The organism is Novosphingobium sp. 17-62-19, assembly GCF_002256775.1.
Taxonomy (GTDB): Bacteria; Pseudomonadota; Alphaproteobacteria; order Sphingomonadales; family Sphingomonadaceae; genus Novosphingobium.
In genome coordinates this window covers 1-57,306 of the sequence record NZ_NCII01000033.1, presented here as the reverse complement: position 1 = coordinate 57,306, position 57,306 = coordinate 1, and the positions used below count along the sequence as shown (strand labels likewise).

Here is a 57,306-nt window from a genome sequence, read left to right as displayed (position 1 = left end):
GCATCGTTGACATCATCCTGCATGGCAAAGCCCAACTGACCCTCGCCCTTTTTCAGGAAAGCTTCGCCATAGCCGGTCGATCCCCGGAAATTGGGTTGGATCACCAGATAACCCCGGCTGGCAACGAATTGCGCCCAGTAGTCCCAATCCAGCGTGTCGTGCGCCCACGGGCCACCGTGCGGCATCACCACGACCGGCAGCTTCTTGGCATCACGCCCCGGCGGTGTGGTCACGATAGCCTCGATCTCCAGCCCATCACGCGCCTTATAGGTTAAAGCTTCAACCTTGCCCGCCTGTTTGCCGTTGGTTTGGCTGTTGAGATTGGCGAACAGGCGCAAGCTGCCGTCCGCTTGGTCAAAGTAATATAGCCGCCCTGCCTCGTTGGCCTTGTCCACGCGCACCAACATGCGCTGGCGATCCGTTGAAAGGCTGACAATGCGCGCCCGGCGGCCATTCAGGCTCTTTTCAAACGCTTTTTGCAATTCGTCCAGACTTGGATCGAGCCAGTGCAGCGGTTCACGGCTGCGCCCGCCAAGATAGACGCCGAGCACCTCGTTGCCCGCATCGTCATAACGGACGCCGTCAATTTCAATACCCTCCGCGGCTTCATAAATCGTCTGCAGTGTGGCGCCGCTGGCAAGATCGATTTCGAGCAGGGCATCGCGCTTGCCCTTTCCATCGGACGGGGCATCCGATTTGGCATTCGCATCTCCGCCGATTGTGCGGATCACCAGCGCTTTACCTTCCGCCGCCCGGATCAGATATGGAACCTCAAGCTCTTCAAACCCTGCGCGCCCTACTCGGTCAAAAGACGCTCCCTTTTTCGGCCGATGGAGCAAAGTTCGCGTTCCGCGCGTGCGGTCTGTGGCAATCGCCAGCCTCACTACACCTGCCGAATCCACGATCCAGTCCATCACATCGGTGCGGCCTTGCAGATCGGTTGTCCGGCGGCCATTCGTGACATCGACCGAATAGACCGCCGGCCAGAAATCGTTCCCCATGTAGATCGAATTCTGCCCAGCAACCAACATCTTGGTAGAACCGTCAGTCGGCACCCACAGGATGTCTGCCGCGTCCTGACCACCCAGATCCCACAGCAGCTTCGTGAATTTGCCAGTGATGCGGTTGAACGCCACCACGCGCGAAACATAGGCACGCTCGCCAGCACCGAAGGGCCTGATCGCGCGTAGCCGGATCACCACGTTCTCGTTCCCGACCCAGCGCAGACTGCTCACTTCGGTATCTTCGGGCATTACAGCCTGTTTGATACCATCAGGATCAAACGGCGATACGATGACCACCCGTTGCGAACCGCCAATCGCAAACATCCCGGCAATCCACAGCCCATCGGGAGAAAGCTTTGCCCCCTCGACAAAGGGCAACTGGGCATAGGCCGCAACCGTCGGTGGACCGCTGTTCGCCTGTGCTGAAGCCGCTACAGGCTCCTTAGGCGTAGCGTTCTCCTGCGCAGTTACGATGGCTTGCGATGCAGCCAGGCAAGCGCCCACAGCCAGCGACACTTTCAACGATTTCCGCACGATACCCCCGTGTTGCGCCCGATCCAAGTGCTAGAATCCCGCAGCACACCAGACAAGTGACGCACCACACCTTTTAAGGCCAAAGTGGCTTTCCACTGTCCTACACACGCCAAAATCGCCAATCTCGCCGGATGTCAGTGCGCTTTTCCTTTTCCACCCTCTACCATTGGGCAGGCTTCACCCTCTTGCCCCTCGCGCTGCAATCGCTAAGGACGACTCACATAGGTATTCACGAACTTCGCGGCACAGGAAACCAAGATGGCGAACTTCTCGCTTCCGAAGAACTCCAAGATCACCGGCAAGGCGCGCCACCACGCTGCCGCCACATCGGGCAAAGTCCGCAAGTTCAAGGTTTATCGCTACGATCCCGACAGCGGTGAAAACCCGCGTTATGACACGTTCGAAATCGATCTCGATCAGTGCGGCCCGATGGTGCTCGATGCGCTGATCAAGATGAAGGGGGAGCAAGACCCCACCCTCACCTTCCGCCGCTCCTGCCGTGAAGGTATCTGCGGTTCGTGCGCGATGAACATGAACGGCCGCAACGGCCTTGCCTGCACCACCGCGATCGAAGATCTGACCGGCGAAGTGCGCATCACGCCGCTGCCGCACATGGAAGTGATCAAGGATCTTGTCCCCGATTTCACGCACTTCTACGCACAGTACTCGTCGATCCGCCCCTGGCTGCAAACCGTAACGCCCACGCCTTCGGGCAAGGAGCGCCTGCAATCGCCTGAACAGCGCGAAAAGCTGGACGGTCTGTACGAATGCATCCTGTGCGCCTGCTGCTCCACGTCTTGCCCCAGCTACTGGTGGAACTCGGACAAGTTCCTCGGCCCGGCTATCCTGCTCCAGGCCTATCGCTGGCTGGCCGACAGCCGCGATGAGATGACGGGTGAGCGGCTTGACGAGTTGGAAGATCCCTTCCGCCTCTATCGCTGCCACACCATCATGAACTGCGCCAACGTGTGCCCCAAGGGCCTATCGCCCGCACGCGCGATTGCTGAAATCAAGAAGATGCAGGCCGAGCGTCTCGTCTAAACAGTGACCGACCAAGCCTTCCGTTATGAACCGGCCGAGGATCACCCCGGCTGGTTCACCTGGAACCTCACCGACGAGACCCGGTTCAACGGCCAGACGATGGGCCGGATGCTCACCCGGATCGAGGAGCGTGGCGATGGCGTGCGCGTGGCGCGGCTACGCATGTTTCCCGAACGCCGTCACTCCAATCTGCTTGAAGCGGTCCACGGTGGGATCACGCTGGCGCTGATCGACATCAGCCTTTTCTCAGCCATGCGCACGCTGCTTTCGGGCGATGCAGCGGGATCAGTCACACTCGACCTTTCAACCCAGTTCATCGGAGCAGGCCGCCTTGGCGAGCCGCTCGATGCTGTGGTCGAAGTGCTGCGCGAGACCGGCCGCCTCGTCTTCCTGCGCGGCCTTGTTGAACAGGGCGATGACATCATTGCTGCTTTCAACGGCACGATCCGCAAGCCGACCAAACGATGACGTCAGTCCTCCAACGGTACAACGAACTGGTGGCAGCTGGCGAATTGCGGCCCGATGCGGAACAGGCCGCCGCCGCCGCGCGGCTTGATGCCCTGCAGCAGGAGCTGGAAACGCCGCCACCCTCGCCCGGCCTGTTCGGCAAGCTGTTCGGTGCCAAGTCGCCTGCGCCCCCGCGAGGGGTCTATATGTGGGGCGGGGTCGGGCGCGGCAAGTCGATGCTGATGGACTTGTTCCACGATAACCTGACCATCACGGCCAAGCGCCGCGCGCACTTCCACGAATTCATGCTCGATGTTCACGCCCGGCTGCGTGAGGAGCGCAAGAAGGAAAGCGGCGATCCGATCCTGCCAGTTGCCGCCGCCATCGCGGCTGAAACACGGGTGCTGTGCTTTGACGAAATGGTCGTCAACAACAGCGCCGACGCCATGATCATGAGCCGCATGTTCACAGCGCTGATGGTTGAAGGTGGTGTCACCGTGGTCACCACATCAAACCGCGCGCCGTCTGATCTGTACAAGAACGGGCTGAACCGCGAACATTTCCTGCCCTTCATTGCGCTGGTGCAAGGCCGGCTCGATGTGCTGACGCTTAACGGCCCGACCGATTATCGCCTGCAAAGAATGCAGGGCGTCGGCACGTGGCATGTGCCGATCGGACCCGAATCGACCGAAAAAGTGCGCGAAGCGTTCTTCCGCCTTACAGACTACCCGCCTGAAGACAGCGCGCATGTGCCTGCCTGCCAACTCGACGTTGGCGGGGGCCGCCTGCTCCACGTACCCAAAAGCCTGAAAGGCGTGGGCGTGTTCAGCTTCAAGAAGTTGTGTGGTGAGGCACGCGGCGCGGCGGACTACCTTGCTATTGCACGCAACTTCCACACCGTCATCGTCGTCGCAATTCCCCGCCTCGGCGCAGAACTGCGGAACGAGACGTCACGCTTCATCACGCTGATCGACGCGCTTTACGAGCACAAGGTGAAGCTGATTGCCACGGCCGACGCCGAACCTTCGGACCTGTATGACTGGAACGGCAAGGGCGACGACGAAGGGCGGTTCATGTTCGACCGCACCGTCAGCCGACTGATGGAAATGCAGAGCCAAGACTATCTGGCCTTGGGACACGGCGAAGACTGACCAGCGGACCACCAAAATGCGCTGGTGCCTGTGCACCGACCGCTAGTGGGCACCAAGTCCCCCTGAACACCGACGACCAGCACAAATCCTAACCGCAGGGCTAACCAAAGATTGGTTAAGGCCCCACAAACGATTCGCACCGCCAAACCATAGTGAGGTTTGGCGGTGCGCGATCGTTTAGAATGTGGAAACGGCTGATTTCATTAGGAATCAGCCGATCACCATCAGGTGAAAATCCAGCGCAAGATCTCAAACATGTTCGTGTCTCCATCCACGATTGGAGACACATGGTTACCACCGAGTTAACTGGTTAACAACTTCTAAAGACTACCCCTTCGCCTCTGTCCCATTTTGAGAAGGTTCTGGTACAATTCGGCAAAGGGCTGTGGACGGCCAAGGTAGTACCCCTGCCCGATGTCGCAGCCGAGTCTTCCCAAAGCCAGATAAGTTGCTTCATCTTCAATGCCTTCAGCCACGACGATCTGGCCGAGTGCATGGGCAAGATCGATGGTCGACCGGATGATTTCTCGTTCGCGCGGGTGTGTGAGCAACTTCGACACGAATCGCCGATCAAGTTTCAGTTCATCACTGGGTAGGTCTGCAAGATAGGCGAGGCTTGCCTCGCCAGTCCCGAAATCGTCGATCGACAAGCGAAAGCCCATGCTGCGCAGCTGTGAGAGGTTGTTCACGGCGGCCGGACGGTTCCGCACGCTTGACGTTTCTGTGACTTCGATGGTCAGAAAATGCGGATCTATGTTCCGTCGACGGACGATTTCGACGATGTTGGATACCAGTGAAGGCTTGTCGACCATTTGCGCCGATAGATTGAAGCTCATTTGAAAATTAGGGTCGATCTCCGCCAAAGCCAATGCTGCGGTAATCGCCTCATCCATCACCCAATAAGTGATGGCATCAATGCGCCCCGCACGCTCTGCCTGCAGTATGAAGGCGTCCGGGGCAATTGGTCCGCGCGTTGGATGGCTCCATCGAATCAATGCCTCGGCACCGGAAGCCCGGCCTTCACGCATGTCCCACTGGCTCTGGAATGCCAGCCAGATCTCACCGTTGCGCAAACCTTCGTCGATCCTTGCGTGGAGCGACAATTCCCAAGGTGCCTCCGCCAACCGGTCAGCTTCAAAGACTTCAACCGAACGCCCGCTGGCCAACGCATCATTGGCGCTGGCGAGGGCAGAATTGACGCGCGTTGGCGCATCGATTCCTTCGTTACGATCCAGGCCAAAGTGGATGTTGGTATCGAAAGTGTAGCTGCCGATCTGCAAAGGCGCAGAAAATAGTGCGCGCAATCCTTCAAGGTGATTGAGTTGCATCTCAAGCGGACGCGCCTCTTCCGTCCAAGCGAAATGGCCACCTTCGCCATTGTAAACCGTATCGATGCCCGAACCGACCGACAACCGGCGTGCAATTTGTCTGGCGGATTCACCGTGCAGGTCTTTGGGAAGCGTTGCGAGAATCTCCTCGTACCGAGCAATAACCGCCACAACGACATCGCAGCCTGTTGCCAGCGGCCTTGCACTGAGCGCCAGAAGATTGGGCAAGCCCGAAGTACTGGTATGCTGGACGCGGCGGACACGCTTCTGCCAGATGCGGGCAGTGCCGCAAATGATCACGCAAAGCGCTGCACCACCCATATCAACGCTCAGCCCAAGGCGCTGGAGCGCGACGGGGAGCACAACGACACCTGCGACCGCGCCAGTATAGAGTAGTGTCTTGCGGCGGCTTTTCGTCGCGCGGCTGGCAAAGAAAATGCATAGCCAGACCACAACCAGCAATGGCATACCGTTAAAGGAGAGGGCAATCGGCTTTTTAAGTGCCTCAGCCCCGGCAATGTCGAGCGCCAGCGGATGCATACGGCTTTTGCCGAAATACCCGATCGGCGGAGCAATCCCGGCCGAATTCACAATGACGGTCCGTCCCGTCAAAAGACCGGGCGGATAATCTCCCTTAAGAAACTTGCTAGCCTTGAGATCGGGAATCGCAGAAACGTCGAGCAGGAATTCGGGTGCGAACGAAGCTTGCGCACCTGCTTCGACATGGGCCAAGTTTGCGGGCAAGGTCGGGTACGACTTGCCGCCGACGCTTATCGCATAGTCGGATAGCAGGCCGTATTCGATGAAATTGGCCCGCCAGGCTGACAATGCAACTGACGCGCCAGCGAGCTGCGCATCGCTTGGTATGTCGAAATCAGCTTTGGTAAAGGGCTGGTTGATCAGACCAATTCGCTTGCTGCGTACCACGAAGGTTACATCGGGTTTGAGACGCCGAACAGCCTCGATCAGCGCCTGATCACCTCGCTGATCCTCACCGAATTTTACCGGACTGTCGATGAACACGCGCTGCGGCATCTGCCTTGCAACGTTTTCCAGAACGGTGGCAAGTTTGCCGGAATCGATGATCGATTTCTCGCTGGCGTTAACGCCGCCATCGAAACTGAGTATGATGGTGCTTTGCGATGCGGGCGATCCGCCAAGCTTATACCGTATATTCCAGAAACCATGGTCGATCGGTGACAGCAGATCACTGGCAAAAACCAACAACGCCGGGATCAGCAGCGCGAGATACAGCGGTGAGCGCAGTTTCTTCAGCATGGACCTACGGTCGTTGTTTCCACACCGAACTAGTCCGAAATGGTGAAGATCACCTTACCAGCCATATAGAAATTAAGCGCAGGTCAACCAAGCCGATCAAATGATTTCCGCAACATAAGCAGCTGCCAGATCAAGCGGCTGTGATCAGCGCGCCCCGCGATGTGGTCTTCGGCAAGCCCCTCGATCCGGGCGGAATCGAACCAACCAGTCGCGGCCAAAGCGCCACTTGCGGCCAGACCCCGCGCTTGCGATGCCAGCGGACCGCGTAACCATTGCGCAATCGGGGTGACGAAACCCATCTTCGGACGGAACAGCACATCTTCGGGCAGATAGCGGCGCATTGTTTGCTTTATCAGCCATTTGCCGGTTGTGCCGCGCACGCGCATCGATTCCGGCAAACGCGCACCGAACTCCACAAGCCGATGATCAAGCAGTGGCTCGCGTGCCTCAAGGCTTACCGCCATGCTGGTACGATCCACCTTGGTCAGAATATCGCCGGGCATGTAGAATTTGAGATCGGCGTACTGCGCACGGTCAAGGCCTGAGCGTGCGGGCGCGTTACGCATCAGTTCGATCAGTGGCTGTTCGGCGCGATATTCGCCGCGCAGGCGTTTGAAATCAGGGCTGTAAAGCGTTTCGCGCAGTTCCGGCGACGTTGCGGCCAGAGCGCGGGCATAGCCCTCTTCACCCGATGCAGCGAGGCTGAGCAGCGTGGTTTTGGCACGAAGTGGGCGGGGAGCCCAATCAGCCTTCGGCCAGATCGCGCCAAGACCGCCGAAGAGGGGCTTACGAAGGACAGCGGGCAGGAAACTCCGTGCCTGTTCCTCCCGGTGCTGGAAAGTCTGGCGTCGGTATCCTGCAAAGGCCTCGTCCGCGCCATCGCCCGAAAGCGCCACCGTCACATGCTCACGCGCCAGTTCGCATACCCGGAATGTTGGCAGTGCAGAGGCATCGGCAAAAGGTTCGTCGAACATCCCGGCAAGTTTATCAACCAACGTGAAGTCGTCGGCAGAAACTGTTCGTTTCCAATGCTGTGTATGAAACTGCTCAGCAATTCTGTCAGCATAGGCGGTCTCGTCTAGCGCGCTGACATCGAAGCCGATGGAGCAGGTCTTGACTGGTGTCGTGCTCGCCTCTGCCATCAGCGCCACCACACTAGAACTGTCCACCCCGCCCGAAAGGAACGCGCCCAGCGGCACATCTGACAGCATCCGAGACGTGACCGCGTCGCGCATATGGTGCAGCAGATGCGCGCCGAGGTCGTCGGCATTGCCCTTTGCCCGGTCGGCAAAGGAAATGTCCCACCACTGCACTGGCGCTGGCGGCGGAGCATCGGGGCGCAGCAACTGGTAATGCCCGGCGGGCAGCTTTTCCACGCCCTTCAGAATGGAGCGGTGATCGGGCACGTAGCCCCACGCGAGGTAGTCCTCCACCGCCAGCGGATCGATCTCACGCCGCAAGGAAGGATGGGCCAGCAAGGCCTTGAGTTCAGACCCGAAAATCACTGCACCATCGGAAAGACGGGCGGTAAACAGCGGCTTCACGCCGAACCGGTCACGCACCAGCAGTGTGGTGCGCTGCCGCAAGTCGTAAAGCGCGAAGGCGAACATGCCGTGGAGGCGCGGCAAGCAATCGACGCCCCAATGCCGCCATGCCTGCAGGATCACCTCGGTATCGCCATCGGTGCGGAAAGTCGCCCCAAGCGCCTGAAGTTCTGCACGTAAGTCTTTGAAATTGTATATTTCACCATTGAAGACGATCATCGCATCGCCTTCGGCTGCCATCATCGGCTGTGGCGATCCGGCAAGGTCGATGATCGAGAGGCGGCGATGGCCAAGGCCGACACCGGGCGCGGTCCACACGCCCTCTCCATCCGGCCCGCGATGCGCGATGGCATCGCACATGCGGCGGACGCGGTCAGGATCGACGGGCTTGAGGCCCTCGGTGTGGATGATTCCGGCTATTCCGCACATGGTGCCCTGCCCTAGCGGCCAGCGCCCGCGCAGTCCATCCACGCATCGACCGGGCCAGCGGCGGCAAGGAAAGCGCGCATTGACTGTTCGGCAGAGGGTTGGCCCGGAATGGCATCTTCGGCAGACAGGATCAGCGTGGCAGTGGTCCGTTCGCGCAGTAGTAGGCGGTCGAGAATGTTCCTTAGTTTCAAACTGCTGTTGCGACCCGTTAACAGATCGCCTGAGCGGTAGAAGGTCTCTGCAAGGCGATGGACTGGTCCGGCCGTCTGGATGCGGTCGGCGTGGCCTCCGGCGAGTGCGGCGGGAGAGCGTTCCCATGACCAACCAGTGTCCGGCGTCAGCGCGCCTTCGCCAAAGCCGCCTGCCTCGCGGCCTTCGCTTTGCGCCGGGTAGAGCGCGTAAGACAGGTCAACCGTGTGTCCCGCCCCATCCCGAAAGCGGCCGAGCAGCACATGCGAGGCACCTGTATGGCGCGGTCGCCACGCGGCGCGCGGGCTGTAATCCACCTGCTGCCAACCCGAAACGGTTGGGAAAGAAAGCCGGGCGGGCACTTGGGCTTCAAGCCGGTTGGCCCACGTGCCCCAGCCGATGAACAGCGCCGCCAGCGCCGCCATCGCGCCAAGCGCGCGGCCCTGCCCCAAACCGAGCCTGGCAATGCGCGCCAGCAGCGGATTGGCTGCAATCGCCCCGGCATCGACCATCTGGTCCTCGATCGCGCGATCAAAGAACTTCCACGCGACTCCCATGACCAGCACCATGACCAAGGCAAAGAATATCCAGCCGTAGAATATGTGGTCGAACCCGACCGCGAATTCGATACCCTGGCTTTGCGCAATATAGATCGTCCCCCATGCGCGCACGCCGTTGGCAAGGATCGGCATGACGACGCTCAGGCCCATAAAGGCAATCCGGCGCGGCCAGGAACGGAAGCAGACATTGGCGACAAGCGCACCATAGGCGATCATCGCGATCAGGAATTTGACGCCTGAACAGGCCTCGGCCACTTCGAAATAGCCACCCGGTGTGGTGATGAACACGCCTTCGATGTGCGCGGGAACCTGTGATAGATCGAGCAATTCCATGGTGATCGCGGCAGTGACCGTCTGCAGCGTGGGGATCAGTTCATCACCTGCAGGCACCAGAAACAGCATGTAGGCCAGCGGGAAAAGCAGCGCTGCCGATGCGCGCGGGCCGAGCAGCGTCAGCACGCTGGCCTGCGCCATCAACACCGTGCCAAGTTGCGTGGCGAGCGAGACGCCGGCAAAATCGCCCAGCAGCCACAGGAAACCCGCGCCGCCGAACAGTACCAGTCCCGGCCACCAGCCCTGCGGCGCAATCTTCACCACCTCGCGCCAGCGTAGCGATATCAGCCAGCCCAGAATGAAGGGGATGAGCAGCACGTGGTTGTAGGTCGATGAGTCCCACCATTGCAGAAACATCGCCTGCCAGTCGGCCGCGAACAGCACCAGATTGGCGAGCCACGCGAGCGCCAGAAAACCGAGCGCGCGCCGCCACTCCGCCGGAAGCGCCGCCCAAGCCCGCCCGATGGGGGCATCGAGAGCGAGGTTACGCGGCAATGCGTGGAGACTCCGGTCCGGTCAGGCCCAGCAACCCGGCCAGCGGCGCAAGCACGCCTGCCCAGCCGCACTTTTCCACCACGAAGGCGCGCGCCGATTGCCCGATGGTGGCAGCGCGAACCTTGTCGTGGAGCAGGCTCACCGCCTGTTTCGCCAGCGCGTCGGCTCCGCCCGCAACGACGATCTCCTGCCCCTCGCGCGCCGGGATGCCGGTGGCAGCTTCGGGCGTGGCAAGGACCGGGCGGGCCATCGCCATCGCTTCCAGCACCTTGTTCTGCACCCCTCGTGCAATGGTGAGCGGCGCGACAACGAGGTCGGCTCCGGCGATCCACGGACGAACATCGATCACCGCGCCAGTCACATGGGTGCCGTTCACGCCTTCGAGCGCGCGCACGGCAAGAGTTGGCGCACGGCCTACAACGTTGAACCGCGCCTGCGGGAAAACGCTGCGGATTTGCGGCATCACCTGCCGCGCGAACATCTCGACCGCCGCTATGTTGGGCGGATAGTCCATCTGCCCGGTGAAAGTCAGATGCGGCCCCTCGCCTGCCATTTCCGGCGCGGCGGGCATACCGTGCGGATCAAAGAAAGCGGTGTCGATACCGTTGCCGAGCGCCATGATCTGCGGTTCGGCACCGGGCGTCAGACGTTGGCGGAACAGCGCGGCTTCTTCTGTCGTGACCAGCAGACTGGCATGGACACGCCGCGCCACATCGCTTTCAAAGCGTGAGAGCAGTCGCGCTTCACGCACATACATCTGGCTTACCGGAAAGCGCGCCTGCGCAGCATAGGCTTCGAACTTGGCGGAATCGACATCGACGAAGTCCATGACCACGCGGCCCTGAAAATCGGTGGGGATGTACTGCGCCATTTGCCCGGAAAAGACATAGATCGCCCCAATCGGATGCTCTGCCAGCACGCCCGCGACATAGGCCGCCAGCGTCTTGTCCGCAAAGGCCGTCAGGCTCACCGGCTTGCCCGTCGCCAGCGCCTCGATGCCCGCCAGCTTCAACGAACGGCTGCGGCGGACAAGGCAGTGGCTTTTCGCCACGGCGGCAAGGTCGGGCTCGTGGCCCATATCGCCCTCATCGTCGGCAAAGCAGGCGACGTGGACAGGGGCCAGCGACGCGATATGCCGCAGCACATGGCACGAGCGGATCTTGTCACCGCGGTCGGGCGGAAACGGGATACGGTGGGCAAGGAACAGGACTTCGCTCATGCAAGGCCCTGCGCGATGAATGGCCCTACGCGGTTCGCGACTGACAGCGGCAGCTTCTGCCACAGCCGAATCTTGGCCTGATAGCGCGGGCTGAGCGGATTGACATCGCGCGGGGCCTGCCCGTCGGCGGTCCAGTGGGCATAACTCAGCGGTTCGGGCGTAAAGCCCCAGTTGCGCTTGAAGTGATAGGCCCCGGTATCGACTTTCGAGCGCCCGAAATCAAAGCGATCGCAACCTTTCCCGCGCGCATGGTTCATCAGCGCATAATACATCACGTCGTTCGCGCGCATGGTCCGCGCGGCAAACACGCCGCCGCCCCAATAGGGCATGACCGCGCCGCGATGGTATAGGCTCAGCACCGAAGCCAGCGGCTGCCCTTCGTGGAGCACCGTCAGAATGTCGGCATCCTCGCCAAAGGCATCCATCACCGCATCGAACAGGCGCCTGGGGAAGACCGGCGTACCCAGATTGCGCACCGATTCAGCATAGACCGCATAGTGCATCGCGCGATCATCCGCGCTGCGCCCTGTCCGCACTTCCATCGCATGGCCCAACCCACGGCGCACTTCGGCGCGCTGCTTGCGGGGGATCGTCAGCAGTTGGGCGTCATCGTCGGCTGCCAAGGGCATGACGAACCCGGCGTGGCTGTCGGTCTTCACATGCCAGTCCTGTGCCTCAGGCAAAGGCCCGCCGCGCAGTTCAAGACTGGGGCAGTTCAGCCGCACCGCCAGTTCCTGCGCCGCTGCAAACAGGGCTGCATCGCCTTCACCCACTACACCACCGCCGACGCCAAAGCCCGTCGAAACCAGCGCACGTCCGAACAATGGCGAATGGACTTCATGAAAGGGCAACATAGCACGGATCGCACCGTCCTGTTCGGACAGTAGCATGTGCGCCATGTGCCCGGTGGATTGCTCCACGGCATCAAGCCATTCGAGCCGGTGGAAAGCCGTCGTATCGGGATGATCGGCCAGAAAACGCGCAATCGCGCCGCGATCGCCCGCATCCGCCAATCGCGCAACGGCGCTAGATGGGAAGAACGGCGCGTTCATGCAGCGCGCTTCAAGGGCGTGCGTGCCGCTTCGATGGCGGCAACGTCATCCATTCGGCCCCAGCGGAATTCGTGGACCAACCGCGACAGCTTGGCCGCCATGACATCGAGATTGGTATAGTGCCGCAGCCGCGATTTGAGCGGCGCGACCTCTGGCCGGGGTTGGTCGGGATCGATTTCCCAAGGGTGAAAATAGAACACCGCTGGCCGCCCATCGCGCACGTTCACCTGTCGGATTGCCCAACGCGACACCGCATAGGGCAACAAGCGAAAGAACCCGCCGCCGCCAGCAGCCATGCGACGCCCTGCCACTTCCGCCGTGGTCACCGGAATCTCGATCAGGTCCGCGCCCTCAACCGGGCGGAAGGTAAAACGTGGAGCCTCACGCCAGCCATAGTGGTCATGCACAATCGGTGCGACAGACGACGAATAGACGTAGCCCTGCTCTGCCAGCACTTCGTGCGCCCAGGGCGTGCGCGCATCGATGGAAAAGCTGGGCGCGCGATAGCCGATCACGCGCTGGCCGGTAATGTCTTCCAGAACCTTGCGCGCGCGCTCGATGTCATCCGCAAAACCCTCTCGCCCCAGCGTGAACACACGCGCATGGTCCCAACCGTGGCTGGCGATTTCATGGCCTGCTCCGGCAATCTGCCGCATCATCTGCGGATAGCGCTGCGCAATCCAGCCGAGCGTGAAGAACGTGCCCTTCACCCCCGCTGCATCGAACAGCGCAAGGATTTCGGCACAGTTTCGCTCGACCCGGCAAGTAAGGCCGTCCCAGTCCTTGCGGTCGATCACGGTTTCGAACGCGCCGACCTGGAACCAGTCCTCGACGTCGACCGAAAGGCCGTTCAGCACCTGCGACGGCGCACCCATTGCTTTTGTCCCCACAAAATGCCGCTCAGGCAGCGGCGCGGTGGAAATCTTCGGCTTCGATCCACTCGATCAGCATGGTCAGCGTGTGGCGGATCGCCAGTTCCTGCTCGGCGGTGCGCGTCTCAAGGCTGGCGATGCGGCGCTGCACTTCATCGAATGCGGCCATGATCTGTTCGTCACCCGGACGGCTTTCCAGCGCGGAGATGCGACGATGCGCATCTTCCAGCGCAGCAACCACTTCCTCGTCGATCGAAGAGTCACCGCCCACTGGCCGCGCTTCAAGCGCCGCGATCCGCCGTTCTGCCTCTTCCAGTTGAACCTGCAATTGCGTCTGCTGCTCAAAGTCGGGCACCACCGGTTCAGCATTTGCGGCGCGCATGTCGGCCAGTTCAATGATGGCCTGCTGCAATTCGGCAATCTGCTCGTCCCGCTCTGCCAAAGCGGAGCGCCACGCGCTGTCGTCGATGACCGGAGCCGATGCAGGCATTGCCGCAAAGGTCTGCGGCGCGGACACAGCGGGCATTTCCACCACTGGCGCTTCTGCTGCCGGAACCGGCATCACCGCAGGCTTTGCGCCACCGAACCCGCCGTCTCCGGCCAAATCGTTCAGTACAGCCTCAAGCATCCCGGCATCGATCTGGTCGCGCTGTTCAACAGCGCCCATCAGCAGCAAGCGGTTGATGATCTGGTTCACCCGGCGCGGCACACCGCCGCTGGCCTTGGCAAGATCGGCAAACACGCGTGCGTCAAACTCTGGCCGACCCTGCCAGCCCACCAGCGCCAGCCGGTGTTCGACATAAGCGCCAACTTCAGAAGGTTCCATCGCATCAAGGTGATGCGAGGCAATTACGCGCTGGCGCAGTTGCTCAAGCTCGCTTGATGTCTGAAGAAGCGTGCGGAATTCAGGCTGGCCCAGCAGCAGGATCTGCAGCAGCGGGTGCGCGCCCAGCTGGAAGTTGGACAGCATCCGCAGCTCTTCCAGCGCTTCAACCGAAAGGTTCTGCGATTCGTCCACCACCAGCAGGCAGCGGCGACCTTCGCGCGCCTCGTGGTGGAGGAAAGCTTCGATTTGCGCGAGGGCCGTGGCCTTGTCATGCCCCGCCACTTCGATACCGAAAGCCCGCGCGGCGACGTGGATCAGTTCTTCGCCATCCAGTGCCGAAGTAACGATCTGCGCGGCGGTCAGCCGCGCGCGATCCACCGTAGCCATCAGGTGTGCGGCCAGCGTGGACTTGCCTGCGCCGACCTCGCCGGTGATGACGATGAAGCCCTCACCCTGCGCCAGGCCATAGCCGAGATAGGACAGCGCCTTGCGGTGCGTCCCGCTCTCGAAATAGAAGCGCGGGTCCGGCGTCAGCTGGAACGGGCGCCCACTCAGGCCATAGAACTCATCGTACATCAGCCGTCTCCAGGCATCAGAAGCTGTAACGCAGGCCAACAAGGCCGGATGCAATTGTCTGATCTTCAAGCAAATTTTGGTTAAAACTATCTATACCGACAGCTGCGGAAGCTGCTAAGCGGTCGGTCAGGTTGCGGAAATAAGAAGCATTTGCGCCCACCGCCGTGCTGCTGCCAAGGTTGCTTGAACCCGGCTCGAACCAAGCGGAATAGGCCGAAATGGCAAAGCTCGAACGGCGATCGATCGGGCCGTTCAGCCCTGCGTTCACGTAGTAGCTTTCATCAATCAACCCGTTCGCTGCACCCAGCACCGAATCTGCGCGTGCGATGAAGCTGCGGCGGATGTAACCTGCGCCGATCCCGGCGGTCATGCGGCCGATCTGACGCGAATAGGTGCCGTTGATGCTGCGCGCACGGAACACCGCTGATGAGACGGACGACAGCGCGTTGTTCACGCAACCACCAGCCTGCGATCCATTGGCACAGCCGCCAATCTGGCCGTTGAAGGGATTGCGCGTCACTTCAAAATCGGTCGGCAGATCGCGCAATGCCCGCGTCACCTGCCCGCCAAAGCCGGAGATGTTGTCGGAAGCGGCGATGGTCAACTGGCTGCGGGCATCGGGCACGTAAGAGAAACTGCCGTAGTACGTGGTGCTGTCATAGCGGCGGCCGACGAAAGCCGAGAGCGCGGTGCGACGGCTTGGCCGCCACATCACGCCTGCGTCCCACGTCAAGCCATCGGTTTCGTAGGCGATCTGGCGCGGCTGCGACTTGTCGGTAACGAAACGACCATCGTCGCCGATCAGCGCAACGCCATTGCCATCGCGCACGGCATCGCGTGACGAGATTTCAACGTCCTCGTAACCAATCGCCCCCACCACAGCGAGCGACATGCTCACCGGCAAGGTCACCTGCACACCGCCACGCACATCGCGCACACGCTGGTCGAGGTTCGAGATGTCTTCCTGGAAGTACGAGCCAGAAGCCGTCACGCCCACCGGCAACACGGTGCCCGGCGCAACGCCTGCCGAAAGCTGTGCCGATTGGACGACCGAATCATCGAAAATATCGTTCAGCGGTTGGCCGGCGGAACCCTGCAGCACGTTCTCCTGCTCCAGCCGGTTGTAACCGACCAGATAGGACGCCGAAACCGCCACGTCGCCCACATTGGTGGACAACGCTGGCCCTGCATAGAGCGAGTAGATCTGGCTCACTGCATCATTGTTAGCCAAGGCATTCAGCGCCGACGCACCGCCAGCGCCAATGTTGCTGCGCGTTGCCAAAGCACCTGCTTCCACGGAAAGCGTGCGCGGAATCAGGTCGTGGCGCACGCGGGCGAGGCCCGACAGCGTATCACCATCGGCCACCCGGTCAGACTGCGAGATGCGGCGTTCGTACCGCACCGAGATCGCGCCTTCGGTCCGCCGTCCGCGCAAAGCCACGTCAACGCCTGCTGCCAGTGAACTGTAAGTCAGGACGTCATCGCCGGGGGAAAGCTCCCACAGCACGTTCTGCACGGCCTCGATATAGGGCCGCACCGTGGTGCGCGCACCACTGCCGCCGCTGCGTGAGGAGGACGCGCTGGATGCAGGCGCATCGCCCCCGTCCATGCCTTCATAGTCGAGCGACTGCGCATGTGCCGGGGCTGCCGCAAACGCCGTAGCAGCGAGCAGAGCCAAGCGGAGGGAAAGAGCCGGTCTGGTCATTCCTTGTATCCGTAATAAGTGCCAAATCGGCGGCCCGTGGTTGAAAAGCGGGTGCCGTTGAGCAGGAGCTTGATGTCTTCACATGCGCCAAGCAGGCCCACCGCATCGCGCAATGCAGCCTCGCCGGTCACATCGGCGCGCACTACGACGACCGTCTGGCCGACATGGTTGGCAAGCACCGTGGCAGGCGAAGCCGCCAGCACGGGGGGTGAATCGAAAATAACGATACGGCTGGGCGAATGTGCCGTCAGCCGATCGAGCACCGCATTGGTGCGCGCAGAGGCAAGGTATTCGGTGTCCGATCCCGTGGCATTACCGGCAGGCAGCACATAGAGCCCGGCAATGTCAGTGCCGATCACGCAATCTTCCACCGGCAGCGAAGGATCGGCCAGCGCGTCCATCAGCCCCTTGCCGCCCGGCAGGCCGAGCGTGGACAGGACCGAAGGCTTGGCGAAATCGGCGTCGACGAGCAGGACTTCGTTGTCCTTTTCCGCCGCGATCGAGATGGCGAGATTCACCGCGCAGAAGGTCTTGCCCTCGCCCGGATGCGCCGACGCGATCAGGATGCGCTCACCATGCCGCGTACCCTGCCCGCCCCGCGATTCGGCGGCCACACGCAGCAATTGCCGCTTGATGATGCGAAACTCTTCGAGCGTGCCTGTCACCGCGCTTTCCGGCTCGATAATGCACTGCTCGCGCAAATGTTCGCGGTCAATCTTGTGATAGGCCCCGGTAAAACGGCTCACTTCCACGATGGGTTCAGGCGGCGGCGGTGCAAAGGGTGCGGGCGCAGCGACAGGAGCAGGGGCCACAGGGGCCGCAGCCACCGGCTTCGGCGCAGGCGGAAGGTCGGGCATCACGGGCCGCGTCAGCGTGCGGAAATCAAATGTTCCCGATGCCCGCTCGATCAGCGACGGGCCGGATGGCGGAAGTGGGATCTTGCTCTGGTCGGTCATCGTTCGATCCTCCTCAGGCCACCATGCCGCGCTTCAGCATTTCCACGCCGAGCAGGACGAACAGGACAACGAACAGGCCAGCCAAGCCGCCCACAAACCACTTGAGCCGCCTCGCACGTTCAGCCCGCGCCACCCGCGTCACCGCCTCAGACACGCCGCCCAGCACCGGCAGGCCGGTGGAGCGTTCCAGTTGGCCCGTGGTCGAATAGGCAGACTTCAACTGCGCCAGGGCAAAGGCCCCGGCCCCGCCCGCGCCAACCCCCACGACCAGCACCAGCATTAGCAGCAGGGGGCGATCAGGCGCCGAAGGGCCAGTCGGCATCGTCGGCGGATCGATCACTTCGAACTTCACCGCATCACGCTCGGTTTCCACCTGCCCGCGCAGACGCAGCTGTTCGCGGTCACGCAGCAGCTTGTCGTACTGCTCTTTGTAAACGTCATAATCGCGGCTGATGCGCGCGGCTTCCGCAGCCACGGTCGGCTCGCTGAACTGCTGTGCGGAGAGTTGCGCGATTTCGGCCTGGAGCGAACCTTTGCGCGATTGCAGCGCCACAATGCTCGCTTCACGGTCAGCCTTGATCGAAATAAGCGACGAATAGGCCGGGTTGAGCGTGCCCCCGGCACCGCCCTCGCCAGCAGCCGCCTTTTGCAGGCCGGCAATCTGGCCCTTCACCGCAATCACATCGGGATGGCTGTCGGTCAGCCCGCGTGCGCGCATCGACCCAAGATCGGACTGGGCCTGCGCCAGCGCACCCTTGGCTCCGCCTGCCGGGCCTGCAACGGCAATCGTCTGAGGCGTGCCCGAAAGCTGCCCGTTGATCGAAGCCAGCGCGCTCTGTGCCGCCAGCAGGTTCGATTCAACATCGCGCAACTGCCCACGCGCCGCTTCCAGCTTGGTAGAGATCGACCCGATGCCGGGAATGAACCCGACGTTCTTGGCTTCGAATTCGGTCCGCTTCAGTTCAGCTGCTTCCAGATCCTTCTTACGGCTGGCCAGTTGCTGGTCCATGAAGGCCAGCGTATCGGTCATTTCTCCGCGTCCACCGGCAAGGTTTTCCTCGCGGAAAATGTCGATCATCTTCTGCACGATGTCCTGCGCCAGCTTGGCATTCTCGCCATCGTTGCGCCCGCCACCACCCGCAAAACCGGTGATCTCGAACAGGTTATCCTGCTGGCTGACGACTTTCACGTCCTTGCCCAGCGATTCCACCGCCGCCTGCATCTGCTTGTCGTCGGTCACCTTGTCGCCCAGCCGCGTCGCGCGGATCACCTTTTCGAGGTTCACCGAACTCGTAAGCGTCTGGCGCACGCGCTCAATATCGCGCTTGCGATCGCCGCCGATGCCGATCTGGTCGGCCAGCACGTCGTCGATTTGCACAAAGATGCGCGCCTTGGATTCATAGCTGTTGGGCACCATCGCCACCACCAGCCAACCGGCCATGCACACCGCCCAGGCGATCGCCAGCGCGATCCAGCGCCGGGTCCAGATGCCGTGGAGCGCAATGCGCACTTCCTCATAGATGCTGCTCATGGCCGCCGTGTTCCCCGCCTGCCGCTCAGAACATCGACTCAGGGATGATAATCACGTCGCCCGGCATCAGCAGGACGTTGGCCTTGGTATCGCCCTTGCGCAGCAAATCGCCGATGCGCACGGCATATTCCTTCTGGCTGCCCGATTGCTTGTCAAAACGCACCAGCCGCGCCTTGTTGGCGGCGGCATATTCGGACAGGCCACCCACCGCGATCATCGCGTCAAGCAGCGTCATGTTCGCGCGGAACGGGATCGACGCGGGCTTTTCGGTCGCCCCCACAATCCGCACCTGCTGGCTGAACGTGCCGGCAAATTTGTTGACGATGACCGAAACGATCGGCTCCTGAATGTACTGCGAAAGCTGGAGCTTGATGTCCTCTGACAGCATCGAAGGCGTCTTGCCCACCGCCGGCATGTCGGTGATCAGTGGCGTGGTGATGCGCCCGTCCGGGCGGACCTGCACCGATGCGCCAAGTTCAGGATTGCGCCACACAAAGATCGTCAGCTCATCCAGCGGCCCGATCACGTACTCCTCGCCCGGCCCTTCCTGAAGCGCCACGAACGAAGCTGGCGGCAATTGCGCCCCGCCGCCCACGCCGCCACACCCCGTCAGGGCAAGGCTGAGCATCGCCGTTCCGGCCAACATGCGGGTTATGCGGGTATTCAACGGCATGAATATTCCTTCTTGCTGCGGCTTTCCCCCACCCCTGCGTTCAGGCGCATGGATCGCAGGGACCGCAATTCACGCTCGGCTATCGCCAAAAAGGGTGAAGATTGCGTTAGCCTTGATTGCTGCAAGAGATGACGCCAAGGCGGCTTTCACCTATGTCCCGAAGCGGGACTGCCCGAAATGCAATGGTTAACAGCGGAAACCTATCGCGCTGCTACCAAAAGATTTTCAGATCAGAACTTCCCGCGCTGGACCCTGCCCAAGGAAGGCGGCAGGACTGGCGCTGGCTCCATAGGCACCGGCGCAAAAAATTGCGACGAGATCACCAACATCAGCGCGCGGAAACCCGCCCTTGTCTGCCAGCCGGTCAAGTGGGGTGCAAAGACAGCCGACTATGCTGGCCTCTTCCTCAACCTCAGCCCCGAACCGCGTGGCGATAGCGCTGGGATAGTTGCGGCGCACCACCGTGCCAAAGTTGCCGGACGCGGCAAGCTGGTGATGCAGTCCGCCATCGGTCACAAGATAGACCTCTCCGTGGCTGACCTTGCGGTCCACCACAGTGGCCAGATAAACCCCTGATTCGCCAACGAGATAGCGGCCAAGTTCGATGCAGAACGCCGTCTCTTTCAGCGCATCGGGCAAATCGGCAAAGCGCTCGGCCAGCGCCGCACCCACAGCAGTGATGTCCACCGGTTCGTCACCGGGGAAATAGGGAATGCCCAAGCCACCACCCAGATTGCACTTGGGCAGCGCTGCGCCAATCTCGTCCGCCAGCCGCGCGGCCAGCGCCAAAGTCTGCCGCTGCGTCCCGATGATCGCATCGGCGGAAAGCGCCTGACTTCCTGCGAAAATATGGAAGCCCCGCCAGTCCACACCGGCTTCGATCAACTTGCGGCCCAGCGCGGGCACGCGCTCTTCGTCAATGCCGAACGGTTTGGCCCCGCCACCCATCTTCATGCCCGATCCCTTCAGATCGAACTCTGGGTTCACGCGGATCGCCAGCTTGGGCGTCACGCCCAGCCGCTCGGCAATCGCCATCGCGCGGTTGGCCTCACCTTCGGATTCAAGATTGAGCGTCACCCCCGCCGCAATCGCCGCTTCCAGTTCAGCATCGCGCTTGCCCGGCCCGGCAAAGCTGACGCGCCCCGGATCGATTCCCGCGCTTTGCACGATGGCCAGTTCTCCGCCCGAGGCTATATCGAATCCGTCGACCAGATTCAGCATGTGCCGCAAAAGTGGCGCGTAAGGATTTGCTTTAACGGCATAATGAATCGCCAGCCGCTGTGGCATCGCGGCCCGCAGCGCCACCACGCGCGCGCTCAGCATGTCGCGCGAATAGACGAACAGCGGCGTCCCGCCCGCCTCGGCGACCAGATCGGTCACCTTGCGTCCGTCAATGGCCAGCACGCCATCGATAGTATCAAATCCGGGTGGAATGGGGCCGAGCGGTTTCATCGCACATTCCCCTCCGCCAGTTCCGCCGCCAGCGCAACCCGGTCCAGTTTCCCGTTCGGACTGACCGGCATCGCGTCACGCCAATGGACATGGCGCGGCACCATGAAATTGGGCAGCGCGCGTGTTAGTGCAGGAATAAGCTCATCCTTCACAGCATCCGGCATTGCGCGCGCCACCAGATGGATCGCCTGCCCCAGTTGCGGATCGGGCAGACCCAGCGCCACTGCCTCGGCCACCAAGCCCGTTGCCACTGCCGCTTCTTCCACTTCCTGCGGGCTCACGCGATTGCCACTGGTCTTGATCATCGCATCGCGCCGACCGACGAAATGCAGCAATCCCGCCGCGTCCCGCTTCACCCTGTCGCCCGACCAGACGGCCATGCCGCCCAGCTTTGAAAACGCAGGCGCTGGCTTGAACCGCTCGGCTGTGCGCTCCGCATCCTGCCAGTACCCTTGCGCCACCAGTGGACCGGTATGGACCAGTTCACCCTCTTCCTCCGCCGCAGCTTCCGCCCCCAAGTCATTGACGACAAGCACTTCTGCGAACGGAATGGCCTTGCCCATCGAGGTAGGATGTTCGTCCACCAGCGCGGGATCGAGAAAGGTAGACCGAAACGCCTCGGTCAATCCGTACATCGGGTAAAGATCGGCCGCAGGAAACTTCGTGCGCAGCGCGCGGACCAGCGAGAGCGTGAGCGCCCCGCCGCTGTTGGTCATGCGCTTCAGGCTGGCCGCAGCGTCCTCTGGCCAATCAAGTTCCGCCAGTTGCAGCCACAGAGGCGGCACGGCGGCGATGGTCGTAACCCCATGTTTCGCCACCGCTTTCACCACATCGCGTGGCGTCAGATAATCGAGCGGCACCACGCTGCCACTAGCGTACCAAGTCGAAAATAACTGGTTCTGCCCGTAATCGAACGCCAGCGGCAGCACCGCCAGCACGCGGTCGTCGGGCGTGATCTTCAGGTAGTGTGCGACGCTCACCGCGCCGAGCCACAAGTTCGCCTGCGAAAGCATCACTCCCTTGGGCCGCCCGGTCGATCCACTGGTGTAAAGAATCGCAGCAAGGCTCTCCGGCGCAGCGCTCGATGGCGGCAATTCTCCGCCCTGCTCCTCGACTTCGGCCCAGACCTTCGGTTCCTCGAACACCGCACAAGCAGCATCGCCCGGCTCCAGCGTATCCAGCCGCGCCTTGTTGGCGATCAGCAATGCAGCCCCGGAATCACCAAGTATATGCGTTACTTGAGCCCGCTTGAGCAACGGGTTGATCGGCACATGCACCAGCCCGGCGCGCACCGCCGCCAGCGGCATCAGGCAGGCGAGTTCGGTCTTGGGCAACCACGTCGCCACCCGCGCGCCTGCTTCGCCCACCTGCGATTTCAGCCACTTCGCCAGCGCACTTACACGCGCGTTTAACTCTTCATGGCTAAGAGTCCGATCGCGCAGCACCAGCGCGGGCGCGGACCGTGCCCCGCGCAGTGCAAGGTGATCGAGCGGAAATACAGTGGGATCGGGGCTTTCGGGCACGCAGGTCTCGGCACAGGAATTGGTATCGTTTTGAAGGTCTATCACGCCAGTCTTAAAGAAGCGCAAGCAGATGCGGGCGTTCTTGCAGTGCAAGGCCCCTCGCCCTTCGAGCGGCTCGACTGGCTCGCCCTGCTCTGCGAAATGTGCCTCGCCCCCGCAAAACCGCGGGTGAGCGTTGCCTCCAACGGTACGCAAGTGGCCGCGCTACCGTGGATGGAAGCCCATGGCGGGGCCGAAGCGCTGGCCAACTGGTACAACTTTATCGCGCGTCCGCTGGGGGATGCGGTGCTTCTTTCAGAGATCACGCGAAGTCTGCCTGTGGGCCGCGCGTCCTTTGCGCCGATGCCGGAAGAGGATGCGCGCCAGTTGGCCGATGCGCTGCGCCGCACAGGTTGGGTCGCGATTTCAGAGCCTTGCGACTCTAACCACGTGTTGCCTGTGAAGGACCGAAGCTTTGCCCAGTACTGGTCCGCCCGCCCCGGCGCGCTGCGCGAAACAGTGCGGCGCAAAGGGCGCAAAGGCGAAGTGGCGCTTCGCATCGTCACTGAATTTTCGCCCACCGATTGGGACGCTTACGAGGCCGTCTACAAGCTAAGCTGGAAGCCCGGCGAAGGATCGCCCGATTTCCTGCGGCGCTGGGCCGAGATGGACGGCGCGGCTGGGCGCTTGCGGCTGGGGATTGCCGAAATCGGCGGACAGCCGGTAGCCGCGCAGTTCTGGACCGTGGAGGGCGGAACGGCCTTCATTCACAAGCTGGCGCATGACGAACGCTTCCGCAAGCAATCGCCCGGCACGCTGCTGAGCGCTGCGATGTTCGAGCATGTCATTGATCGCGATGGCGTTTCTCTGGTCGATTTCGGGACTGGTGACGATCCCTACAAGCGCGACTGGATGGAGGACGTGCGCACCCGCTGGCGTGTACGCGCATGGCGAAAGACGGCGGTGCGGCACTGGCCCACTATGGTCCGGGCACTTGCACGTTACAAGCTGCAACCCCTTGTTTCCCCGAACCGCGATGGTTAAGGCCACTTCTCCGAACGACACCTAGATGCACCAAACTGCACCTAAACGCACCTGAACGGCACCGGGATACGATGAGCGACACTGAGAGCGACACCGACAGCACCCTCCGCGCGATCCTTTCCGACGTGCTTGGACTCTCCCCGGACCGGGTCGCCGCGTTCGATGCGTCGACCGGCCTGTTCGGCGATCTGCCAGAACTGGATTCGATGGCGGTGGCAGGTCTCCTCACCGAAATCGAGGACCGGCTCGACGTCGTGATCGAAGATGACGAGGTCGATGGCGAACTGCTGGAAAGCTACGGCAATCTCCTCGCGTTCCTTGAAAGCAAGGTCGCCGAAAAGGCCTGAATATGATCGCATCCTGGCCCTGCCCCGGCCCGCATGGGCAGAGCGAGGAATATGCTTTCGCGTTTGATCGCGGCCGCATGGTTCGGCTGCTGATCGTGCCGGCCCTGTTCGATGAAGCCAACCGCACGCGGCGGATGCTGGTCGATACGATGCGGCTGCTCGATGAGGCAGGCGTGGACAGCTTCCTGCCCGATCTGCCCGGCTGTAACGAGAGTTTGCAGGCCTTTTCTGCGCAGAGCCTCCACGCATGGCGGCGCGCGATGGCGCAGGCGGCGCGGCACTTTGGCGCGACTGATGTGCTGGCGGTGCGCGGTGGGGCGCTGGTGTTTCCGCATACCCTGCCGGGACTGGTTCTGGAACCGGCCAAGGGCGGATCGATCCTGCGGCAACTGCTGCGCGCGCGGGTGATTTCTGCGCGTGAGGCCGGGCGGCAGGAGGATAGCGCGGCGCTTCTTGAAGCTGGCCGCAGCGGAGGGCTGGAACTGGCGGGCTGGCATTGCGGGGCATCGCTGATCGCAGGGCTTGAGACCGCAACTTCGCAGATCGAAGGCCAGCGCATTGTTTCACAAAGCGAACTGGGCGGCGGCGGGCTTTGGCTGCGGGCCGAACCAGCCGCAGCGACCGAGCAATCGGCCGCACTGGCGCAGATTGTGCTGGCGGAGATCGCCACGTGACGCGGCGGCAAGTGACGTTCCTGTGCGAGGGCGCGCGGCTGTTCGGCACGCTCGATATCGGGCAGGCGAGTGGTGCGACCGGGCTGCTGATCGTTTCGGGCGGGAATGAACTTCGCGCCGGGGCGTGGTGCGGGCAGGCGCAGATGGCCGCTCGGCTGGCGCATGAGGGCTTTCCGGTGTTCCGCTATGACCGGCGCGGGGTGGGTGACAGTGAGGGCGAGAACCCGACGTTCCGCCATTCCGGGGCTGACATTGCGGCAGCTATTGCCGCGTTCAAGGCCGCCGCGCCGCACGTTTCGCGCGTGGTGGCTTTTGGCAATTGCGATGCAGCGGCGGCCCTGATGCTGTTTGCGCCTGATCTGCCGTTGGCGGGGCTGGTGCTGGCCAATCCGTGGACGATCGACGGTGAGGAAGCGCCGCAGGTGATGCCTGCTTCGGCGATCCGCAGCCGCTATCTCGCCAAGCTGACCAATCCGCGCGAGGTCTGGCGGTTGCTGACCGGCGGGGTTAATCTTGGCAAGCTGTTCAAGGGGTTGCGCAGCGCTGCGGCAGTTGCGCCCGCTACGCCTTCTGGGCTGGTGGCGGAGATGAAAGCAGGGCTAGCCGCGTTTGAAGGATCGGTTGCGATCCTGCTGGCCAATGGTGACCGCACGGCGCAGATGTTTGCCGAAGTGTGGGATGGTGCCGATCCACGCGTGCAGCGGATCGACAGCGGATCGCACAGCTTTTCGGATGAGCCCGCGCGGGCGTGGTTGCAGGCGCGTTTGGTGGAGGCGCTTCACAGTTGATGCTGGGGTGATGGGGCAACATGCCCTCCCCCAACCCCTCCCGCTTGCGGGAGGGGAGATTTAATGGTTCCCCTCCCGCCTGCGGGAGGGGAGTTTGCAGTTTACACTTCGACCGTCTGCGTGGCCTTGTAGTCCAGGTCCGCAAGGAAGCGTTCGGCGTCCAGCGCGGCCATGCAGCCGGTGCCTGCTGCCGTCACGGCCTGACGATAGGTGTGATCCATCACGTCACCGCAAGCGAAAACGCCGGGAATGGCGGTCTTAGGCGTGCCGGGTTCGACCACGATGTAGCCGCTATCGTCGAGTTCCAGTTTGCCCTTGAACAGTTCGGTCGCGGGCGCGTGGCCGATGGCAACGAAGGCACCGTCGGTCTGCTCGATCGATTGTTCACCGGTCACGGTATCGATCAGCTTCACCCCGGTCAGGCCCTTGCCGTCTTCGCTGACGAAGCTGTCAACCTTCTGGTTCCACAGCACCTTGATGTTGGGGTGCGCATGGAGGCGGTCTTGCAGGATCTTTTCGGCGCGAAGGCTGTCACGACGGTGGATCAGGGTGACGTCGGTGGAGTGGTTGGTGAGGTAGAGCGCCTCTTCAACCGCCGTGTTGCCGCCACCGATCACCACGACCTTCTTTCCGCGATAGAAGAACCCGTCGCACGTGGCACAAGCTGACACACCCTTGCCCGAAAGCTCCTGTTCGCCCGGCACGCCAAGCCATTTGGCCTGCGCACCGGTGGCGATGACCAGAACGTCGCCTTCGTAGACATCGCCACTATCGCCGATGGCGCGGAAGGGTGAGCCTTCCATCGTCACATCGAGGATCGTGTCCCACATCATGCGCGTGCCAACGTGTTCGGCCTGGGCCTGCATTTCCTGCATCAGCCACGGCCCCTGGATCACATCGCGGAAACCGGGGTAATTTTCGACATCGGTGGTGATGGTCAACTGGCCGCCGGGCTGGAGACCCTGCACGACGATTGGCTGCATCCCTGCGCGCGCGCCATAGATCGCGGCGGAAAGCCCGGCGGGGCCGGAGCCAATGATAAGCATACGGGTCTTGTGCGTGGTCGCCATGAGAAATATCCTCCGAAGGCTGGCGAGATAAGCAGCGCCAACCACAAAAGCGAGTCCGTGCGGCCCGGTTTTTCCGCAACAATCGGACAGATTTTCTTTGGAGCGCTTTAGGCGTCGATCAGGTTGCGTTCCATCGCGGCGAGAACTTCGGGCGTAACGCCCAATACTGCTTCGGCGTAGGCTTGGACCGAACCGTGGCTTTCGCGGATGGCGGCAAAGGCAGTTTCGAGAAACAGGCTTTCCACGCCCATCAGCACGCGGACGGCGGCATCGTCCATACTGATGCCAAATCCATCGCGGACGTGGCGTGCCCCTGCCTCAATCCGCGCCTCAGCATTGCCGGCGGTGTTGGTCAGAAGATAGTCCGCCGCAATGTCATCAGGATGGACACCAAGCAGATCATGGACCAGCGCCGCAGCGAGGCCGGTACGGTCCTTCCCGGCCAGGCAATGCAGCAGGCTGGCGCTGTCACGTTCGGCCAGCGACTGCATGTAAAGGCGATAGGTGCCGACAAGGACCGGGCGGAACGGTAAGGTCTGGTAAAGAGTGTTCATCGCGCGGCGCGCATCGTCGGCCGTGTGGACATCGCGCGCGAATTCTTCATGCGCAGCGCGGCCTTCGGCGCTGGCGGTTTCACCGGGGTGGAACAGCACTTCTCCGGCAAACTCGGCGTGACGCAGGCAGGGGTTGCCGCGCCGCTCGCTGTCACCGCGCAAATCGATCACAGTGGCGATGCGCAAATCATGGACGCGGGCGAGATCTTCGGCGGTGGCTTCGCTGTGCTGGCCAGAACGCCACAGCACGCCTTTGCGCAAATGGCCTTCGCGCGCAGCATAGCCGCCATAGTCGCGAAAATTGTGGATGCCCACCATTTCGAGCACGCGCGCTTCGTTCGTCATTTTCATGGAATCGCCCTGCCTAATTTGCAATGCAGATGCGCGGACCAGCGCCGCGGCGCAAGTGTTCAATCTAGTGGTCCGATTCTGACATTCGGTTTTTCGGACCACTAGAAGCTTTTGATTCTAGTGGATTTTACGATTTTGACATTTGCAGACCCATCCCAACCGACAGGGGATGCAAATGTCAAAATCAATCCACTAGCGGGATGGCCAGTGGCTCCAGCGCGCGGGCAACCACCACGGCAGCAGGCGTGGGCTTTGGCACCAGTGTGCCCCCAAGACTGCGTACAGCCTCGTCCATCCGATCAAGATCGCCAGTGTGCAAGACATAGGGAATGCCCATCGCTGCCAGCGTTCGGGCGACTTGTTCGCAGGTTTGCCCCTGCCCCAGCGAGACATCAAGGATCGCCGCGGAAATGGCATTGTTCTGCACGATGGCCAGCGCCTCAACCAGATCGAGCGCGGTAAGCGGCTTGCACCCGGCGTCTTCGACGGCGAATTCCAGATCGAGCAGGATCAGCGGCTCATCATCCAGCACGAGGACACGGCACGGCTCGCCCGAAGAGGGATACATCCCGGTCACTCCGCGTGGTCCCTCAGGGGGATGTTCAGCTTCGCCCTCAGGCCCTCGCTGTGCCATTCTCTTACAATCCCTCCTCGTGCCATGTTGAGCATACGATCAACGATACCGTCGCTGCCTGACATGACACTTGCCAGAGCCGGGTCGCCGGGAAGGCTGCCGTGCTCTGTCCAATCAATGCTGATGGCGGGGCCATCGGCTGAACCGTTCCTGCGCCACGCGACGGTGACATGGCCCTCGCCGCTGCTCAGCGCACCGTGCTTGAGCGCGTTGACCGCGAGTTCGTGGAGCGAAAGGCCCAGCACCGAAACCGAGGCAAAATCCGAACGCAGGCCATTGCCTTCAAAGCGAATGCGCGTGCCATCGGGATCGTAGGGCGCGAGAACGGCGCGGATCGCCTGGCCGACTTCGACCGTGCCGCGATGGGAATCGTCCAGCGTGGTTTCATAGGCACGACCCAGCGCCTGAATGCGCTCGTTGATCTCGCGCGCTTCGGTTTCAATCCCGCGCACCCGGCCGGTGAAGTTGACGATGCCACCGATCACCGCGAACATGTTCTTCATGCGGTGCGACAATTCGCGGGCAAGATCGCGAGCGTGGCGCTCATCGGCGCGCGCGGCGCGCACATCGGAAACGTCCCACTGGCTGCCGAGGATATAGACCAGCCGCCCATCGGCATCATAGATAGGACCAAGGTGCAGCGCGTTCCAGAACGGCGTGCCATCCTTGCGATAGTTCATCACCTCGACCACCAGCACATCTTCTTCGGCAATCGCCTTGCGGATGCGGTCAAGCGTGGCGCGGTCGCTTTTCGGACCTTGCAGAAAGCGGCAGTTGCGACCGACGATTTCGTGGTCTTCATAGCCGGTCAGATGCCGGAACGCCTTGTTGGCAAAAACGATCGGCACGTCCGTCTGATGCGGATCGCACAGGCAGATCGCCATGCGGGTTTGCGCCATTGCCTGTTCGAACAGCACGCCAGATGCTCCTGCGAAGGTATCTTCAGGATGCTCTGCGCGGGCGCGCGCGGCGGTGGGATCGAACGCGGTATGCGCCTGGTCAATCGGGCCAGTATGAGGAAATTTATCGGGAATGTTTCTGTTCATATCAGTGGTGCCTGACCACCGAAATGCCGTTCCTATCGCTTGGTTCCAAGAAAAGTGATTAAATTCACAGCCTCACTGCCTTTCCAGCGGAATTACGGCAAACGTGAAGCGCGAGATGCAGACCAGCTTGCCTGCCTCATCTTCGATCCTGATCGACCAAACGTGGGTGGTGCGGCCCAGCGCTTCTGGCCTTGCAGTTGCGTAGACCCAGCCTTCGCGCACGGGGCGCAAGTGATTGGCGTTGATTTCCATGCCCACGCCGACGAATTTTTCAGGGTCGACCACCATCGCCCCTGCCATCGAACCAATCGTTTCGGCCAGCGCCACTGATGCGCCGCCATGGAGCCGCCCGAAAGGCTGGTGCGTGCGATGATCGACCGGCATCCGCGCGCGGATCCAGTCTGGCCCGCAATCGACGAATTCGATGCCAAGGTGGGCGGGCATGGAACTGCTGCCAAGCTTCGTCAGGCGCTCTATCGACGGCATGACGCCATTCCACCAGATCATGCGGTAAATCCTTCTGCGAGAAAGCGTTCGGCGCAACCGGCCAGAACGGCGGTGCCAAGCGGCAGGACGCTTTCGTCCACCATCATGCGGGTGGAATGGATCGAGCAGCACGCGCGCCAGTCCACGCCTTCATGCGCAACGCCGAGGAAGAACATCGCGCCGGGGACTTTTTCGAGCACATAGGAGAAGTCTTCGGCGCCCATGATGGGGGTGTCGAGGCGGTGGAAGCCGGTGTCGCCAGTGATAGCGCGCACCACCTTTTCGCCAAGATCGACCGCGCGGGAATCGCAAACGGTCACAGGGAAGCCGGGGCTGATGGTGACCGTGGCGGTCATGCCGTGCGCCTGCGCGATGTGGGTGGCGGCGTGGTCCAGCACTTCGCGCAAGGCTGCGCGATTGGTGGGAGACAGGGTGCGCAAGGTTCCGCGCATCGCCACGCGATCAGCGATGACATTGTGCGCGGTGCCTGCCTCGATTTTTGCCACCGTGGCAACGACCGGATCGCTGACAGGGAACTTGCGCGTGACGAGGGCCTGCAACGCGGTAACGATCTCGCACGCCACAGGCACTGGATCAAGCGCATCGTGCGGCATTGAGGCGTGGCCGCCGCGCCCCTCCACGACAATGTCGAATTGATCGGCCGAGGCAAGCAGCGCGCCTGCCTTGCCCGCAATCAATCCATGCGGGCTGTTCGGCATGACGTGCAGCGCAAAGGCTGCATCGGGCAGCGGATCGATCAGCCCATCGTCCAGCATGAAGCGGGCACCGTGATAGCCTTCTTCGCCGGGTTGGAACATGAACTGCACTTCGCCTGCGAGCTGGTCAGCGCGGGCGCACAGCAGCTCTGCCGCCCCGGCCAGCATGGCGGTGTGCGTGTCATGGCCGCAGGCGTGCATCGCGCCGGGGATGGTCGAGGAAAAGGCGAGGCCGGTTTCCTCGGTCATCGGCAGCGCGTCCATATCGCCGCGCAGAAGCACGCGCCGCCCCGGTCCCGCCCTGCCCTTCAGCGTCGCCACCAGACCGGTGGTGGACGGCCCTTCACGCCATTCGAGGGGCAAATGGGCGAGTGCTGCGCGCACCTTGTCGCGCGTTTTGGGCGTGTGCAGGCCAAGTTCGGGCTCAGCATGGATGGCGCGGCGCAGGGCGACGATGGCGTCTGCGTGGCCTTGCGCCTGTTCCAGCAGTTTGTGATGCAGCATGGGGCCTCGTTGTTTGGAATGTCGCAAAGCTGGCACGTTGCAGCGCCGCTGTCGACCCTCCCGGATTGCGCTTGCACCAGCGGGCAGGCTTTGTTAATCGAGCGATTAAATAAGCCGCACTGGAGAGTCTGCCATGCCTGAAGCCTATATCATCGACGCCGTCCGCACCCCGCGCGGAGTGGGCAAGCCCGGCAAGGGTGCGCTTTCGCACCTGCACCCGCAGCATTTGGCGGCGACCGTACTCAAGGCGCTGAAAGAGCGAAATAATCTTGATACTGCAACGGTGGACGACATTATCTGGTCGACATCTTCGCAGTACGGCAAGCAGGGCGGCGACCTTGGCCGCATGGCGGCGCTTGCGGCTGGCTATGACATTTCGGCCAGCGGCACGACTCTGGATCGCTTCTGCGGCGGCGGCATCACGTCCGTAAACCTCGCCTGCGCGTCAGTCATGTCGGGCATGGAAGACTGCGTGATCGCAGGCGGCACCGAAATGATGAGCTTCACCATCGCGCATGGCGCCGAACAGGCCAATGCCGGGATCAAGCCGCTGGGCATGGGATCGGGCAACATGGCGCTGGATGCGCTGCACCCGCAATCGCATCAGGGCGTGTGCGGTGATGCCATCGCCAGCATCGAAGGCATCAGCCGCGAGGCACTCGACGGGCTGGCTCTGGTCAGCCAGCAGCGTGCCGACATGGCGATCAAGGAAGGGCGCTTTGACAAATCAGTGGTGCCGGTGCTGAACGAGGACGGCTCGGTCGCGCTCGATCGTGAAGAGTTCCCTCGCCCTGAAACCACCGCCGAAGGTCTGGCCGCCCTCAAGCCGAGTTTCGCAGGCCTTGCGGACTTTGACCTTGGCGGCACCACGTTCCGCAAGCAGATCAACCGCCGCTACCCCGACGTGGAAATCCAGCACTTCCATCACGCTGGTAACTCCTCCGGCGTGGTCGATGGTGCAGCGGCGATCCTGATCGTCTCGCCCGCCTATGCCGAAAAGCACGGGATGAAGCCCCGCGCGCGCATCGTCGCCTATGCCAACCAAGGCGATGATCCCACGTTGATGCTCAATGCGCCGGTTCCGGCAGCGAAGAAGGTTCTGGCCAAGGCAGGCCTGACCAAGGACGACATCGACGTCTGGGAAATCAACGAGGCCTTCGCAGTCGTCGCCGAAAAGTTCATCCGCGATCTGGAACTGGACCGTGCGAAGGTGAACATCAACGGAGGCGCCATGGCGCTGGGCCATCCGATTGGCGCGACAGGGTCGATCCTCATCGGCACCGCGCTGGATGAACTGGAGCGGTCTGGCGGGCGCTACGGACTTGTCACGATGTGCGCGGCAGGCGGTATGGCCCCCGCCATCGTCATCGAGCGCATCTGAACAACAAATTGCAAATGTAACCAGAGGGCCGTCGATTATTTCGGCGGGCCTCTGTCATGTGACATTGCCAAGCGATGATCTTGCTGGCAATCGTGCGCAAGATATGTTGCCCGCTGCCCGCGCCCTTTTCAGACCCGTTCGCGGCAGGCTGGCAGCCTATTCGCTCGCTGTGCTGTTTGCTGTGCTGGCGATTGCTGTCCGGTTTGCGGCGGACCATCTGCTGCCACCGGGCTTCCCGTTCCTGACCTTCTTTCCAGCGGTCATCATCGCGGCGTTTATTGGCGGACGCGGCCCCGGTGCGCTTTGTGCGGCGATCAGCTTCTTCGCATCGTGGTTCTACTTCATCCCGCCGTTCGAAAGCTTCGAACTGAGCGTGCCGGTGGCGACTGCGCTGCTGTTCTTCAGCGCCGTCGTGGTGGTGGACATCTGGTTGATCGATGGCCTTCAGCAACGCCAGGCGCGGTTGGAGGAAAACCAGGATCAGCTTGCCGCGATGGCCGATCAGCAAACCTTGTTGTTCAAGGAATTGCAGCACCGCGTGGCCAACAACCTTGCGTCGGTATCATCAATGCTGCGTCTGCAACGCCGCCAGATTGAGCGCGATCCAGCCTCGGCCATGCGCATTCTGGAAAGCGCCGATACCCGCATCGAACTGATGGGCCGTGTCCATCGCCAGCTTTACGATCCTGCGGCGCGCGAACTTGCGCTGCCTGAGCAAATTGAGAGCGTGGTGCGCCATGCACAAGACGTGGCCGCCGCCAGCCACGTGACGATTGAGGTCAACGCCGTTGACGCCCGCATCGCGGTGGACCGGATGATGACGCTGATGCTTCTCGTCACCGAAGTGCTCAACAATTCGATCAAGCACGCCTTTGCAGAAGGGCAACCGGGCGAAGTGCGGCTGACGCTGGAGCGTAGAGGAAGCAGCCGCCTGCGCCTCACCATCGCCGACAATGGCAGGGGCTTTTATCCGGCAAGCGGAAACGAAGCCCCACGCCATCGCGGGCTGGGAACCACAATAATCAAAGGGTTCGTCGCGCAGCTTGGCGGAGAAGTGACCACGGACAGCAGCAACGGCGTGACTACCGTGGTGGAATTTCCCGAAGACGCGGATTGAAGTTTGTGATCCCAAAGCTGCGTCATTCCCGCGCAGGCGGGAATGACGCATTTTAGAGCGAATTACGTAGCGAAAGCGCTGCCCTCTACTCCACCGCAGCAATCGGCCCCGCCTCGTTCGCCACGATCTTCAGCACTTCAGTCCACGCCGCAACGTTCTGCGCCAGTTCCGCCGGATCAACCTTGTCGAGCGTATCATCAGGCGTGTGGTGCAGATCGAAGTAGTGCGTACCGTCTTGATCAAGGTCCACCACGGCCAACTTCTGCTTGGCAATGACCGGTGCAACGTCGGTGCCGCCGCTGGCCTTGCCCGCCCCGCGCACGATCCCCATCGGTGACAGCGCGGTAGCAATCCGGTCGGTCAAGGCCTTGTTCGCCTCGGTCATGCTGAACGTCACGCGCCAGACCTTGGCTGCGCCGAAATCGCTTTCCATGGCCAGCGCGTAAGGTTCAGCGTGCTTTTCGGCAAAGGCTTTGCCGCCAAAACCGCCCAGTTCTTCGGAGCCTGCCCAAAACACGCGGATCGTGCGCAGAGGTTTGCCGCCCTCCTGCGCTTTCAAGGCTGCGGCGGTGATGATCGCGCAGCCCGCCGCATCGTCAATCGCGCCGGTGCCCAGATCCCAACTGTCGAGATGGCACCCGAGCAGGATCGCGGGAAGCGAAGGGTCACGGCCCGGAAGATCGGCATAGACGTTGCCCGATGGCAGACCATCCACGGTCTTGCCGGTCAGCGTCAGGTTCAACCGGATCGGCTTGCCGCTGCGGGCGATGCGCGCAATCAGATCGGCATCCGGGTTTGAAACCGCGCCCGCCGGGATGGCCTTCACGCCATCGGGGAATGTGGTGCCGCCGGTGTGCGGATTGCGGTGATTGTCCGTGCCGATGGAGCGGATCACCGTGGCGAGTGCACCCTTGCCCGCAGCGATGGCTGGTCCCTGCCTGCGCACAGCGCCATAGGGACCATAGCCGCTGCCATCCTGCGCGCGCTTCATCGCGTGGTCGATGAAGGCGATCTTGCCGGTGAGCGAACCTGCGGGCGCGGCCTTTAGCGCATCGAGCGTGGGGAAATAGACAACCTCGCCTTCGACACCCTTTTCGGGCGTCGTGCCGCTATAGCCAAGCGCCGTTACCGCCAGCTTGAACGGGATCGGCGCAATCAGGCTCCCCTCGTCCCGCCCGCGCACGTAACCACGGATGGGGAATGGTTCCACGGTGACGTTGCTGAAGCCCAGCGATTTCAACCGCGCATCGGCCCAAACACGGGCACGCGCCTCAGCCTCGCTGCCCGGCATACGCGGGCCGACTTCGCTGGTGAGCCCTGCGAGGATGTCCCACGCGACATCGCCCTTCGGCTCCTGCGCATAAGCTGTTGAGGAAAGAAGAGCGGCGGTGAGCGCAACAGCGCAGGAAAGGTTTCTCATGCAACCTTGCTATCGCCCCGCCTTGCCGCTGCCAAGCCCCGCCGTCGCCCTTGTTGCGCGCCCATTGATTCTCAGGCCACGCTTGCCCGCGCGGTTCCTGTTCGGTAGAGGCGGCGCAACTCCTTTTCGCCATTCATCCAAGGACCCGACATGGCTGCCCAATATGCCTACGTCATGAAGAACATGACGAAGACTTTCCCCGGCGCGCAAAAGCCGGTGCTGAGCGACATCAGCTTGCAATTCTACCAAGGCGCAAAGATCGGCATCGTTGGCCCCAACGGTGCCGGTAAATCGACGCTTATCAAGATCATGGCCGGGATCGACAAGGATTACACCGGCGAGGCCTGGGCGGGTGAGAACATTACGGTCGGCTATCTTGAACAGGAACCGCAGCTCGACGAGAGCAAGACTGTTCTTGAAAACGTCAAGGATGGTGCGCGCGCGATTGCCGACATGGTTGACCGTTTCAATGCGATCGGCATGGAAATGGCAGAGGAAGACGCCGATTTCGATGCGCTGGGCGCCGAGATGAGCGAGTTGCAGGACAAGATCGACGCGGTCGATGGCTGGACGCTCGACAACCAGCTTGAAATCGCGATGGAAGCGCTGCGTTGCCCGCCGGGCGATTGGCCGGTGAACAGTCTATCGGGCGGCGAAAAGCGCCGCATCGCGCTGACTCGTCTGCTGATCCAGAAGCCTTCAATCCTGCTGCTCGACGAACCGACCAACCACCTTGACGCTGAATCGGTCAACTGGCTGGAAAACCACCTTAAAGAATATGCTGGCGCGGTGCTGATGATCACCCATGACCGCTACTTCCTCGACAACGTGGTGGGCTGGATCCTCGAACTCGACCGCGGAAAGTACTTCCCTTACGAGGGCAACTATTCGACCTATCTGGAAAAGAAGGCCAAGCGCCTTGAGCAGGAAGATCGCGAGGAAAGCGGCAAGAAGAAGGCCCTTACCCGCGAACTCGAATGGATCCGGCAGACGCCAGCCGCCCGCCAGACCAAGAGCAAGGCGCGTATCCGCAAGTTCGAGGAACTGCAGAACGCGCAGGACAATCGCCCGATCGGCAAGGCGCAGATCGTCATTCAGGTGCCCGAACGCCTTGGCGGCAAGGTTATCGAGGTCAAGAACATCTCGAAGGCCTATGGCGACAAGCTGCTGTTCGAAGACCTGTCCTTCATGCTGCCACCAGGCGGCATCGTGGGCATCATCGGGCCGAACGGCGCGGGCAAGTCCACGCTGTTCAAGATCCTCACCGGCAAGGAACAGCCTGACAGCGGCACCGTGGAAATCGGCAGCACCGTTCACCTCGGCTATGTCGACCAGAGCCGCGACGATCTGAACCCCAAGAACAACGTCTGGGAGGAAATCTCGGACGGGCTGGACTACATGACTGTCAACAAGCAGGACATGTCCACCCGCGCCTATGTCGGCGCGTTCAACTTCAAGGGCGCTGACCAGCAGAAGAACGTCGGCAAGCTTTCAGGCGGTGAACGCAATCGCGTCCACATGGCCAAGATGCTGAAGCTGGGCGGCAACGTGCTGCTGCTTGACGAACCGACCAACGACCTTGACGTGGAAACGCTGAGCGCGCTGGAAGACGCCATCGAAAACTTCGCCGGTTGCGCCGTGGTCATCTCGCACGACCGCTTCTTCCTTGACCGTCTGGCCACGCACATCCTGGCCTTCGAAGGCAACAGCCACGTCGAATGGTTCGAAGGCAACTTCGCGGCTTATGAAGAAGACAAGCGCCGCCGCCTGGGCGATGCGGCTGACCGGCCAACCGCGCTGGCCTACAAGAAGCTGACGCGCTGATCTGAGACGCGTGGTCTTCCGCTATCTGCCCTTGCGGCGGAAGCGGAAGACCAGCGTTTCGCGCTTGCCCTTTTCCTCAACCACGACCGACGCGGTCATTGTATCGGCTCCTGTGCGCTCATAGACTAGGCCGGAGAAATCAAACCGGTCCGCTGACTTTGCGGTTAGCGCAAAAGCCTCGACCTCGTTCTTCTCCTCCCACCCGGTAAGGTCGGGATTGAAGTGCTTGAGCCGGTAGGCGAGCGATCCACCTTCTTCGACGATGGTGATGATCTCGTAAAACATGACGGTGCCATCGGCATTCATCTGGCGGAAGTGGCCAACCATCTGCCCACCTGCGGGCGGGGAATAGGCTTCGAGCGCAGGTGCGCCAGCGATGCCCTCACCCTCCCATGAGCCTTGCAGCCACGCGAGGTCTGCCAAGGTGGCTGCCGGTGCCGCCAGCGCAGGCGCCGGTGCCAGCAGCATGACTGCAAGTGCAAGCTTGAGCCTGTTCATTGCGTTCTCCTTCAAGGCGCCAACCATTCCGCACGCCACGGCAGATCCGCGCTGGGGCGGGTAAAGCGGGCGCGTTCGCCGCCCAGATGCGTCAGGCGCAACCAGTCAAGGCTGCGCACTTCGACCAGCAGCACCGCAAAATTGCTGCGGCCGGGCAATGTCTCTTCCGGCATCGGCGCGCGGTGCAGCAGGTCTTCGGGGAGGGCCGAACCAGCCTCTTCCAGCAGCGCGCCCGGACCTGCCTCGGCCAGATAGCAGCGGCGGCTGGAGGGGGCAGAGCGCTCCCACGCAATGTCGGAAAGGAGGCTCGCGTGCTCGATCCACCCTTCCCCGCGCATCCGCAGTTGCACGCGCGCTGCCGGATCATAGGCCAGCAATGAAACAGCTGCACCTTCACCGATCAACGCGCATTTGGGGCTGCGCAGGTCAGTATGAAAGCGCAAGCGCGCCAGATCAGCGGGTGCCTCGCGCAGGACCATGATCCGCAGGTCACCGTCAGCCGTGCCGACCACCGGCGTGTGCATGGCGTGCCGCCGATCTTGGGCCGCTGAAGCAAGCCGCCCAGTTGCATCGGCCAGCACCCAATCCAGCGTCAACTCCATTCATGTTTCTCCACACAAACCTGAACGAGAGGTGGTCAATCCGGTTCATACATCGGACAGCGCGAATCACGTATTACGAAATGGTAACGGCCCTGAAGTGTCATGGCCAACAATCGGGAAAGGGTCGGCCACGATGTCCGGCAAGTCAATCTTCAGCAAGAGCGCCCTCGCGGTACTGGCCGTGGCAATGGCAACCACCGCCATCCCTCTGGAAGTCATGGCGCAGGAACGCCAGCAGCGCGGCGAACGCAGCAGCGCGCGCGGCGGTGACGGTGGTGGCCGGATGTGGGGCCGCAGCAGCGATGCAGGCAGCCGTCAGGCGACACAGCCGCGCCCACAGCGCGTCCAGCAGCAGCCTCGCACAGCAGCGCCTGTGCAGCGGGCAGAACGCCCAGCTACAGGCAGTTGGCGCGGCACAGGTAATGTTGAGAACGGCGCACGCTGGAGCCGGGAAGACCGTGGCATTCCGCAGCGAGCTACGCCACAGCGGCCTACCACTGTGCCATCGCAAGTCCGCACGCCAGATCGGCCCGCCACTGCGCAGGCTACACCGCAGCGCGGCTGGGATGGCACCCGCTGGAACGGCTCTTCTCCCGGCCGCAACAATGGAGCAAACAACAACTGGCGTGACGATGATCGCAGGGATGGCAACCGCGACAACAATCGCAATTGGAGCGGCCGGAACCGAAATTACCGCGACAACAATCGCAACGACGGGCGCGGCAATGCGTGGAACAACAACAATGGACGCCGCGACGGTTGGAACAACAACCGGGGCGATCAACGCCGCTGGAGCAATGACTGGCGCCGCGACAACCGCTATGATTGGGGCCGTTACCGGGCCGCCAACCGCGGTTTCTATCGCTTGCCCACGTATTACGCGCCCTATCGCGGCTATGGCTACAATCGCCTGTCGATCGGGATATTCCTGAATTCAGGCTTCTATGGCAACAACTACTGGATCAACGATCCGTGGGCCTATCGCCTGCCGCCGGCCTACGGCTCCTACCGCTGGGTCCGTTACTGGAACGATGTGGTGCTGGTTGACACCTATTCGGGCGAAGTGGTCGACGTGATTCACAACTTCTTCTGGTAACGCGGCGGGATCACGCGCCAGCAATCGCCCAACAACAGAAAGGCCCCTTTGCCACATGGCAGAGGGGCCTTCGTTTTCTGAAGCTTCAACCTAGTCACCCGGAACTGTAATCCGTATCATTGACCCGGATTCATTTGGGGAGATGAGCGATGGCAGGCCGGCAGGCGGATGCGGTGGTGTTGAGCGCGGAGGAGCGCGCTTTTCTTGAGGCACAGGTTCGACGGCACAAGGTGCCTCGGTCGTTATCGGATCGGTGCCGGATGATCCTGCTGTGCGCAGATGGCTCGCAAAGCAAGGAGGTCGCCGAGCGCCTCGGGGTGCACGAGCACACGGTTGGCAAGTGGCGCCGCAGGTTCGTGAAGGGCCGCATCGAGGGTCTCACCGACGAGTACCGGCCCGGCCGCCCGCGCACCGTCTCCGATGGCCAGGTGGCAAAGGTGATCGAGCGCACGCTGAACACCACGCCCAAGGATGCAACCCACTGGTCGATCCGCTCAATGGCCGCCGCGACCGGGCTTTCGCATACCACCATCCGCCGGATCTGGGCCGCCTTTGGCCTGCAGCCGCACCGATCCCAGACCTTCAAGCTCTCCACCGATCCGCTGTTCGTCGACAAGGTGCAGGACATCGTCGGCCTCTACATGGCGCCGCCGAACCGGGCGGTGGTACTGTGTGTCGACGAGAAGTCCCAGATTCAGGCGCTCGATCGCGAACAGCCGGTTCTGCCGATGGCGCCCGGCGTCCCCGAGCGGCGCACCCATACCTATGTTCGCAACGGTACGACTTCGCTGTTCGCGGCGCTCGACATTGCCACAGGGGCGGTGATCGGCAAATGCTACAAGCGCCACCGGGCAACCGAGTTTCTCGACTTCCTCAAGCAGATCGATGCCGCGATGCCCGAGGGGCCGGACGTGCACCTCGTGATGGACAACTACGCAACGCACAAGACGCCGAGGATCAAGGCATGGCTCGCACGACGTCCGCACTGGCATGTTCACTTCACACCAACATCGGCCTCCTGGATCAACCAGGTAGAACGATGGTTCGCCGAACTCACGCGCAAGCAGTTGCAGCGCGGCGTCCACCGATCCACCGCCGAACTCGAAGCGGACATCCTCGCATTCATCGAGGCGCACAACGAAAACCCAAAACCCTATCGCTGGACCAAATCCGCCGACGAAATACTCGCCTCCGTCAAGCGCTTCTGCCAGAAAGCAATGAAGCGTACTTCAGATTCAGGTGACTAGAGCTGTGCCCGATATTGCGCGCAGAACGTTTCGCATCATCTCATGTCCGTCTTCGGTCAACCGCACATAGCGGCGGCGCGCGTCCGCGTTATCGGCGATGCGATAAATCAAGCCTTCCTGTTCAAGCCGGGCAATCCAACGCAAAATAGTCGTCGATGGTACGCCCGCGTCAAGGCACACCGAAGATACCTGCACTTCGGTACGGCGACGATCAGCAATGTAAAGGTCGAGAAGGATGTCCCAACCGGGTTCTCCAAACAAGCCGCGCCGAGCGCTGGCTACGTCACGTTTTCTACGAAGACTGTAAATCGCTACGGCGAGTTTCAGGCTTTCCAGTTCTGGATCAGCGAAGGCGTCCAAACAAAACTCCTCCGGCCAACCAACGCTCATGACGACAGAAGGTCGTCTTCAACCTCGACAGTAGGCACGCGCCCCCTACGCACTCTATCGAAACTTATGATCGTTCAGCGACCGCTAAAGATAACGCATGTTGATTTTGGTTAACCCAAAGTTGCGGGAAATGCTTGAGGAAATCTGTATTAAGCCTCCACTTCGGACTAAATGACAGGGCTTGCACCATACAACGCATTGAAGCAGGACGGTTCCCGACATGTCGATTTTTCGAAAGACCGCCCGTTCTTCGTCTGAGACTCTTGCCCTGAAACGTGTGGGTGAAACGGTCCGCAATAGGCTGCAACAGGACGCAGGCGTCTATCGGCTGCCGGTCGACAATCTCGAAATATTTGGCGTGGCGCGATTTTTCTCTGAAGCAGAATGCAGCAGGCTCATCACTATCGTCGATTCGGTCGCGCGCCCTTCACCAACCTACAAAGGGACTGATGCAACCGGGCGAACCAGCTACTCTGGTGACGTCGATCCGAACGACCCTTTCATCATTATGCTGCAGCGCAGGATCGATGATCTGATGGGCATTGATCCTGCGTTTGGCGAGACGATCCAGGGCCAGCGCTATCAACCAGGGCAGGAATTTCGGGGGCACTACGATCACTTTTTGCCATCGCAACATTTCTGGGATGCGGAACAAAGGCGTGGCGGTCAGCGTAGCTGGACGGCAATGGCCTATCTCAATGCTGTGGAGGAAGGCGGGACGACCGACTTCACCCGCCTGCCCCTGTCCATCCCGCCCCAACCAGGCGCCCTGCTGATCTGGAACAACATGAAGCCTGATGGCACACCCAATCCTAACGCCATGCACGCCGGAATGCCGGTGGTACGCGGCGTGAAGTATGTCCTGACCAAGTGGTATCGGGCACGGCCGTGGTGCTGATACGTCGGATCGCGCTTGGTAGCGCTGCGCTGTCCCTGCTTGTTGCAACGGCAGCCCCTTCGTCACCCGGAACTGCGCAACACGGCGCTCCAAAGCCCGTAGCGACAGAACCGAAGGCACGGATCGATGCCCAGCCTGGCACCCTGCCAGAACAGCGCACAGCCTCATCTATTTCCACCCCGCCACTTTCTGCCAATACCGCGCTGGACCGGCTTTTTGCTGCGGACCTTCGCCAAAGCCTTGCGCTTGATCCACTGGGCGCGTTGCAGCAGGGCAAGCGCGTGCCCACGAGCCAGTTCCTGCTGCTGTTCACCCCCCGCCTTGCCCGCGAACGGCGTGAGGCCAACAGCCGCCTGCTAGGCGATCTGGGCGACATTGATCCGGCTGCACTTGATGAAGGGCACCGCATATCACGCGCGGTGATGTTGGATGCCAAGCAGGCCGAACAGGCCCTGCTCTCGCCTGAATCGTTGGCGCAGACCGAAGTCCAGCCGTTCAATCACTTTGGAGGCTTTCACGTATCCTATCCAGAACTGTCCTCACCGGGCAGCGGATTGGTGCTGGACAACGGCGGCGACTACGAACTGCTGATAGAACGGCATCGCGCCCTGCCCAAAGTGTTCGATCAGGCCATTGCACGCTTTCGCGAAGGGGTGGCCAGCGGGGTGACAGAGCCACGACTGACCGTGGACAACATGATCGCGCAGATTGATGGATTGCTGGCGCAACCGGTTGAACGCTCGCCCTTCATGGCTGCTGCGCGCAGCTTTCCCGATGCCATGCCGGCCGCACAGCGCACCAGAATTCGCCAGGAACTTTATCAGGTCACTGCGAAAGTCATCTACCCGGCATATCGCAATCTTCGCCAGTTCCTTGCCGAAGAATACAGACCAGCCGCGCGGGCAACTGTTGGACTGTCCGCCACACCCGGCGGTTCGGCGCTTTATCGCCGTCTGGTGCGGATAAACACCACGCTCGACCTTGACCCCGCAGCCGTCCATGACCTTGGACTTGGTGAGGTTGCGCGTATCCAGCGTGAGATGGAGCAGGTGAAGGGCGAACTTGGCTTTTCCGGGCCTTTGCGCAGCTTCTTCGATCACATCCGCACCGATCCGAAGTACCACCCCCGGACCGAAAACGAACTGGCCGAGGGTTTCCGCGCCGTGGGCCGCAAGGTCGACGCGCTGGCCCCGCGCTACTTCCTGCACCTGCCGCGCACACCGCTGCAGATTCAGTCTTATCCGCCCTATCGCGCGAAGTTCGAAGCCGGGGGAAGCTATGCGCAAGGGTCACCCGATGGCCGCTTGCCGGGCACGTTCTTTTTCAATTCGTATGACCTGAAAAGCCGCTTTCTCACCGGCATTTCTACGCTTTATCTGCACGAAGGAGCGCCGGGCCATCATTTCCAGATCAGCCTTGCACAAGAGAACACCGCCCTCCCCGATTTCCAACGGTTCGGCGGCAACACAGCCTATATCGAAGGCTGGGCGCTCTATGCCGAAACGCTCGGGTACGAGATGGGCTTCTACAAGGATCCGATGCAGCATTGGGGCACGCTGGACGACGAAATGCTGCGCGCGATGCGGCTGGTGGTCGATACCGGGCTGCACACCAAAGGCTGGAATCGCGAACAGGCGGTGGCTTATATGCTCGGCAATTCCGGCATGGGCCGCAGCGATGCCGAGGCCGAAGTGGACCGCTACATCGCCATTCCGGGGCAAGCGCTATCCTACAAGATCGGCGCGTTGACGATCCAGCGGCTGCGCAAAGAGGCGGAAACCGCTTTGGGTGATCGCTTCGACATTCGCCAGTTTCACGATCAGGTTCTGGGCAGCGGGGCCTTGCCGATGCAGGTGCTTGAAAGCAAAGTGCGCGGGTGGATCGCCGCGCAAGGCAAGACCGGGTAACCAGCCTGATCGGCCGCTTTTTTACCGCCTAGCAAGAATCCTCCGCTATTTACCCGATGGCACGACCAATCTTCGGCCGGAAAGCGCAAGCGCATGATCAAAAAAAAGCTCATACTGACCTCGGCAATGGCAGCAACATTGAGCGCACTTGGCGGTTGCTCTGAAAAGAGTGCCAACGACAAGGACGTTCTGGCCGAACGGGACACCGCCGTGTGCGTCGATCAGGACGGAACCCGCGTAGAGGATTCACAGTGTGGAAAACCCGGTGCGCGTTCGGGCGGTGGCCTGTCATCGGCCTTCCTCTGGTACTACATCGGGCGCAATGGCATCATCCCGCATCGCGGTGACAACATCAACGATCCCAACCGGGGCTTCACCGGCAGCCACTTTGCCACGAAGGGCGCACAATATGCTGCGGCCCCGGCATCGACCAACATCGTCCGTTCGCCGGCAACTTCGCGTGCCGGGCTTGGATCGAGCGGCAGCAAGTTCGCCAGCAGCCGGTCCTGATCCATGCGCCGTATCACGCTGGAACCACGCGCCGATTGGCAAAGCGCCGTCGGAGAACTTGGCCTGTTATGGCATAGCGACGTCGACGGTCCTTATTGGGATGAGTCCGCTTGCTACGAATTCACGCTTGAACAGATCGATACGCTGGAAGACGCGACCGATGCCGTTCATGCGCTCTACATCGAAGCGGGCGCGCGCATCGTGGAGGACGAGCGGCTATTGGCCGCCTGCGGCATCCCGCAAAGCTATCACGCTGCCGTGCGCAACGCCTGGGCCAAGCAGGTCCCCGCGCTCGATTTCGGACGCTTCGACTTTGCGTGGGACGGCACCGGCGCGCCCAAGCTGCTGGAATACAATTGCGACACACCAACGTCGCTGCTCGAAACATCGATCGTCCAGTGGTACTGGAAAGAAGCGGTGTTTCCCGATCTTGATCAGTTCAACAGCCTGCACGAACGCCTGATCGAACGCTGGCAACTGATCTCCCCCGCCCTGCCGGGACGCCGCCTGTGGTTTGCGCATGTGGGCGATGAAGTTCACGAAGACACCATGACCACGACCTACATGCGCGATCTGGCGCAACAGGCGGGTCTGGAAACACATGGCCTGCTGATCGAACAGCTTGGCATTGATGCCAAGGGGCGCATCGTCGATCAGGATGACGGCCTGATTACCGCGTTGTTCAAGCTCTATCCGTGGGAATGGATCGCGGTGGAACCGTTCGGCCAGCCGATCATCCCGCATCTGACCAATACCATCTGGCTTGAGCCGGTGTGGAAGATGATGTGGAGCAACAAGGCCGTGCTGGCGATCCTGTGGGACATGTTCCACGGCCACAAAAACCTGCTGCCAGCAACGCTCGATCCCCGCATGGTCAGCGGTGACTATGTGTCCAAGCCGATCCTGTCGCGCGAGGGGGCCAATATTGAAGTGGTGGCCGATGGACAGGTCATCGCCAGCAGCGGCGGTGAATATTCAACCGACCGGCTGGTCTATCAGCAACGCTACCCCTTGCGCGACTTTGGGCGAGGTTATCCGGTACTGGGCAGTTGGATCGTCGGCGGCAAGGCTGCCGGGCTTGGCATCCGCGAGGACGGCCTGATCACCGCAAACGGCGCGCGGTTTGTGCCGCACGTCATCCGCGACTGATCAGCACCTGCCCCTGTCAGTCCAGCGCTTCGGCGATCAGTTTGCGCGTGTTTTCAACGCCGTAGAGCGCGATGAAGCTGCCCATGCGCGGCCCGGCGCTGGACCCGAGCAGCGTTTCGTAGAGGCATTTGAACCAATCGCGCAGCTGTTCGAAGCCGTAGTGCGGGTCCTTGCCGATCTCGTAGACGATGTTCTGCAGTTCCTCTGCCGTCGCGTCATCTGACGTGCCCGCCAGTTCCTCGTCGAGTGCGGCCAGAGCCTGCGCTTCGTTGCTCTCCGGCTTGCGGCGCTGGAGCGTGGGCGCGATGAAATCGCGATTGTAGGCGAGCGCGCGGGTGACCAGACCGTCGAGCGCCGGGTGTGCGGCGGCGTCTGCGTTCTCGACATAGTTGCCGAGGTAGGACCAGACCTGCTCACGCGTAGCCGATGCGCCCAGCACGCCGACGAGGTTGAGCAAGAGGCCGTACGTTACCGGCAGGCTGTCACCCTCGCCCCCGTGGTAACCGTTGGTGCGCAACAGGTGCCACACCGGATTACCGAGTTGCTGCTCGACCGGCTGCGCGGGCAGCTTTTCGCGGAACTGCCAGTATTCGTCGACCGCGCGGGGGATGATGCCGACATGGAGCGACTTCGCGCTCTTGGGTTCGCGGAACAGGTAGAAGCCGAGCGATTCCTCGCTGCCATATTCGAGCCACTGCTCGATGGTCAGGCCGTTGCCCTTGGACTTGGAGATCTTCTCGCCCTTCTCATCAAGGAAGAGTTCGTAGATCAGGCCTTCGGGACGCTGGCCGCCCAGCACGCGGGCGATCTTGCCGGACTGGGTGACGCTGTCGGTCAGGTCCTTGCCGCACATCTCGTAGTCGACGCCCAACGCGACCCAGCGCATCGCCCAATCGACCTTCCACTGCAGCTTGGACCAGCCGCCGAGCACGGTATGTTCGATCACTTCACCATTGCTGTCGGTGAAGCGGACGATGCCGGCTTCGGCGTCCACCACTTCGACCGGAACCTGCAGCACTTCGCCCGTGGTGGGCGAGACGGGGAGGACCGGGGAATAGGTCTTGCGGCGCTCTTCGCGCAAGGTGGGGAGCATGATGTCCATGATCGCCTGCCAGTTGCGCAGCACGTTCTTCAGCGCATCGTCGAACGCCCCTGCATTGTAGCGGTCGGAAGCCGAGACGAACTCGTAATCGAAGCCGAAGCGATCGAGAAAATCGCGCAGCATCGCGTTGTTGTGGTGTGCGAAGCTTTCAAACTTCTCGAACGGATCGGGAATGCGGCTGAGTGGGTGGCCGAGGTGTGCATCGAGCAGCGCCTTGTTGGGCACATTGTCGGGCACCTTGCGCAGCCCGTCCATATCGTCCGAAAAGGCAACGAGGCGCGTGGGATGGCCGCCTGTCAGCACTTCATAGGCGCGGCGGACGAAAGTGGTGCGCAGAACTTCCTGAAACGTGCCGATGTGCGGCAGGCCCGACGGTCCGTAGCCGGTTTCGAACAGCACAGGCACCAGTTCGCCAGAGGCATCGCGTTTGCCGCCCGGAAAGCGCTTGATGAGCTTGCGGGCTTCCTCGAAGGGCCATGCCTTGGAGGTCTGGGCGGCGGTGTGGATAGCGTCTGTCATAGTGCCCGCCCTTTTGCGCGGCTGTTCAGGTTTCGCAAGCGAAAGCTGAAGGGGTTTACGGGGTTTACACAGTCCAGAGGAAAACTGTCATCGCCCGGTTGGCGCGGAATTTGCGGCAAGAAGGCGGGACGCCGGGTCGAGCCCGGGGTGACGTTGGAAGAGAGGTAGATGGCGGACAACGACAGCATTTCCGCTGCCTATCACAACGCCTGCGCTGTAGGAAAACGCCGAAAAGGCGGGGCCGCGCTCACGCGGTCCCGCCGTTCCGTGGAGGTGCTTCTGAAGGGAGGCAATCTTCAGAAGCGAGAAGTCATGCTTACTTCAGCAGCGACAGGACGTTCTGCTGGGCCTGATTGGCCTGCGCGATCATCGCTGTCGAAGCCTGCGACAGGATCTGCGCCTTGGCCATCTGCGTAGTTTCTGCCGAATAGTCGGTGTCCAGAATGCGCGAGCGGGCGTCCGACAGGTTCGTCACGTTGTCGTTGAGGTTGTTGATCACCGATTCAAGGCGGTTTTGCCCTGCACCAAGGCCTGCCCGAGTGGCACTGACGGCGGCAAGTGCGTCATCGACGTTGGTAATTGTGGCGGTCGCGTTAGCCGACCCACTGTTATCACCGGCGACGGTATCATTGACCTTCAGTGACTGAGTGCCGGCCGCCGTGTAGGCAGTGTTGCCCGTTCCAAACAGCACGTCGCCATCGAAGGCCACGCTGACGAGCGTCACTGTGTCATTGGTTTCAGCGCCGGTCTGGATAACGAAATCGAGGTTGTCAGCGGCGACCGGAGCCGTGGCGACAGCGAACAGATCGTTGCCGTTGAACTTGGTCTTGGTCAGCACTTCGCTGACCTGGCTGGTGAGGTTTTCCACTTCCGACTGCATCGCATCACGGTCGGAGCCCTGATAGGTGCCCGATGCGGCCTGCACGGCGAGTTCACGGATGCGCTGCAGCATCGCGGTGACTTCGTTAAGCGCGCCATCGGCGGTCTGAGCAAGGCTGATGCCGTCGTTCGCATTGCGCACGCCCTGGCTCATACCCTTGATCTGCGAGGTCATGGTCGTGGTGATCGCAAGGCCGGCTGCGTCGTCCTTGGCGCCATTGATGCGCTTGCCGGTGGACAGGCGCTCCATGGCTACGCCGAGCATCTTGTTCGCTGAATTTGAAGCGTTGGTCGCACGGACCGCGCTGATATTGGTGTTGATGACTGCCATTTCCCATTCTCCACTATGGGCCGAAGCGGGGATAAGCCGCGTCGGTAAAAGGTTCCCAGCGAGAAGGACGGTGAGCCCGCGCAAAGTTTAAGGGGGCTGGTTAATCGGTGGGCAGGATTTTTTGGGGTGGGTTCAGGCTTGCCGCGTGTTCCATTCCTGTTCTATCGCTAGGCCGTGACCGAGACCCCAACCCTATCGCTTCCTGCGATTCATGCCAGCCACGGCGGATGCTGGTTGCGCGACGGATTTTCCACGCGCGGGGTTAGCAAGGGCGATGCAATTGTGGCGGCAGCCGATACGCCGCTCCTGATGCTTAATGCGCCGCTGGTCGCCAGCCGATTGGGTTATCCTGATCTGTCAGGGCTGGATCTTCTGGAACTGTTTGCGTTCATTCACCCGGCCAAATTCATGGTGCCAACGCCCAAAGGCCTGGCCCACACGCTTGATTTGCCTGAGCCTGTGGGTGACGATGCGGTGCCTCTGCTGTTGCAGCAAGCAGCAGAGGCGCTTCTTGCAACGTGCGAGCGTGAAGACTGGGCCGAGCGTGAGGGTGCATGGACGGCGCTGCAATCTCTGATACGGATGCGCTGGCCATGGGCAACACTGCTGACACCACGTATCAAAAAGCCACAACGCGCTGAACGCTGGCTGTTTACGCGCCTGCCTGAATGGGAAGAGACAGCGGATCGCCCGCAGCCTGCACAGGTTTTGCTTTCGGACGAAGCTGTGGTGGCACGGCTGGCGCAACTGACCGGCGTTGACGCCGAAAGCCGTCCCGCGCAGCAAGCCTATGCGCGCGAGGCGGGGCGGATGTTTGCACCACGCCGGGATCAACGCCAACCGCATGTGGTGCTGGCGCAGGCGGGGACCGGGACGGGCAAGACGTTCGGCTATCTAGCGCCTGCATCGCTGTGGGCCGAACAATCGGGCGGGACGGTGTGGGTTTCGACTTATACCAAGGCGTTGCAGCGGCAATTGCGGCGCGAAAGCCGTCGGGCGTTTCCGCCGGAGCGGAATGGCAAACCGCCTGTGGTGGTGCGCAAGGGGAGAGAGAACTACCTGTGCCTGCTGAACCTTGAGGATGCCCTGCAAGGCGGCTTTGGCGGACGGGCGGCAGTGCTGGCGCAACTTGTGGCGCGCTGGGCCGCGTTCAGCCAGGATGGAGATATGGTGGGCGGCGATTTGCCCGGGTGGCTGGGCACGCTGTTCCGCAAGCGCGGGATTGCCGCGCTGACCGACCAGCGCGGCGAATGCGTCTATGCAGGGTGCCCGCACTATCGCAAGTGCTTCATCGAGCGCGCGGCGCGGGCCTCTGCCGATGCGGAACTGGTGATCGCCAACCATGCGCTGGTGATGGTCAACGCGGCGCGCGGACGCGATGCGGCGCAACGGCCGACGCGGATCGTGTTCGACGAAGGCCATCACGTGTTTGAAGCTGCGGACTCAACGTTTTCGGCAGCCATTACCGGGGCGGAAACGATTGAACTGCGCCGCTGGGTGATCGGGCCAGAGGGCAAATCACGCGGACGGCGGCGCGGGCTTTCGGCGCGGCTCGCCGATGTGGCTAGCTATGACGAGGAAGGCGAGCGCGCCATTGCGCAGGCGCGCACGGCGGCAGAGGCTCTGCCCTCTGAAGGCTGGCTGGCGCGCGTGGTGGAAGGCACACCGTCAGGGCCGATGGAAGAACTGCTCAGCGCGGCACGGGCGCTGGCCTATGCACGCGATGAAAGCGGTGGACAGGAAGCGGGCTATGGTCTGGAAACGGAAATTGCGCAACTGGACGGCGCGTTCATCGAAGTGGCCGGGCGAGCGCAGGAAGCACTGGAATCCTTGCGCAAGCCACTGGTGCGGCTGGGGTTGCGGCTGGAAGCGCTGATCGAGGATGGGCCGGACTGGCTGGATGGCCCGGCGCGCGCGCGGATCGAAGGCGCGCGCGGGGCAATTGGCTGGCGCAGCGATCTGATCGCCGGGTGGATTGCGCTGCTGGCGCGGCTGGGCGGGCCGGGCGATCCTGATTTCGTCGACTGGATTGCGGTCGAGCGTTCGGACGGGCGCGAGTGGGATGTGGGGCTGCACCGGCATTATCTCGATCCAATGAAGCCCTTTGCCGAAAGCGTGCTGGCGCCTTCACACGGGGTGATGATGACATCGGCCACACTGCGCGATGGCGAGGACTGGTCAAGCGCTGTCCAACGTAGTGGCGCGCCGCATCTGGATGTGAATCCGCGCTTGTTCGGTGCGGAAAGCCCGTTCGACTATGCCAATCAGGCCGAAGTGCTGATCGTGACCGATGTGCCGAAGGGCGATATTCCGGCGCTGGCGGCGGCATATGGGCGGCTGATCGAGGCTTCTGGCGGTGGTGTGCTGGGGCTGTTTACCGCCATCCGGCGGCTGCGGGCGGTCTATGGCCGGATCGCTGACCGGCTGGCGCGCAGCGGCCTTGCTCTGTTTGCGCAACATGTCGATCCGATTGATACGGGCACGCTGGTAGACATATTCCGCGATGATCCGCGCGCGTCGCTGTTGGGGACAGATGCCTTGCGTGACGGGGTGGACGTGCCCGGCCATTCGCTGCGGCTGGTGGTGATGGAACAGGTGCCGTGGCCCAAGCCTTCGATCCTGCACCGTGCGCGGCGGCTGGCAGGAGGCGGCTCTGCCTATGACGACCGAATTATCCGTGCGCGGCTGGCGCAGGCGTTCGGGCGGCTGATCCGTTCTTCCGGGGACAAGGGGCATTTCGTGGTGCTGTCTTCCGCCTTCCCTTCGCGATTGCTCTCGGCCTTCCCTGTGGGAACACCGATCCGTCGCGTGACGCTCGATGTGGCTTTACAAAGTGTGAGTGGCGGTGTTTCTGAACAACAGACTGCGCCAAAGCGGCCCGAGGGGATTTCGTGAAGACACTGGCCTTGTTCCGCCATGCCAAATCGGACTGGAGCGACGCACGGGCGCGCGATTTCGACCGTCCGCTGAACGCACGTGGGCAACGCGGGGCACAGGCGATGGGCGCATATATCCGCGATACGGGACGCACTTTTGACCGGATGATCGCCAGCCCCGCCGTGCGCGCGGCCGAGACGGTGGAAGAGGCGAGCAAGGCGTGGAAATGCACGTTCAAGGTCGAATGGGACCGGCGCATCTACCTTGCCAGTTCGGCCACACTGATTGATTTGCTGAAAGAGCTTTCGGGCGATCCGGCCAGCGTGCTGATGGTGGGACACAATCCAGGGCTGGAAGACCTGATCTTCGATCTGGTTCCCGACGATGGTTCATCGCCCCTTCGCGACGTGGTCGAAGAGAAGTTCCCGACCGCGACGTTTGCGGTGCTGGAACTGGATGTCGAGCGATGGTCGGACGTGACAGAACGCTGCGCGCGGCTGGTGGAAATCAAACGGCCGCGCGATCTGGACCCGGCGCTGGGGCCACAACTGATCGATTAATCGAGCGCGGCGGCCAGTCTTTCACGGATGCCTTGCAGGAAATCGATCAGTGGCGCGGCAGTATCAACCGGCGCGTGCTGCACGACGGGCTGATTTTCAGCGGCGACCAGTTTGGCCTTGCCGCCACGAAGCGCCTGCTTCGCACCCTTGATCGTATAACCTTCGCGGTGCAGCAACTGGTCGATCTCAGCGATCAGCGCGACATCTTCTGGTCGGTAATAGCGCCGCCCACCCGCCCGGGTCAGCGGGCGAAGTGAGGGGAACTGTTCTTCCCAATAACGCAAAACGTGCTGGCGGATACCCAACGCCTTTGCCACTTCGCCAATCGTGCGCAGAGCATCAGGCTCTTTGCCATCGGTAATGTGTGGAAGGTTGGGTTTATCCATAAGTGCCGGTTACGGCCAGGTGTTCAGACCTGACCGATGCGGTCCTTTAGCATCTGGCTGGCACGGAAGCTGAGGACGCGACGCGGCGTGATCGGCACTTCTATGCCCGTCTTTGGATTACGGCCCACCCGCTCTGCCTTGTCACGCAGCAGGAAAGTTCCAAAACCCGAAATCTTCACGTTCTCGCCTTCGGCAAGCGCACTGCACATGTGCTGCAGGATGGATTCCACCATATCAAGGGAATCTGCCCGCGACAGGCCAACACGACGATTGATGCTTTCTGCAAGATCCGCACGCGTCAATGTACCAACAGACCGCATCCCCAATTTACCCCCCAAGAGTTACAGACAAGCGCCAGATGATAACGCGGATTCCACAGAACGCAATCCAATCGCTTGGGGATAAGATCCCAGCTCGTTGCGTACCGCAACTTCGGACAATCCACGCACAGGCGATTCAAACACGGACCAAGCTGGCCCCCCAAGTAAAGCCGCCGCCCATCGCCTCGAACATGACGAGTTGACCGGGCTTGATCCGCCCGTCGCGCACCGCAGTATCAAATGCCAGTGGGACCGAAGCAGCGCTGGTATTAGCGTGGCGATCGACTGTCACGATGACCTTTTCAGCCGGAAGGTCGAGCTTGCGCGCGGTTGCATCGAGAATACGGAAATTGGCCTGATGCGGCACGACCCAGTCGATCTCCGCAGCGTTGTGTCCTGTGGATTCAAGCACTTCGCGCAGAACGCTGGCAAGATTGGTCACCGCGTGGCGGAACACTTCGCGGCCCTTCATGCGCACTTTGCCGACTGTGCCGGTGGTGGACGGGCCACCATCGACATAGAGCAGTTCATTGTGCGCGCCATCGGCGTGGAGGCGTGTGGCGATTACACCGGGTGCAGCGGGATCACTCTCGTCCACGTCCTGCGCTTCGAGTACAATCGCACCCGCGCCATCGCCAAAAAGCACACAGGTGGTGCGATCTTCCCAATCGAGGATTCGGCTGAAAGTTTCTGCGCCAATCACCAGCGCACACTTTGCCATGCCGGTGCGGATCATCGAATCTGCTGTGGCAAGCGCATAGAGAAAGCCGGAGCACACCGCTGCAACATCGAACGCAATACCGCCATTGCAGCCGAGGCTGTGCTGGACCAGCGTGGCGGTGGCAGGAAATGTCTGATCGGGTGTGGCCGTGGCGAGAACGATGAGATCAACGCGCGCCGCGTCTATGCCGGCAGCTTCGAGTGCGCGGCTTGCGGCCAGCGTGGCGAGAGTCGCAGTCGTCTCCCCCTCACCCGCGATGTAGCGCTGACGAATACCGGTACGCTCAACGATCCACTCGTCCGTCGTGTCGACCATTGTGGTCATTTCAGCATTGGTCACGCAGCGCTCTGGCAAGGCTGAACCACTGCCGCGAATGACGGCACGAGTTGTCATGCCGCATCCTCATTGGACACAGCAGCACTGCGGCCACGACCGGTGGAGCGGATGCTTTCAGCGCCAAGGCGGGCAAGGTCGGCTTGAATACGCTCGGTCAGGTTTTCCTCCAGCAGGCGCGCGGTAACCGCCACGGCATTGGCCACGCCAACCGCAGTGGCACTACCATGGCTTTTCACCACGACGCCGTTAAGGCCAAGGAAGACTGCGCCGTTATGGTTGTTTGGATCGAGATGATGCTTGAGCAATTCGGTTGCCGGACGCGAGATCAGGAAGCCGAATTTCGAGCGCAGAGATGAGGAGAAGCTGCGGCGCAGCAAGTCTGCAACAAAGCGCGCGGCGCCTTCCATCGATTTGAGGGCGATGTTGCCCGAAAAACCGTCGGTCACGACGACATCGCAATCCCCGCGTGAAAGCTTGTCAGCCTCGGTGAAGCCGTCGAAGCTCATCGCAAGGTCACCAGCCAAAGCCTTGAGCTGGTTCGCCGCATCACGCAACGAATCGGTGCCTTTGGATTCCTCGGTGCCGATGTTGAGAAGGCGCACGCGTGGCGATTCCAGCCCGTTGACAATGCGCGCATAGGCCGCACCCATGATCGCGAACTGCACGAGGTTACGCGCATCGCAATCGGTGTTGGCGCCAAGATCGAGCATGATCAGGTCATGCTCTCCCAGCGTAGGCAGCAATGCAGAGAGCGCAGGGCGATCAATTCCGGGCATTGTGCGCAGCGCAAGCTTGGCCATGGCCATCAGCGCACCGGTATTCCCCGCGCTAACCGCTGCACCGGCATCACCCTGCTTCACCGCATTGATCGCCAGGCCCATCGACGTGGTCTTGGCGCGGCGCAGGGCCTGCGTCGGCTTTTCGTCACCCGAAACAACATCAGGCGCGTGGAGGATCTCCGCCGCGCTTCGAAGGTTCGGGTGCGCTTCGAGAGCCTGCTTGATGCGGGCCTCGTCACCGACGAGAAGGAACTTGAAGCGGTCATGACGGCGGCGGGCAAGTGCCGCACCCTCAACCATGACACGCACGCCTTCATCGCCGCCCATCGCATCGACGGCGATACGCGGCAGGCTCATGTCCTCAGTCCCCCCCGATTTAAGGCTTAAAGCCCGACGGCGATGACTTCGCGACCGTTGTAGTGACCGCAGGCGTTGCAAAGATTGTGCGGACGCTTCAGTTCACCGCAGTTTGAGCATTCATGGAATGCATCAACGCTGAGTGCGCCATGGCTGCGGCGCATACCCCGGCGTGAGGGCGAAGTTTTTCTTTTGGGGACGGCCATTTCGGCACCTGTTCCTGAATTGCGTAGTTTGTTGCGGGCGCGATAGGGAAAACCGGTCCATCGCACAAGCCCTGTTTGGCACAGGACCCGTGCGCAGCGACGTGTCGCCAGCAGGATCGGGATTCGCCAAATCACGAGGCGAAGGCGCGCCTATACTGATTTTCTGATGCTTTGCAAGCATAGGCACGCTAGCACTGCGTTCAGTGCCAAGGTCGACGGCATGTTACGAGGGGGAGTACCAAGAGGCATGACTATTTTGCCCATTACACTGTGCGCGGCTGCGGCCGCCGCAGCCATCAACATATGGCTTTCCATCCGCATCGGTATGCTGCGCACCGCAAGAAAGATCAGCATTGGTGACGGCGGCGATATGGACCTGATCGCCCGGATGCGCGCGCAAGCAAACTTCATCGAAAACACGCCGATCATGTTGGTGCTGATCGCGGTTATCGAACTGGCACGCACTGGGAACATCTATCTGATGGGCGTGGCCGGCGCGTTCATGCTGGGGCGGGTTGCACATGGAGTGGGCATGGATGGCGGACCATTGGGCGCGCTGCGCGGTGTCGGCACGCTGGTGACGATGCTGTCGCAACTCGGGTTGGCCGTGTGGGCCGTTTCTATCGCGCTGGATATGTAGTTGGGGATATGTAGTTGGCGGCGGGGGCGTGTGCGAACACCCCCTCCCCTCAACCTCTCCTGCCGCCCGCGGAGGGAAGCAATCAGCTGAGCGCGTAGTCGCTCACATAGCTGTTGGTCTGACGTTCGCGGCCAAATGTACTGTTGGGGCCGTGGCCCGGAACGAACGTCACGTCATTGCCCAGCGGCCACAGCTTTTTAGTGATCGAATCGATCAGGTCCTGATGGTTGCCCAGCGGGAAGTCGGTGCGGCCGATTGAGCCTTGGAAGATCACGTCTCCGACTATCGCCACTTGGGACGGGGCGTGGTAGAATATCACGTGGCCGGGCGTATGGCCGGGGCAATGGATAACGTCGAGTTCGACTTCACCCACAGTCACCTTGTCACCATCGTTCAGCCAGCGGGCTGGCTCAAACACCTCGCCGGTAATGCCCCAGCGCCGGCCGTCTTCATCCAGCTTTGCGATCCAGAAGCGGTCAGCTTCATGTGGGCCTTCGATCTCCACACCCAGTTCCCTGGCGAAGATCCCGGTCATGCCGCAGTGATCGATGTGGCCATGCGTCACCAGCAGCTTTTCAATGGTGACACCGGTGACTTCGATCGCCTTGCGCAGCTTTTCCAGATCGCCGCCTGCATCAATGAAAGCGCCGCGCATTGTCTTGGTGCACCAGACCAGCGTGCAATTCTGCTGGAGCGGCGTGACAGGGATGATCGCGACTTTGAAGGGCGGTTCTGCGTTGGTCTGGGTCATAGGGTTGAGATGGCCCGTGATGGAAGGATTGGCAAGACTATGGATGTTTCGATGGCGCCGCTCCCCGTGCCGGGGTGGAGTTAGAGGCGCCCGCCTTTCCAGACGACGCGGCCGACGAGTTCGACTTCCTGAATAGGACGTTCGAGGCGCGGATAGGCCGCATTGTCTGAAATTACGCGCACCATGCCGCCGGGACCGGGTTCAAGCCGTTTTACAAGCAGCACATCATTGAGCCGGATCACGTGAATGCCCGCACGCAAAGGGCGCTGGGTGCGGTCGACGAGAATTTCGTCGCCATCACGCAAGGTCGGTTCCATCGAATCGCCTTCGACCTCAATCACGGAGAGCATAGCGGGCTCCAGCCCCTGCCCTTTAAGCCAACGATTGGAAAAGCGCAGGCGGCCGGAGGGAATTTCCTCTGCCGGAAGCGCGCCGGGACCGGCGGACGCTCCCAATGGCAGGCGGGGGATGTCCGCCCATTCAGCAGTCATTGCGCGCGGTGGCACTGTGACTGGCAATGCGCGCCCTTGTTCTACCGTTACCACTCCGCCGCGCGACAATCCGCCAAGATCGCTTTCCGGCACGCCAAAAAACTCTGCCAGCGTGCGACGGTCGTTCTCCTCCAGTTTGCGCGGGCTGCCTTTGCGGACGAATTGCTGGAGGTACGTAGTGTTACGGCCAATCAGCGCAGAAAGCGCCGCCAGACTCACGCCGCGCCCCGCAGCAAGGGCGATCAGGCGCGCCCGGGCACCGTCATCAGATTCGCTGTCCATCGACCTTACTCCACTTTCGAAGGACTTTTCCTAGCATTGTAGGATTTCAAGATCAACATAGGAAAAATCCTATTTCGAGTCGCTTTATCGGGTCGCACTTTCAGGGAGGGTCCAAGGGTCATGCTTCTCCGCCGTATTGAGAAATTCATTGAGAACACGGGAATGCCCGTGACCAAATTCGGCCGACTGGCTGCGCACGATCCTCGCCTGATCGGGGACTTGCGCAACGGGCGTGAGCCGCGTTCCGCGATGGTAAGACGTGTAGAACATTTCATGAACACTTTTGCGGAGAATGTCCATGCTGCTTGATTTGAACGCTTTTGAAACCAAGTCTTCAGTCGGCACCACCCTGCCTCCACGCCGTCTTGGTACAGCGGAACGGCTGTTGCGGTCCGTCCGAGACATCGCCGGGCCGTTGGCCGAGGTCGTAAGTCATGCCGAGGCCCCTTGGGCGAGCATCACCTTCTCAGGCGCGCGACACACTCTGGTTCTGCGCTTTGCAGGGAGCGATGCCGTGAGCGATGGCGAAGGCTTCGTAACCTCCCTGCCCGAACACGAGTTCCGGGTGCGCGGCCAATTGGTTGCCGATGCCACGATAACACGCGTGGATCACGAATTGCTGCCGGCGCCGCTGATGGAAGTGGAGTGTGAAATCCTGCTGCTCAGCGAGGATTGAGCGGATCGCCGGGTGCCTCATGAGGCACCCGGTCTCCCCCCGAACTAGCACTACTTTGGCAGATTTTTCGAAGGTGCCTTTGCAATGAGCTTATCGCAGTGAGGGCATCGGCGGGGTGGTGGCCGTATGAAGAGGTCGAGAAT

54 protein-coding genes (1 of these 54 only partly in view) are annotated in these 57,306 nt (G+C 61.7%); 21 read left to right on the top strand and 33 right to left on the bottom strand.

The window, feature by feature from the left end:
• Positions 1–1,520, bottom strand: the 5' portion of a protein-coding gene (locus B7X90_RS08055) for a prolyl oligopeptidase family serine peptidase (protein WP_292623368.1). The gene continues 481 nt to the left of window position 1, outside the view; the window shows 1,520 of its 2,001 coding nt (coding positions 1–1,520); it begins with the start codon at positions 1,518–1,520; the stop codon falls past the left edge of the window.
• Between the two features lie 276 nt (positions 1,521–1,796).
• Between B7X90_RS08055 and B7X90_RS08050 the strand changes: the two genes are divergently transcribed.
• From B7X90_RS08050 to zapE, 3 genes are read left to right on the top strand one after another with little or no spacing between them, the layout of a single operon-like run.
• The gene (locus B7X90_RS08050; protein WP_292623366.1) at positions 1,797–2,579 is read left to right on the top strand and encodes a succinate dehydrogenase iron-sulfur subunit; all 783 of its coding nucleotides are present in this window, start codon (positions 1,797–1,799) and stop codon (positions 2,577–2,579) included.
• A gap of 3 nt (positions 2,580–2,582) precedes the next feature.
• A complete protein-coding gene (locus tag B7X90_RS08045) occupies positions 2,583–3,047 on the top strand; it encodes a PaaI family thioesterase (RefSeq protein ID WP_292623364.1) in 465 nt (154 codons plus the stop codon).
• Positions 3,044–4,177 carry a cell division protein ZapE gene (gene zapE / locus B7X90_RS08040; RefSeq protein WP_292623362.1) on the top strand — a complete coding sequence of 378 codons (1,134 nt, stop codon included), beginning with the start codon at positions 3,044–3,046 and terminating at the stop codon, positions 4,175–4,177. Before B7X90_RS08045 ends, zapE begins: the two co-directional genes overlap by 4 nt.
• Positions 4,178–4,497: 320 nt before the next feature.
• Here the strand turns inward: zapE and B7X90_RS08035 are convergent, their stop codons facing one another.
• The 13 genes from B7X90_RS08035 to B7X90_RS07975 all read right to left on the bottom strand — a co-directional run bounded on the left by B7X90_RS08035 (position 4,498) and on the right by B7X90_RS07975 (position 22,718).
• Positions 4,498–6,783, bottom strand: coding sequence for an EAL domain-containing protein (locus B7X90_RS08035; RefSeq protein ID WP_292623359.1), 2,286 nt, complete (start codon positions 6,781–6,783; stop codon positions 4,498–4,500).
• Positions 6,784–6,866: 83 nt separating this feature from the next.
• The gene (locus tag B7X90_RS08030; protein WP_292623358.1) at positions 6,867–8,756 is read right to left on the bottom strand and encodes an XrtA/PEP-CTERM system amidotransferase; all 1,890 of its coding nucleotides are present in this window, start codon (positions 8,754–8,756) and stop codon (positions 6,867–6,869) included.
• 11 nt (positions 8,757–8,767) lie between these two features.
• Positions 8,768–10,333: an exosortase A gene (gene xrtA / locus B7X90_RS08025; RefSeq protein WP_292623357.1), complete on the bottom strand. Its 1,566-nt coding sequence runs from the start codon at positions 10,331–10,333 to the stop codon at positions 8,768–8,770.
• Positions 10,323–11,552, bottom strand: a complete 1,230-nt coding sequence (locus tag B7X90_RS08020) for a TIGR03087 family PEP-CTERM/XrtA system glycosyltransferase (RefSeq protein WP_292623356.1) — start codon at positions 11,550–11,552, stop codon at positions 10,323–10,325. The genes xrtA and B7X90_RS08020 overlap by 11 nt, the downstream gene beginning before the upstream one ends.
• Entirely contained in the window at positions 11,549–12,604 is a 1,056-nt protein-coding gene (locus tag B7X90_RS08015) for a FemAB family XrtA/PEP-CTERM system-associated protein (protein ID WP_292623355.1), read from the bottom strand. The genes B7X90_RS08020 and B7X90_RS08015 overlap by 4 nt, the downstream gene beginning before the upstream one ends.
• Positions 12,601–13,479: an XrtA system polysaccharide deacetylase gene (locus B7X90_RS08010; RefSeq protein ID WP_292623353.1), complete on the bottom strand. Its 879-nt coding sequence runs from the start codon at positions 13,477–13,479 to the stop codon at positions 12,601–12,603. Before B7X90_RS08010 ends, B7X90_RS08015 begins: the two co-directional genes overlap by 4 nt.
• Positions 13,480–13,504: 25 nt before the next feature.
• Entirely contained in the window at positions 13,505–14,878 is a 1,374-nt protein-coding gene (locus tag B7X90_RS08005; RefSeq protein ID WP_292623352.1) for an XrtA/PEP-CTERM system-associated ATPase, read from the bottom strand.
• A gap of 16 nt (positions 14,879–14,894) precedes the next feature.
• Positions 14,895–16,583 (bottom strand): preprotein translocase subunit YajC, encoded by a 1,689-nt coding sequence (locus tag B7X90_RS08000; RefSeq protein WP_292623350.1) that lies wholly within the window; start codon positions 16,581–16,583, stop codon positions 14,895–14,897.
• Positions 16,580–17,539 (bottom strand): AAA family ATPase, encoded by a 960-nt coding sequence (locus B7X90_RS07995; protein WP_292623349.1) that lies wholly within the window; start codon positions 17,537–17,539, stop codon positions 16,580–16,582. Before B7X90_RS07995 ends, B7X90_RS08000 begins: the two co-directional genes overlap by 4 nt.
• Before the next feature lie 13 nt (positions 17,540–17,552).
• Positions 17,553–19,070 carry an XrtA system polysaccharide chain length determinant gene (locus B7X90_RS07990; protein WP_292623348.1) on the bottom strand — a complete coding sequence of 506 codons (1,518 nt, stop codon included), beginning with the start codon at positions 19,068–19,070 and terminating at the stop codon, positions 17,553–17,555.
• Positions 19,071–19,095: 25 nt separating this feature from the next.
• Positions 19,096–19,743 carry an XrtA/PEP-CTERM system exopolysaccharide export protein gene (locus tag B7X90_RS07985; RefSeq protein ID WP_292623346.1) on the bottom strand — a complete coding sequence of 216 codons (648 nt, stop codon included), beginning with the start codon at positions 19,741–19,743 and terminating at the stop codon, positions 19,096–19,098.
• A gap of 225 nt (positions 19,744–19,968) precedes the next feature.
• Entirely contained in the window at positions 19,969–21,195 is a 1,227-nt protein-coding gene (locus B7X90_RS07980; RefSeq protein WP_292623345.1) for a pyridoxal-dependent decarboxylase, exosortase A system-associated, read from the bottom strand.
• Positions 21,192–22,718 (bottom strand): acyl-CoA ligase (AMP-forming), exosortase A system-associated, encoded by a 1,527-nt coding sequence (locus B7X90_RS07975; RefSeq protein WP_292623379.1) that lies wholly within the window; start codon positions 22,716–22,718, stop codon positions 21,192–21,194. The genes B7X90_RS07980 and B7X90_RS07975 overlap by 4 nt, the downstream gene beginning before the upstream one ends.
• 30 nt (positions 22,719–22,748) lie before the next feature.
• Between B7X90_RS07975 and B7X90_RS07970 the strand changes: the two genes are divergently transcribed.
• The 4 genes from B7X90_RS07970 to B7X90_RS07955 all read left to right on the top strand — a co-directional run bounded on the left by B7X90_RS07970 (position 22,749) and on the right by B7X90_RS07955 (position 25,550).
• A complete protein-coding gene (locus B7X90_RS07970; RefSeq protein ID WP_292623344.1) occupies positions 22,749–23,741 on the top strand; it encodes a GNAT family N-acetyltransferase in 993 nt (330 codons plus the stop codon).
• 71 nt (positions 23,742–23,812) lie between these two features.
• Complete coding sequence (locus tag B7X90_RS07965; RefSeq protein WP_292623343.1) at positions 23,813–24,088, top strand: acyl carrier protein; 276 nt, start codon at positions 23,813–23,815, stop codon at positions 24,086–24,088.
• Between the two features lie 2 nt (positions 24,089–24,090).
• A complete protein-coding gene (locus B7X90_RS07960; RefSeq protein ID WP_292623341.1) occupies positions 24,091–24,762 on the top strand; it encodes a hypothetical protein in 672 nt (223 codons plus the stop codon).
• Entirely contained in the window at positions 24,759–25,550 is a 792-nt protein-coding gene (locus B7X90_RS07955) for a hydrolase 1, exosortase A system-associated (protein WP_292623339.1), read from the top strand. Before B7X90_RS07960 ends, B7X90_RS07955 begins: the two co-directional genes overlap by 4 nt.
• 101 nt (positions 25,551–25,651) lie before the next feature.
• Here B7X90_RS07955 and trxB read toward each other — a convergent pair whose 3' ends face one another.
• The 6 genes from trxB to B7X90_RS07925 form a co-directional block, all read right to left on the bottom strand.
• Positions 25,652–26,620: a thioredoxin-disulfide reductase gene (trxB, locus tag B7X90_RS07950; protein WP_292623336.1), complete on the bottom strand. Its 969-nt coding sequence runs from the start codon at positions 26,618–26,620 to the stop codon at positions 25,652–25,654.
• 107 nt (positions 26,621–26,727) lie between these two features.
• Entirely contained in the window at positions 26,728–27,525 is a 798-nt protein-coding gene (locus B7X90_RS07945; protein WP_292623334.1) for a tyrosine-protein phosphatase, read from the bottom strand.
• Positions 27,526–27,709: 184 nt separating this feature from the next.
• Positions 27,710–28,093 (bottom strand): response regulator, encoded by a 384-nt coding sequence (locus tag B7X90_RS07940; protein WP_292623377.1) that lies wholly within the window; start codon positions 28,091–28,093, stop codon positions 27,710–27,712.
• Positions 28,094–28,098: 5 nt separating this feature from the next.
• A complete protein-coding gene (locus B7X90_RS07935; RefSeq protein ID WP_292623331.1) occupies positions 28,099–29,205 on the bottom strand; it encodes a PAS domain-containing protein in 1,107 nt (368 codons plus the stop codon).
• 72 nt (positions 29,206–29,277) lie between these two features.
• A complete protein-coding gene (locus B7X90_RS07930) occupies positions 29,278–29,712 on the bottom strand; it encodes a hotdog fold thioesterase (protein WP_292623329.1) in 435 nt (144 codons plus the stop codon).
• Positions 29,709–30,911 (bottom strand): M20 family metallopeptidase, encoded by a 1,203-nt coding sequence (locus B7X90_RS07925; RefSeq protein ID WP_292623327.1) that lies wholly within the window; start codon positions 30,909–30,911, stop codon positions 29,709–29,711. Before B7X90_RS07925 ends, B7X90_RS07930 begins: the two co-directional genes overlap by 4 nt.
• Positions 30,912–31,044: 133 nt before the next feature.
• Between B7X90_RS07925 and B7X90_RS07920 the strand changes: the two genes are divergently transcribed.
• Entirely contained in the window at positions 31,045–32,292 is a 1,248-nt protein-coding gene (locus tag B7X90_RS07920) for an acetyl-CoA C-acetyltransferase (protein WP_292623325.1), read from the top strand.
• 58 nt (positions 32,293–32,350) lie between these two features.
• Entirely contained in the window at positions 32,351–33,409 is a 1,059-nt protein-coding gene (locus tag B7X90_RS07915; RefSeq protein ID WP_292623321.1) for a DUF4118 domain-containing protein, read from the top strand.
• Positions 33,410–33,494: 85 nt separating this feature from the next.
• Here B7X90_RS07915 and B7X90_RS07910 read toward each other — a convergent pair whose 3' ends face one another.
• Positions 33,495–34,829, bottom strand: coding sequence for a M28 family peptidase (locus B7X90_RS07910; protein WP_292623319.1), 1,335 nt, complete (start codon positions 34,827–34,829; stop codon positions 33,495–33,497).
• 150 nt (positions 34,830–34,979) lie between these two features.
• Between B7X90_RS07910 and ettA the strand changes: the two genes are divergently transcribed.
• Complete coding sequence (gene ettA / locus B7X90_RS07905; RefSeq protein WP_292623318.1) at positions 34,980–36,653, top strand: energy-dependent translational throttle protein EttA; 1,674 nt, start codon at positions 34,980–34,982, stop codon at positions 36,651–36,653.
• Positions 36,654–36,674: 21 nt separating this feature from the next.
• Here ettA and B7X90_RS07900 read toward each other — a convergent pair whose 3' ends face one another.
• Both B7X90_RS07900 and B7X90_RS07895 read right to left on the bottom strand, forming a co-directional pair.
• Positions 36,675–37,151, bottom strand: a complete 477-nt coding sequence (locus B7X90_RS07900) for a DUF6265 family protein (protein ID WP_292623316.1) — start codon at positions 37,149–37,151, stop codon at positions 36,675–36,677.
• 11 nt (positions 37,152–37,162) lie between these two features.
• Positions 37,163–37,753, bottom strand: coding sequence for a flavin-binding protein (locus tag B7X90_RS07895; protein WP_292623313.1), 591 nt, complete (start codon positions 37,751–37,753; stop codon positions 37,163–37,165).
• 133 nt (positions 37,754–37,886) lie between these two features.
• On the opposite strand from B7X90_RS07895, the gene B7X90_RS07890 reads away from it, so the two are divergent.
• Both B7X90_RS07890 and B7X90_RS07885 read left to right on the top strand, forming a co-directional pair.
• Entirely contained in the window at positions 37,887–38,849 is a 963-nt protein-coding gene (locus tag B7X90_RS07890; protein ID WP_292623311.1) for an RcnB family protein, read from the top strand.
• 149 nt (positions 38,850–38,998) lie between these two features.
• On the top strand, positions 38,999–40,096 hold the full coding sequence (locus tag B7X90_RS07885) for an IS630 family transposase (protein ID WP_292623309.1): 1,098 nt from the start codon (positions 38,999–39,001) through the stop codon (positions 40,094–40,096).
• On the opposite strand, the gene B7X90_RS07880 is transcribed toward B7X90_RS07885, so the two are convergent.
• Positions 40,085–40,456: a MarR family transcriptional regulator gene (locus B7X90_RS07880; protein ID WP_292623307.1), complete on the bottom strand. Its 372-nt coding sequence runs from the start codon at positions 40,454–40,456 to the stop codon at positions 40,085–40,087. The two genes, B7X90_RS07885 and B7X90_RS07880, sit on opposite strands and share 12 nt — an antisense overlap.
• A 250-nt stretch (positions 40,457–40,706) precedes the next feature.
• Between B7X90_RS07880 and B7X90_RS07875 the strand changes: the two genes are divergently transcribed.
• The 4 genes from B7X90_RS07875 to B7X90_RS07860 all read left to right on the top strand — a co-directional run bounded on the left by B7X90_RS07875 (position 40,707) and on the right by B7X90_RS07860 (position 44,950).
• The gene (locus tag B7X90_RS07875; RefSeq protein WP_292623303.1) at positions 40,707–41,384 is read left to right on the top strand and encodes a 2OG-Fe(II) oxygenase; all 678 of its coding nucleotides are present in this window, start codon (positions 40,707–40,709) and stop codon (positions 41,382–41,384) included.
• Positions 41,378–43,291, top strand: a complete 1,914-nt coding sequence (locus tag B7X90_RS07870) for a DUF885 family protein (protein ID WP_292623302.1) — start codon at positions 41,378–41,380, stop codon at positions 43,289–43,291. The genes B7X90_RS07875 and B7X90_RS07870 overlap by 7 nt, the downstream gene beginning before the upstream one ends.
• A 93-nt stretch (positions 43,292–43,384) precedes the next feature.
• Positions 43,385–43,801: a hypothetical protein gene (locus B7X90_RS07865; protein WP_292623301.1), complete on the top strand. Its 417-nt coding sequence runs from the start codon at positions 43,385–43,387 to the stop codon at positions 43,799–43,801.
• 3 nt (positions 43,802–43,804) lie between these two features.
• Positions 43,805–44,950, top strand: a complete 1,146-nt coding sequence (locus tag B7X90_RS07860; protein WP_292623299.1) for a glutathionylspermidine synthase family protein — start codon at positions 43,805–43,807, stop codon at positions 44,948–44,950.
• Between the two features lie 16 nt (positions 44,951–44,966).
• Here B7X90_RS07860 and B7X90_RS07855 read toward each other — a convergent pair whose 3' ends face one another.
• Both B7X90_RS07855 and B7X90_RS07850 read right to left on the bottom strand, forming a co-directional pair.
• Positions 44,967–46,571: a lysine--tRNA ligase gene (locus B7X90_RS07855; protein ID WP_292623296.1), complete on the bottom strand. Its 1,605-nt coding sequence runs from the start codon at positions 46,569–46,571 to the stop codon at positions 44,967–44,969.
• Positions 46,572–46,887: 316 nt separating this feature from the next.
• Complete coding sequence (locus B7X90_RS07850; protein ID WP_292623294.1) at positions 46,888–47,781, bottom strand: flagellin; 894 nt, start codon at positions 47,779–47,781, stop codon at positions 46,888–46,890.
• Positions 47,782–47,955: 174 nt separating this feature from the next.
• Here B7X90_RS07850 and B7X90_RS07845 point away from each other — a divergent pair, with 174 nt between their 5' ends.
• Positions 47,956–50,676: an ATP-dependent DNA helicase gene (locus B7X90_RS07845; protein WP_292623292.1), complete on the top strand. Its 2,721-nt coding sequence runs from the start codon at positions 47,956–47,958 to the stop codon at positions 50,674–50,676.
• Positions 50,673–51,218, top strand: a complete 546-nt coding sequence (locus B7X90_RS07840; protein WP_292623290.1) for a histidine phosphatase family protein — start codon at positions 50,673–50,675, stop codon at positions 51,216–51,218. Before B7X90_RS07845 ends, B7X90_RS07840 begins: the two co-directional genes overlap by 4 nt.
• On the opposite strand, the gene B7X90_RS07835 is transcribed toward B7X90_RS07840, so the two are convergent.
• The 5 genes from B7X90_RS07835 to rpmF all read right to left on the bottom strand — a co-directional run bounded on the left by B7X90_RS07835 (position 51,215) and on the right by rpmF (position 54,323).
• Positions 51,215–51,604: a MerR family transcriptional regulator gene (locus tag B7X90_RS07835; RefSeq protein ID WP_292623288.1), complete on the bottom strand. Its 390-nt coding sequence runs from the start codon at positions 51,602–51,604 to the stop codon at positions 51,215–51,217. The genes B7X90_RS07840 and B7X90_RS07835 overlap by 4 nt on opposite strands.
• Positions 51,605–51,627: 23 nt before the next feature.
• Positions 51,628–51,924: an integration host factor subunit alpha gene (locus B7X90_RS07830; protein WP_292623286.1), complete on the bottom strand. Its 297-nt coding sequence runs from the start codon at positions 51,922–51,924 to the stop codon at positions 51,628–51,630.
• A gap of 136 nt (positions 51,925–52,060) precedes the next feature.
• On the bottom strand, positions 52,061–53,038 hold the full coding sequence (locus B7X90_RS07825) for a beta-ketoacyl-ACP synthase III (protein WP_292623285.1): 978 nt from the start codon (positions 53,036–53,038) through the stop codon (positions 52,061–52,063).
• On the bottom strand, positions 53,035–54,117 hold the full coding sequence (gene plsX, locus B7X90_RS07820) for a phosphate acyltransferase PlsX (protein WP_292623282.1): 1,083 nt from the start codon (positions 54,115–54,117) through the stop codon (positions 53,035–53,037). Before plsX ends, B7X90_RS07825 begins: the two co-directional genes overlap by 4 nt.
• A 26-nt stretch (positions 54,118–54,143) precedes the next feature.
• The gene (rpmF, locus tag B7X90_RS07815) at positions 54,144–54,323 is read right to left on the bottom strand and encodes a 50S ribosomal protein L32 (protein ID WP_292623280.1); all 180 of its coding nucleotides are present in this window, start codon (positions 54,321–54,323) and stop codon (positions 54,144–54,146) included.
• Between the two features lie 247 nt (positions 54,324–54,570).
• Between rpmF and B7X90_RS07810 the strand changes: the two genes are divergently transcribed.
• Entirely contained in the window at positions 54,571–54,963 is a 393-nt protein-coding gene (locus tag B7X90_RS07810) for an MAPEG family protein (protein ID WP_292623278.1), read from the top strand.
• Between the two features lie 82 nt (positions 54,964–55,045).
• Here B7X90_RS07810 and B7X90_RS07805 read toward each other — a convergent pair whose 3' ends face one another.
• Complete coding sequence (locus B7X90_RS07805; RefSeq protein ID WP_292623276.1) at positions 55,046–55,714, bottom strand: MBL fold metallo-hydrolase; 669 nt, start codon at positions 55,712–55,714, stop codon at positions 55,046–55,048.
• Positions 55,715–55,794: 80 nt separating this feature from the next.
• On the bottom strand, positions 55,795–56,487 hold the full coding sequence (locus B7X90_RS07800; RefSeq protein ID WP_292623275.1) for a S24 family peptidase: 693 nt from the start codon (positions 56,485–56,487) through the stop codon (positions 55,795–55,797).
• 120 nt (positions 56,488–56,607) lie between these two features.
• On the opposite strand from B7X90_RS07800, the gene B7X90_RS07795 reads away from it, so the two are divergent.
• Both B7X90_RS07795 and B7X90_RS07790 read left to right on the top strand, forming a co-directional pair.
• Positions 56,608–56,796: a hypothetical protein gene (locus B7X90_RS07795; protein ID WP_292623274.1), complete on the top strand. Its 189-nt coding sequence runs from the start codon at positions 56,608–56,610 to the stop codon at positions 56,794–56,796.
• Positions 56,786–57,163 (top strand): hypothetical protein, encoded by a 378-nt coding sequence (locus tag B7X90_RS07790; protein WP_292623273.1) that lies wholly within the window; start codon positions 56,786–56,788, stop codon positions 57,161–57,163. The genes B7X90_RS07795 and B7X90_RS07790 overlap by 11 nt, the downstream gene beginning before the upstream one ends.
• Positions 57,164–57,306: the final 143 nt, after the last annotated feature.

Bases quoted from the DNA above. Each gene is read 5' to 3' on its own strand.
- B7X90_RS07790 (WP_292623273.1), top strand. From the start codon at position 56,786: ATGCTGCTTGATTTGAACGCTTTTGAAACCAAGTCTTCAGTCGGCACC.
- B7X90_RS08035 (WP_292623359.1), bottom strand. From the start codon at position 6,783: ATGCTGAAGAAACTGCGCTCACCGCTGTATCTCGCGCTGCTGATCCCG.
- B7X90_RS07875 (WP_292623303.1), top strand. From the start codon at position 40,707: ATGTCGATTTTTCGAAAGACCGCCCGTTCTTCGTCTGAGACTCTTGCC.
- B7X90_RS07930 (WP_292623329.1), bottom strand. From the start codon at position 29,712: ATGATCTGGTGGAATGGCGTCATGCCGTCGATAGAGCGCCTGACGAAG.
- B7X90_RS07965 (WP_292623343.1), top strand. From the start codon at position 23,813: ATGAGCGACACTGAGAGCGACACCGACAGCACCCTCCGCGCGATCCTT.
- zapE (WP_292623362.1), top strand. From the start codon at position 3,044: ATGACGTCAGTCCTCCAACGGTACAACGAACTGGTGGCAGCTGGCGAA.
- B7X90_RS07910 (WP_292623319.1), bottom strand. From the start codon at position 34,829: ATGAGAAACCTTTCCTGCGCTGTTGCGCTCACCGCCGCTCTTCTTTCC.
- B7X90_RS07995 (WP_292623349.1), bottom strand. From the start codon at position 17,539: ATGACCGACCAGAGCAAGATCCCACTTCCGCCATCCGGCCCGTCGCTG.
- B7X90_RS07795 (WP_292623274.1), top strand. From the start codon at position 56,608: ATGCTTCTCCGCCGTATTGAGAAATTCATTGAGAACACGGGAATGCCC.
- B7X90_RS07920 (WP_292623325.1), top strand. From the start codon at position 31,045: ATGCCTGAAGCCTATATCATCGACGCCGTCCGCACCCCGCGCGGAGTG.
- B7X90_RS07855 (WP_292623296.1), bottom strand. From the start codon at position 46,571: ATGACAGACGCTATCCACACCGCCGCCCAGACCTCCAAGGCATGGCCC.
- B7X90_RS07860 (WP_292623299.1), top strand. From the start codon at position 43,805: ATGCGCCGTATCACGCTGGAACCACGCGCCGATTGGCAAAGCGCCGTC.
- B7X90_RS08050 (WP_292623366.1), top strand. From the start codon at position 1,797: ATGGCGAACTTCTCGCTTCCGAAGAACTCCAAGATCACCGGCAAGGCG.
- B7X90_RS07865 (WP_292623301.1), top strand. From the start codon at position 43,385: ATGATCAAAAAAAAGCTCATACTGACCTCGGCAATGGCAGCAACATTG.
- B7X90_RS08000 (WP_292623350.1), bottom strand. From the start codon at position 16,583: ATGACCAGACCGGCTCTTTCCCTCCGCTTGGCTCTGCTCGCTGCTACG.
- B7X90_RS07985 (WP_292623346.1), bottom strand. From the start codon at position 19,743: ATGCCGTTGAATACCCGCATAACCCGCATGTTGGCCGGAACGGCGATG.
- B7X90_RS07830 (WP_292623286.1), bottom strand. From the start codon at position 51,924: ATGCGGTCTGTTGGTACATTGACGCGTGCGGATCTTGCAGAAAGCATC.
- ettA (WP_292623318.1), top strand. From the start codon at position 34,980: ATGGCTGCCCAATATGCCTACGTCATGAAGAACATGACGAAGACTTTC.
- B7X90_RS07980 (WP_292623345.1), bottom strand. From the start codon at position 21,195: ATGAAACCGCTCGGCCCCATTCCACCCGGATTTGATACTATCGATGGC.
- B7X90_RS07800 (WP_292623275.1), bottom strand. From the start codon at position 56,487: ATGGACAGCGAATCTGATGACGGTGCCCGGGCGCGCCTGATCGCCCTT.
- B7X90_RS07945 (WP_292623334.1), bottom strand. From the start codon at position 27,525: ATGAAAATGACGAACGAAGCGCGCGTGCTCGAAATGGTGGGCATCCAC.
- B7X90_RS07935 (WP_292623331.1), bottom strand. From the start codon at position 29,205: ATGAACAGAAACATTCCCGATAAATTTCCTCATACTGGCCCGATTGAC.
- B7X90_RS07940 (WP_292623377.1), bottom strand. From the start codon at position 28,093: ATGTATCCCTCTTCGGGCGAGCCGTGCCGTGTCCTCGTGCTGGATGAT.
- B7X90_RS07850 (WP_292623294.1), bottom strand. From the start codon at position 47,781: ATGGCAGTCATCAACACCAATATCAGCGCGGTCCGTGCGACCAACGCT.
- B7X90_RS08010 (WP_292623353.1), bottom strand. From the start codon at position 13,479: ATGGGTGCGCCGTCGCAGGTGCTGAACGGCCTTTCGGTCGACGTCGAG.
- B7X90_RS07990 (WP_292623348.1), bottom strand. From the start codon at position 19,070: ATGAGCAGCATCTATGAGGAAGTGCGCATTGCGCTCCACGGCATCTGG.
- B7X90_RS07805 (WP_292623276.1), bottom strand. From the start codon at position 55,714: ATGACCCAGACCAACGCAGAACCGCCCTTCAAAGTCGCGATCATCCCT.
- B7X90_RS07895 (WP_292623313.1), bottom strand. From the start codon at position 37,753: ATGGAGTTGACGCTGGATTGGGTGCTGGCCGATGCAACTGGGCGGCTT.
- B7X90_RS07810 (WP_292623278.1), top strand. From the start codon at position 54,571: ATGACTATTTTGCCCATTACACTGTGCGCGGCTGCGGCCGCCGCAGCC.
- B7X90_RS07925 (WP_292623327.1), bottom strand. From the start codon at position 30,911: ATGCTGCATCACAAACTGCTGGAACAGGCGCAAGGCCACGCAGACGCC.
- B7X90_RS07890 (WP_292623311.1), top strand. From the start codon at position 37,887: ATGTCCGGCAAGTCAATCTTCAGCAAGAGCGCCCTCGCGGTACTGGCC.
- B7X90_RS07825 (WP_292623285.1), bottom strand. From the start codon at position 53,038: ATGACAACTCGTGCCGTCATTCGCGGCAGTGGTTCAGCCTTGCCAGAG.
- trxB (WP_292623336.1), bottom strand. From the start codon at position 26,620: ATGGCGACCACGCACAAGACCCGTATGCTTATCATTGGCTCCGGCCCC.
- B7X90_RS08005 (WP_292623352.1), bottom strand. From the start codon at position 14,878: ATGTACGATGAGTTCTATGGCCTGAGTGGGCGCCCGTTCCAGCTGACG.
- B7X90_RS07960 (WP_292623341.1), top strand. From the start codon at position 24,091: ATGATCGCATCCTGGCCCTGCCCCGGCCCGCATGGGCAGAGCGAGGAA.
- B7X90_RS07885 (WP_292623309.1), top strand. From the start codon at position 38,999: ATGGCAGGCCGGCAGGCGGATGCGGTGGTGTTGAGCGCGGAGGAGCGC.
- B7X90_RS07900 (WP_292623316.1), bottom strand. From the start codon at position 37,151: ATGAACAGGCTCAAGCTTGCACTTGCAGTCATGCTGCTGGCACCGGCG.
- B7X90_RS07835 (WP_292623288.1), bottom strand. From the start codon at position 51,604: ATGGATAAACCCAACCTTCCACACATTACCGATGGCAAAGAGCCTGAT.
- B7X90_RS08020 (WP_292623356.1), bottom strand. From the start codon at position 11,552: ATGAGCGAAGTCCTGTTCCTTGCCCACCGTATCCCGTTTCCGCCCGAC.
- plsX (WP_292623282.1), bottom strand. From the start codon at position 54,117: ATGAGCCTGCCGCGTATCGCCGTCGATGCGATGGGCGGCGATGAAGGC.
- rpmF (WP_292623280.1), bottom strand. From the start codon at position 54,323: ATGGCCGTCCCCAAAAGAAAAACTTCGCCCTCACGCCGGGGTATGCGC.
- B7X90_RS08015 (WP_292623355.1), bottom strand. From the start codon at position 12,604: ATGAACGCGCCGTTCTTCCCATCTAGCGCCGTTGCGCGATTGGCGGAT.
- B7X90_RS08030 (WP_292623358.1), bottom strand. From the start codon at position 8,756: ATGTGCGGAATAGCCGGAATCATCCACACCGAGGGCCTCAAGCCCGTC.